This window comes from Flavobacterium facile, from assembly GCF_036321945.1.
In the GTDB taxonomy this organism is placed as follows: domain Bacteria; phylum Bacteroidota; class Bacteroidia; order Flavobacteriales; family Flavobacteriaceae; genus Flavobacterium; species Flavobacterium facile.
The window spans coordinates 1-57,671 of the sequence record NZ_JAZAYT010000032.1; the positions used below are offsets into that span (position 1 = coordinate 1).

The following is a 57,671-nucleotide window of genomic DNA, read 5'->3' on the forward strand; positions in this document are numbered from 1 at the left end:
TTTCATTTTGTCTAATTTCAGAATAACTTTTTTGGTCTTTTTAATTGACCAAAAGTTATTTCCGAAATAGGCTTGATTTATGCTATATAGTTAGTGATTTCTTGATTCATTTTTTCTTGAGGTGTTTTGTACCCTAAAACCTTTCTAGGTCTATTGTTTAGAGTTAATTCAGCATGTTTTAGTTGTTTGTTTGTTATGGTGTTAAAATCAGTTCCTTTAGGGAAAAAACGCCTAATTAAACCGTTCGTGTTTTCGTTAGTTCCACGTTCCCAGGAAGAATAAGGATTAGCAAAATATATATCCATTCCAGTGTTATTTGATAGCCATTTGTGATTTGCCATTTCCATTCCGTTGTCGTAAGTCATTGATTTTACAGTGTATTTGGGTAGTGTTTTCAAGTGTTTTGCAAATTGTTGTGTCACGGTTTCGGATTTTCTATTTTCTAATTTAATAATGAAAACATATCTTGTTTTTCTTTCTACAATTGTTCCGATGGCACTTTTTTGTCCTACACCAATCATTAGATCTCCTTCCCAATGTCCAACTTCGTTTCGTAACTCAACACTGTTGGGTCTTTGGCTAATATTTACTTGGTCTTTGATTCGTATTTTGTTTTTTCCACCTTTTCTATTGTATCTTCTTTTGGAATGATGATAGGGTAGAAGTTGTATGAGTTTTTTGCCTAATCTTGACTGTCTATGTTTATAAATATGCTGATAAATTGCTTCATGAGAGATTGTCATAATACTATTGTTAGGATAATCAATTTTAATTCTTCCAGCAATTTGTTCTGGCGAAAAACCACATAATAAGCCTCTGTAAACAAATAGTTTAAGTTTTTTATGAGTATTTATTTTATCAAGATTTCTTTTGTTTAAATACTCTTCTTTTGCAAAGAAATCTGCTAAAGTTGCATTGTATTTATCGGTTGGTTTGTGCATCCAACTATTTATTTCTCGAGTAATAGTAGAACGATTTCTATTTAGATGCTTTGCAATATAACTTTTAGACTTATTTTCATTGAGTAAAGTCTCAATAATAATGCGTTCATTTAGTGTAAGTCGTTTGTGCTTTTTTTCCATAATTCAACAAAGATAAAAATTATCATTTGTTGCATTAAGTTATTGAATTCTCCTTGGTTACTAATTCTGGCAAATAACGTTGGGCTTCCGCTAAGGCTAACGGACAAGTTGGTAAAGCCACACACGCCATAGAATTTTTACGTAAAGCACTAACTTGTTTTTCAATATTGTGTTGCAACAACAAAGCTTCTACTTTTGATTTATTGCTTTCTTCAATCTCGCCTAAAATCAGATTTTGATTTCCTGAAAAGATGAAATTATTAACATCCAATTGCGCCAATTCGTACAAAAATTGTTTCTGTTCCGGTTTTACCACTCCGTGTTCTATAAACAACGTATAAAACCATTTTCTTTGGTGATTTTGTTCCCAACCAAAACGGTCGCTTCGTTCTGTGAATGTGTATTTTCTTTCTGGTTCGAATTGGAATCCGATGCGACTTTCCAATTCTTTTTTGAAACCTTCTACAGTTAATTTATCGACTGTATATTTCAATCGAGATAATTTTCTGTCGACACGATTTCCGAAATCACGTTGCACGGTTAAAATTTCGTACACGGCTTTTAGCGTTTTTTCTTCTGTATCTGTAAAACCAATAATACTACCCAAACGAGAATAAGTATTTGGATTTCCGTGAGTTGTAGCCAAACCACCACCAATTGCGATGTTGAATCCTTTCAATACATCGTTTTCGATAATGGCAATTAATCCGATATCGTTCGTAAACACATCCACATCATTACTTGGCGGAATGGCGATGGCGATTTTGAACTTCCTTGGCAAATAGCGGTCTTCATAAAGCGGATCCGCTTCCGAAGAACGTTCATAAATTTTTTCACCGTCGATAAAAACTTCATAATACGATTGCGTTTTAGGCAAAAGCAAAGTTGAAATTTTATCAGCATACTCATAAATTTGTTGATGAATCGCTGAAATTTGCGGATGTGAACTCACAATCACATTTCTATTTACGTCGCCACACGCGGCAATGGAATCTAATTTTGCCGTGTTAAAAGCTTGAATTGTTGGTCGTAATTGGTGTTTTAACAAACCATGTAATTGCACCGTTTGACGCGTTGTAATTTTTAAAGTTCCTGTTCCGAATTGTTCCGAAATTTCGTGCGTGGCAATCCATTGTTCCGCTGAAATTACACCACCAGGAATTCTCAAACGAATCATAAAAGAATATAATTTGTCTAATTTTTTGGCGGCTCTTTCTGCTCTTCGGTCGCGGTCGTCTTGCACGTACATGCCGTGAAACTTCACTAAAGTTTCGTCATCCGGACGCACATTTCCTGTATGATTATCTAAATCGATACTTTCTTTTAATGTTCCTCTAAGACCCTCACTTTTGGTCTTTATATGTTCTACTGCTGATAATTTTTCGCTCATTGTTTTTGTTTTTTGTTTCAGGTTTTAATTTTTTGTTTCAGGTTTCAGGTTTCAGGTTGTTAAAATCTGTTAGATTTTTTATTACGATATTCAACTTGAAACTAAATGAACTTGAAACTTGAAACTAATTTTTAATACACGTCTTTTTGATATTTTCCTTGATTTTCTAATTCCTCCAAAATTTGTTTGGCTTCACTTTCTGAGATATTTCGCTCTTTTGCAATAACCTCAACAATCGCATTTTCTACATCTTGACTCATTGGATTTTTTTGTCCGCAGATGTAAATACTGGCTCCGTTTTGTAACCAATTATTAAACTCTTTTGCTTTTTCTCGAATTCTGTCTTGTACGTAAATTTTTCGTTCTTGATCTCTTGAAAAAGCTGTATCTAATTTGGTTAACACACCTGTAGTTAGCCATTCTTGGATTTCGGTTTGATAATAAAAATCTAAGACAAAATGTTGTTCACCAAAAAACAGCCAATTTTTGCCTTCGGCTCCTGTTACATCTCTTTCTGCTAGAAAACTTCTGAAAGGTGCAATTCCAGTTCCTGGACCGATCATAATAATATCTGTTTCTTCTTTTGGTAATCGGAAATTTTGATTTTTATGAATGTAAAATTCCAATTGTTCATCGAGAGGAAAATCGGCTAAAAATTCTGATGCTAAACCAGACTTTATCTCATCATTCACTTTAAACTTATTCAGACTTACGGTTAGATGTACTTGTCCGTCATGCGCTTCCGAAGACGAAGAAATCGAATACAATCGAGGTGAAATTGGCAAAAGCAAAGCAATCACTTCTTCTAATTTTACCTTTTTAGGATTGTATTTTTGGATGATATCTAACAGATTTGCTTTCTCTTCGATAATTTCAATTTCAAACAACTTTGAAAAAGCTTCTAGTGATTTTTTTGACAAACCTCGAATATTTTTATCGGCAAGAATGGAATAATTTTCTTCCTTAAAATACGTGGCAATGGCTTGAATTTCTGCTTCTTTATTTTTCGGAAAAATACCTAAAGCATCGCCAGGTTCGTAACTAATTTCCTCATCCGATTCAATTTCGATATGATACGTTTCTTTGTTCGAACCTACATCATTCAGCACGACTTTATGACTAATTTTTCCTAAGTAATTTTTCTTAGCTGAAGAAACTGTTGCACTTGTTGGTTTTACTTCATTCGTAACATTTGAACCAATATTTTGAAAGGCTTTTTGTAAATCACTTTCCCAAATCGAAACTGTTTCTGCAAAATCTACATCCGCTTTCACTAATGGTAACAAGCGTTTCGCCCCTTTTTCTGCTAAAACTTCATCTAATAAAATTCCTGCATTTGAAAATAAGGGATAAGATGAATCTCCAAGTCCTAAAACGGCAAAAGAAACCTTACTTAAATTCGCATTTGATGCTTTTAATTTTTCGTAAAACGGAATGGCATTTTGAGGGAATTCGCCTTCACCTTGCGTACTCATGACAAACAAAACCAAACTTTCTTTTTCCAATTTTGCTACATCATATTGAAAAACGTCAATCGCTTTCGCTTGAATTTTATTCTTTTTGAAAGTCGCCAATAAATTAGAAGCTACTTTTTTAGAATTTCCAGTTTCCGTTCCATAAACAATAAGAGGTTTTACTGCTACCGGAGTAAGAGTATTGCCTTCAGTAGTTCCGCCTAACAATTCCACTCGATCTAAAAAACCAGTTAAATAGCCTTTTGTCCAGATAATTTCTTCTTTTGAAGCATTTTGTGCTAATTGTTGTAATAATGATAGTTTTGTTTCAGACAGCATTTTTGTAACTATTTTTATGATTATCGAAATAAGATTCTACTATGTTTTTTTCTGTGAACCACGTATATTGTTCGTGTAAATTCACTACTTTTCCTATGATTAATAAAGTGGGTACAAATTCAAATTCGGGTAACGATTTTGATTGAATATCCTCAAAAGAAAACACATTTGTTTTTTGATTGGGTGTAGTCGCTTGTTGCACGACAGCTAAACCTTTTTCTAAACTAATTTCCTGTTTTAGCAGTTGTTTGGTTAAGAAATCTAACCGTTGTCCGCTCATATAAAAAACTAAAGTATCTTCCGTTGTGGCCCAATCTTGCCATTGATGACTTCCCACTTTATCCAAATCGTAAAGCGTTAAAAATCGGACACCTCGTGAAAAACCTCTTGCGGTTAGTGGAATTCCGGTATAAGCTGCGGCACCAAAAGCTGCGGAAATTCCAGGAATAATTTCATAAGGAATTTCATGTTTTTTAACCGCTTGCAATTCATCTAACACATTTGAAAATAAAGTCGCATCGCCACCTTTTAATCGCAGTACTAATTTTCCTTGCAAAGCGAATTCGACAATAAGTTCATTGATATCGCTTTGTGGTGTCCAAATGCCTTTTGAACATTGTTTTCCCACGTAAATGACTTCTGCCTCTTTGCGAGCATATTGTTCAATTAAAATTGGAGAAACCAATCGGTCGGTTAAAATCACATCGGCAGTTTGCAAATATTTTAAGGCTTTTAAACTTATTAAATCGGGATCACCAGGGCCGGCTCCTGCCAAAATCACTTTCCCTTTTTTGTTAATTTGTATCATAATTATTTTAAAATTAGGCGTAGAAAGGGCTGTTCCGAGTCAAATCGAAATACAATTTCTACGATAAATTATTGATTTTTAGAACAAACCTTCTATAGAAAGATAGCGTTCGCCAGTATCATAATTAAAGGTTAGAACTACAGCATCATCTGGTAATGACGCTACTTTTTTGGCTACGGCTGCTAATGAAGCTCCCGTTGAAATTCCTACTAAAATTCCTTCTTGTTTGGCAATATTTCTGGTGTATTCGAAAGCTTCTTCTTTTGACACTTGAATGACCTCATCAATTAAATCGCTGTGGTAATTTTCTGGAACAAAACCGGCACCAATTCCTTGTATTGGATGTGGAGCTGGACTTCCGCCACTTAAAACGGGTGATAACTCTGGTTCCACTGCAATGATTTTTACATTTGGAAACTTTGCTTTTACCACTTTAGCCACTCCTGAAATATGTCCGCCCGTTCCTACTCCAGTGATGATATAATCTAATCCGTTTGGAAAATCGTTTAAAATTTCTTGCGCTGTGGTTCTTTGATGCACTACTACATTAGCTGGGTTTTTAAACTGTGAGGGCGACCATGAATTTGGTGTTTCAGCAACTAATTCGGCAGCTCTTTCTATAGCGCCTTTCATTCCTTTTTCGCGTGGTGTTAAATCGAATTCTGCTCCGTAAATTTCCATTAATTTTCTACGTTCAACACTCATCGATTCTGGCATTACCAAAATTACTTTATAACCTTTTACAGCTGCAACTAATGCTAATCCAATTCCAGTATTTCCTGAAGTAGGTTCAATAATTACGCTATTTGGATTTAATAAATTTTTAGCTTCTGCATCTTCAATCATCGCTAAAGCAATTCTGTCTTTTATGCTATTTCCTGGATTCGTTCTTTCTAATTTAATCCATACATTTTTATTTGCACCATAAAGTTTATTGATCTTTACTACTGGTGTATTTCCTATGGTTTCTAATATATTATTTGTCTTCATTTTGTTTTATTTTAATTGTGTTATTTTACTTGTTTTGATTTAATTAAATCACATAATTTAGAGCTTCTGGAAACTCGCTTTTCTTTTTGATTTCGATTTCACTTTTATGATATACCAAAGAATTTTCCGGAACAGAATGTGTTAACCAAACATTTCCTCCGATTACTGAACTGACTCCGATTGTAGTATTTCCTCCCAAAATTGTAGCATTTGCATAAATCGTTACATTGTTTTCAATGGTTGGATGTCTTTTTGCTGAAGCATTATCTTTTGAAACCGATAAAGCTCCGAGTGTGACACCTTGATAAATTTTTACATTATTTCCGATTTTGGTGGTTTCTCCGATTACGATTCCTGTTCCGTGATCGATGAAAAAATTCTCTCCTATTTCTGCTCCTGGATGAATATCGATTCCAGTTCTGCTATGCACATATTCTGTAATAATTCTTGGAATAATGGGAATATCTAGTTTCCAAAAAATATTCGCAATTCTGTAAGCCGTAATGGCAAAAAAACCTGGATAAGCGATTAAAACTTCTTCTTTAGATTTTGCAGCTGGATCAAAATTTATGATGGTTTCTAAATCGTTAATCAGAACAAAATGAATTTGCTCTAGACTATCGAAAAAATAATTTGAATTCACTAAAACTTGATTCGTATCATCCGTAACTTTTGCTAAAATGTCTTGTAACTTTAATTGAATCAACTTTTCTTTATTCTGAAAAAATCGGTAATTAGAATATTCTTGACTGATATCGAACAGCCAATTAATTAACTCATCCACCCATTTTTCGACTTGTCTTTTATTGATTGGGCTTTTGGCTCTTTCCTGATTTCTGATGTAAATGGAATATGACATATTATAAAAACATTAAGGCGCCAACCGTATTATTACTCGTTTCATCAATTAGAATCGCATTTCCTGATTTCGGATTTTTATCAAAAGTATCATAAAACAAAGGCTGATTTGTACGCAACCTAATTTGAGCGATGTCATTTAATTTTATTTCTGTTTCGTTGGTAAATTCCCAATCGTTGATGTTCCATTTTTGGTTGACTTCTTGAATTTTCACGCGAACATTTTTAAATCGGTGTTGCAACAAATAGGTTTTTCCTACCTGTAATGGCGTGTTGTCTAACCAAGAAATCCAAGAATTAATTTGAGTAGATTCTATTGGTAATTGATGGTATAAAACGACAGAATCACCACGACTAATATCAATATTATTTTCAAAATGTAATACAATATTATCGCCAGCTTTCGCTACTTGAATGCTTTCTAAATTCTTCTCAATTTTTATAATTTTAGTTGCCATATTCGCTGGCAAAATAATTACTGTATCGCCAACTTTATAATTTCCACTTAAAACCAAACCAGCATAACCGCGATAATCGTGATAAGCTTCCTCTTTTGGACGAATTACCCATTGCACTTGAAATCGAGATGCTAAATCTTCTGTCGTTTCTACTTCAATAGATTCTAAAGTTTCTAACAACGCTTTTCCTTCGTACCAAGCTGTGTTTTCAGATTTCGTTACAATATTATCGCCAACCAAAGCACTTACTGGAATGTAATGAATTTCATTGAAATTTAATTCGGACTTAATACTTTCGAAATCAGCTTTAATTTGATTGAAAGTGGCTTCAGAATAATTTAGTAAATCGATTTTATTGATGGCGATAATTGCTTTTTTAATTCCCATTAGCGAACCAATACTCGCATGACGTTTTGTTTGTTCTGTAATCCCTTTTCGTGCATCGACTAAAATGATAATCAAATCGGAATTGGAAGCACCAGTTATCATATTTCTGGTATATTGTTCATGACCTGGCGCATCGGCGATGATAAATTTTCTTTTCTTAGTCGAGAAATATTTATAGGCTACATCAATTGTAATTCCTTGTTCGCGTTCTGCTCTTAGTCCGTCGGTAATTAGTGACAAATCGATATCCACACCTTCTTGTTTCGTTTGCTTTTTCAAAACGCCCAATTGATCGGTGTGAATACTATCGGAATCATATAAAAGACGACCTATTAAAGTGCTTTTACCGTCATCTACATTTCCTGCTGTTATAAATCGTAATGTGTTCATTTTCTTTTGTTTTTTATTAATTGTGACAACTCACGAGTTGTCATTACTAGAAATATCCTTGTTTTTTTCTGTCTTCCATGGCCGCTTCAGATAATTGATCGTCTAATCGAGTTTGTCCTCTTTCACTGACTCTGGTTTGAATGATATCGTCAATTATATCTTGAATTGTAGCGGCTTCGGAAGGAACTGCTGCTGTACATGTCATGTCGCCAACCGTTCTGTATCGTACTTTTTCCACCACAACCGTATCGTTTTCTAAAGGCTGGATGAATTTTGAAGTCGCCACCAATTTATCTTGGTGGACGATACATTCCCTTTCATGAGCAAAATATAAACTTGGTAATTCGATGTTATATTTCTGAATGTAATTCCACACGTCTAATTCTGTCCAATTGCTGATTGGGAACACGCGAACATTATGCCCTTTTTTTACTTTTCCGTTTAAAATATCCCATAATTCTGGACGTTGTAATTTTGGATCCCATTGTCCGAAATCGTCTCGAACTGAAAAAATACGTTCTTTTGCTCTGGCTTTTTCTTCATCGCGTCGAGCGCCACCAATACAGGCATCAAATTCATTTTCTTCGATCGCATCTAAAAGCGCGTAGGTTTGTAGCGCATTTCTTGAAGGAAAACGACCAGCAGTTTCTTTCAAATTGTATTTTTTAATGCTGTCTTCCACTGAAGCTACGATTAGTTTTTCGCCAATTTGATTCGCCAAATAATCTCTGAATTCGAGAGCTTCAGGAAAATTATGACCTGTATCAATATGTACCAATGGAAAAGGAAATTTCCCAGGACGAAAAGCTTTTAGTGCAAGATGTACCAACACGATTGAATCTTTTCCGCCAGAAAAAAGCAAGGCAGGTTTTTCAAATTGTGCGGCTGTTTCACGAAGAATATAAATCGCTTCGTTTTCTAATTGTTCTAAATAATTATGTTTTTGACTCATTTGTTTTTTGTTTCAAGTTGTTTTTGTTTCAGGTTTCAAGTTGATTTACCTTCTCTTTAATTTATTTATGTAATCCACATTCTTTTTTAGATTGATCTTCCCACCACCAGCGGCCGGCTCTGAAATCGTCACCCGGATTGATAGCTCTTGTACACGGTGCGCAGCCTATACTGACAAATCCTTCGTTATGTAAAAGATTATATGGCACTGCGTTTTGTTTTAAATATTCGATTACTTCATCTGTTGTCCAGTTTAATAAAGGATTGAATTTGTATAGTTGTTTTTCTTCGTCCCATTCAATTTCTTTTACTGAATTTCGATTATTCGATTGTTCCGCTCGTAGACCTGTAATCCAAATAGAAGCTCCAACTAAAGCTCGATTTAAAGGTTCAACTTTTCGAATGGAACAGCATTCTTTTCTTAACTCTACTGAATTATAAAAAGCGTTAATTCCGTTTTCGTTGATATATTTTTCAATGGAATCTGAATTCGGATAGTAAGCCTTAATTTTTGTATTGTATTGCAATTGCGTTTTATCCCAAACGGAATAGGTTTCTGGGAAAAGTCGGCCTGTATCTAAAGTAAACACTTCGATATTTTTAATGTTTTGTGAATAAATAGCGTGAGAAATGACTTGATCTTCGATTCCGAAACTCGTTGAAAAAACTATTTTTCCTTGAATTAAATTGGATATTTGTTTTAGTTTTTCTTCCAACGTTTTACTTTCTGCTACTATTTTTAATAAATTTTCTTGCATTTTGATTTTAGTTTAAATAAAAAAAGCTCCTTCAAATTGAAGGAGCTCATACTAGTGTTTTGATATATACAAATACAGTGTTACGGCTCCTTTTTAAGAAAGCACGCACAACAAGCTGAAGTTGAAACTGTATTTTGTATTGAATTTGAAATCATTTTATTTTTGTATTTATTTAAGTATTGGATATAAAAAAAGCCTCTGCGAAACAGAGGCTTTTAGCTATTTTAAAAATTTAAAATTAGGCAATAGGCAGCTCTGTGGAAATTTTCCCCATACAACAACACATATTGCAAACTGTAAATATCATTTTCTTATTATTTATGGGGCAAAGATAGATTAATTTTCTTTAAAACCAATTTTTATAGATTAATTTTCTATATTTTGTTATTAATTATTCTTTTTAATGAAAATATAATTTATAAATATATTTTTAATAGATTATTTTTCTTTTTAAAGATTCGATTCTAATTTTTTAACTTATTCCAAAACCAATTGGAAAGCTTTGATAATATTTTCAATTGGTTCTGTACCAACAGAGATGCGTAATAAATTCGGATTTATACCTAATTTTTTCAACACATGCAAACCCATTTCCGACTTCAAATACTCATAATGCGCTAGATATACGTACGGCATTGCTAATGTAAATTCCGTTCCTAAACTTGGACCTTTTGCTACTTGTAATTTGTCGTAATAAAAGGCTAAATCTTTATCAAAAACCACGGACAATAATCCTGGAACATTATTTCCTTTTTGGATTTTAGAAAAATTCTCGGAACTAGCTTTATGAAAGACACTTTTAATTTCAAGCACTTTGGGTTGTGTTTTTAGAAAATTATAAAGCAAAATCGTATTTTCTGAAATTATACGAACTCGATTTTCATACTCTAAAATTTCAAAACCCAATCTTTTGATTTCACCTTCGAAAGGTGGAATTACATTTTCATTAAGCAGCGGAAATAAACTTTCATCTTTTACTATAATAGCTCCAAAAAGCAAATCGGCATTACCGCAAGCGAACTTAGTTAAACTTTCTACAGCCAAATCGCAAAACGGTAAAACATCTACACAAAAAGGCGTTGCTAATGTGTTATCTACAATTAATTTAATTGAAAAACGCGAACAAATTTCATACAATCTTGGCAAATCTACACATTGTAAAAGCGGATTACTTACTACTTCAGTAATAAGAACAGCTACATTTTCTTGATTTTTTTCTAGCCAATTTTCAAGTTGAATTAAATCGAAAATATTAATTTGAACGTGAGAATTTTCTTTTCTTTCGATAATTTCCATCGTATCGACATACAACCAACCTAATTGTACAATTTTAGTTTTTCCGAATTCTTTTTGAACAGCAACTAACGTTTCAGTTGCCGCAAATAAAGCATTCATTCCGCAATTTGATAGAATAATTTTCTCTGAAGAAGTTCCGTAAGCTTTACTCAATGTGTTATCAATATTGGAAATCGCTTGAATTTCGGAAACATTTTCTTCTTCAAATATGGAATCAATTAAATTCAATTCATATAAAGTTGCTTCTGCTTTTCTAGAACTAATAATTAATCCTGTATTTCGGATAAAATCGGTATATTTTTTGGTATTTTTATCATTGGAATCTATAATTAAAAATACATTTTTATTCTTGTCTTCTACACAATTTAAAGCAACATTAAAAACGTTTTCAATTATATTTTTAGCATGAATGGAAACAATTGGAATTAGTTTTTCTTCATCCGATATACGATATTTTTCTTTTATAAATTGCGTCAATTGTTTCACAAATTGATTTTGAAAAAAACGTGGATAGCCCGATTTCATTTTATCAATCACTTCCGATTTTCCTTCTTCATAATCAATCACATCTTGAATTTTTGGCAAACTCACTGAAACCGAATGTGGATTATACAAAGGGATATTTTCTCCACAAGGAATTTTACAAAAATAGTCACTAATCACTTCATTACTCATAACTAAACACATTTACTCGTTTCTACTTTTAAGGCTTGCTGAATATCTGCAATTAAATCGTCAATATTTTCCAATCCGACTGAAATTCTGACTGTTGCATGCGTTAATCCAATTTTTTTCAAATCTTCTTCTGAATAGGTGGCATGACTCATTTTTGAAGGGATTTCTAAACGAGAATCGGAAGTACCGAAAGACACTTTTTCTCCGAATAATTTCGTGTTTTGAATTAATTGTTCTGCTTTTTCTGCTGATTTTAATGTTATGGTTAATACCGAAGGAATAATTTTCATTTGACTTTTTGCCAATTCATATTGGGGATGCAATGGCAATCCTGGAAATTTCACATCAATAACATCTGAAAGTGTATTTAAAAATTCTGAAAGTTGAATGGCGCTTTGTTCTTGTGTTTTCATTCTGTAAACCAAAGTTGGCAAGCCCAACGACACTAAAAACACATCAAAAGGACTTTGTGCTCTTCCGTGTGCATTGGAGAAATAATTCAATCGTTCTGACCAATGTTCTGTTTTGGCTACAATCGCTCCAGCCACAACACTTCCGTGACCAGAAATAAATTTCGTTGCAGAAAACAAAGAAAAATCCGCACCTAAATCTAAAGGTTTTTGCGAGGCGAATGTAGCCATACTATTATCTACTGCAAATAAAGTATTGTGTTTTTTACTTAGTTCGGCAACCGATTTCAAATCCACAATCTTTAAACTTGGATTCGTTGGTGATTCGCATAAAATTAATTTAATTTCGTTTTGTTGCAAAGCAATTTCCACTTCAGATAAATCTGTAAAATCTGCATAACAAGTTTTTACATCGTATTTTTCTAATAAAATTGACAACAATCTGTACGTTCCACCATAGCAATCTCTTTCCACTAAAATGGTGTCGCCAGATTTTAAAACCGTATCGAATAATAATGCCAATGCAGAAACACCCGTATTCGTGCAAACGCATCCGGAGCCGTTTTCTGCTAAGGCAAAAATATCTTCTAAAGCGTTTCGGGTTGGATTATCTGTTCTAGAATAATCGTAGTTTTTATTATTTGGAAATTGTCTTTTTTGATCAAAAGTTGCCGTATTGTAAATGGGCAAATGGGTTGCACCATAAGCGTCGACTAAATTGGAATGTTGTGCTATATTAGCTAATAATGTTTCAAGTTGCATGTTGTGTGTGTGTGTTTTACGTTTAGACAAAAAAAAACCTCTACAAAAGCAGAGGTCTATTTATATTATTGTTTTTAGATTTAACAAATAGAATACCCTGCGGAAATTTTCCACATCATCATTTGCATCATCATTTTATTATTTCTTACTTGCATGTTGTTGTTTTTTAACGAGGCAAAAATAGAATAATTTTCTAATAAAATAAATTTTGTAGTTAAATTATCTAAATTTTATTAATTTAAAATTAAAATTTAGAAAAAAAATCTAATAAAAATATATTTATTAGATTTTTTAATTACATAAAAACTTCTATCCTATTTATTCTTTTTCAAATAGTCTTTTCTTAAATTATCATAGTTTTCATAAAAATATTGCCACACAAAATTAGAAACTTCTGCGTTTAAAACACCAGTATAAACAAACTCTTCTTCCGTTAAACCAGCTTTACTAATAGCTAATTTTATATTTTTAAGCGTTTCCGTTTTATTCTTTAAACTAAAATAAATATTCGCTAATTCTAAATACGCTTCTTTTGAAGTTGATTCGTCTAAATTCTTTACATACAATTTTAACAATGGAATGGCCTCAGAAAAATTTTCATTTTTAATTAATTCTTTCGCTTTAATTAACAGGGACTTGTCTCCATCCATTGCAAAAGAAATTTGACTAAAAAAAATTAACCCCAACATTACAACAAACTTTTTCATTATTCTTCTTTTATAATTATTATTTTTTATCCTATAACACTTACGAAAAGATTTAAAATTTGGTTTTAAAAAAATAAAAAAAATATTTATTAGATTTTATAAAACTAATTAGTAAATTTGCACCAGAATTAAAAGAGGAAAAATTTGAACTGATTGCAACCTCTTGATACTGAAATTATTTCGGTATTAAAAAAATGCTAAAGCAGAAACCCTTCTTTAGTATTTCCCTGCAATTTTTTCGTTTATTATTTATATAATTTATTTTTATAATTATGGCATATTTATTTACGTCGGAATCTGTGAGTGAAGGACATCCAGATAAAATTGCAGATCAAATTAGTGATGCATTAATTGACAACTTTTTAGCATTTGACCCAGCGTCAAAAGTAGCTTGTGAAACTTTAGTAACAACTGGGCAAGTAATTTTGGCTGGTGAAGTTAAGTCAACAACTTATTTAGATGTTCAAACTATTGCACGTGATGTAATCAAGAAAATTGGTTATACAAAAAGCGAATACATGTTTGAAGCGAATTCTTGTGGTGTTTTATCTGCTATTCACGATCAATCTGACGATATTAACAGAGGTGTTGATAGAGCTGCAGCAACTGATTTCGAATCAAAAGCTAACGCACAAGGAGCGGGTGACCAAGGAATTATGTTTGGTTACGCTACAAACGAAACAGTTGATTTAATGCCATTAGCATTAGATTTAGCTCATAAATTATTACAAGAATTAGCAGAATTAAGAAGAGAGAATTCGGCTATTACTTATTTACGTCCAGATGCAAAATCTCAAGTAACTTTAGAATATAACGACGATAACATTCCTGTTAGAATTGACTCAATTGTAGTTTCAACGCAGCATGATGATTTCGATGAAGAAACTTCTATGTTAGCAAAAATCAAGAAAGACATTATTGAAATCTTAATTCCTAGAATTTTAGCTAAATATCCTCAATACGCGCATTTATTTAATGATAAAATTGAGTACCACATTAATCCAACTGGAAAATTCGTAATTGGAGGACCACATGGAGATACTGGATTAACGGGTAGAAAAATTATTGTGGATACTTACGGAGGAAAAGGTGCTCACGGTGGTGGAGCTTTTTCTGGAAAAGACCCAAGTAAAGTAGATAGAAGTGCTGCTTATGCTGCGCGTCATATTGCTAAAAACTTAGTAGCTGCTGGTGTAGCTAGTGAAGTTTTAGTACAAGTTTCTTATGCTATTGGTGTAGCAAAACCATGTAACATTTACGTAAATACTTACGGAACAGCTAATAATGGTTTATTAGATTCTCAAATTTCTGATAAAGTAGCGCAATTGTTTGACTTAAGACCTTACGCAATTGAGCAAAACTTAAAATTAAGAACTCCGATTTATAGTGAAACAGCTGCTTACGGACACATGGGACGTAAAAATGAAGTAGTAACTAAAACGTTTAAATCTCCAAATGGGGAAGTAAAAACTATTGAAGTAGAATTATTCACTTGGGAAAAATTAGACAGAGTAGCAGATATTAAAACTGCTTTTGGAATCTAATATTTTCTAAACAATTATAAAAAAATCCCGATTTGAAATTCAAATCGGGATTTTTATTTTTATCTAATGTCTTGATTTAAGATTAAATCAACATATAAATTAATTTTGTCTTTTAATTCTTTTCTATGAGAAATGAAATCTAAGAAACCGTGATCTAATAAGAATTCAGAAGTTTGAAAACCTTCAGGTAAATCTTTACCAGTAGTATCTCTTACTACACGTGGTCCAGCAAAAGCTACTAAAGCTCCAGGTTCCGCGATATTAATATCTCCTAACATTGCATAAGAAGCCGTAGTTCCACCAGTTGTTGGATCTGTACATAAAGAAATATAAGGTAATTGTGCATCTGCTAATTGCGCTAATTTTGCAGACGTTTTTGCTAATTGCATTAACGATTGCGCTGCTTCCATCATACGAGCTCCACCCGATTTTGAAATCATTACAAATGGTAATTTATGTTTCATCGAATAATTAATTCCACGAGCTATTTTTTCACCTACAACGGCACCCATTGAACCACCAATAAAAGCAAAATCCATACAACAAATAACGATGTCGTTACCTTTAGATTTTCCTACAGCTGTTCTAACAGCGTCTTTTAACTTTGTTTTTTCTGTAACTTCTTTTAAACGGTCGCTGTATTTTTTGGTATCCACAAAATTCAAAGAATCTACAGATGTTAAATTGGCATCTAATTCAGTAAATTCATTATTGTCGAATAAAATTTGAAAATATTCTGCACTACCTATTCTTACATGATAATCATCTTCAGGGCTTACCCATAAATTTCTTTCTAATTCGTCAGAATCTACAATTTTTCCAGTAGGCGATTTATACCACAATCCTTTTGGAACATCTTTTTTATCTTCAGTCGCTGTTGTAATTCCTTTTTCTTTTCTTTTAAACCAAGCCATAATATTAAGTTAGAAGTCGGAAGTTAGAAGTTAGAAGTTGCCTTCGTTACTACTAATTTCATACTATTTTTAATTTATTTTAATTTTTGATTTGAAGTTTGAATACGGAATAAACTTCCTGTTTCAAACGTCAAACTTCCTGCTTATAATGTATTCACGTTATTTAAATCGGCGAAAGCCTGTTCTAATCTTTTGTTGAAAGTTAATTCACCTTCACGAATCCATTTTCTTGGATCGTAATATTTTTTATTAGGAAGTTCGCTTCCTTCTGGATTTCCAATTTGAGTTTTTAAGTACTCAATATTAGCAGCAATATAATCTCTAGCACCTTCAGTGAAAGCAAATTGTAAATCAGTATCAATATTCATTTTAATTACCCCGTAAGAAATAGCTTCTCTAATTTCTTCTAAAGTTGAACCTGAACCACCGTGGAAAACAAAATCCACTGGATTTGAACCTGTATTGAATTTATTTTGAACAAATTCTTGAGAATTTTTTAAGATTTTCGGCGTTAATTTTACGTTTCCTGGTTTGTAAACACCGTGAACATTTCCGAAAGAAGCTGCAATTGTAAAACGCGGACTAATTTTCATTAATTCTTCGTATGCATACGAAACTTCTTCTGGTTGCGTGTATAACTTAGAGCTATCTACATCCGTGTTGTCTACACCGTCTTCTTCACCACCTGTAATACCTAATTCGATTTCTAACGTCATATCCATTTTACTCATACGAGCTAGATATTGTTTACAAAGTTCGATATTTTCTTCAATTGGTTCTTCAGACAAGTCAATCATATGAGAAGAATATAATGGTTTTCCTGTTGCAGCGAAATGTTTTTCAGAAGCATCTAACAAACCATCAATCCAAGGTAATATTTTTTTAGCGGCATGGTCAGTATGTAAAATCACTGTTGCACCGTAAGCTTCCGCTAAAGTATGTACATGAATTGCGCCAGCAATCGAACCTAAAATAGCTGCTTTTTCACCAGCATTTGACAACCCTTTTCCTGCATTAAATTGTCCACCACCATTAGAAAACTGAATAATTACTGGAGCATTTAATTTTGCTGCAGTTTCTAAAACACCATTTACAGTGCTATTTCCTGTAACATTAACTGCAGGTAAAGCGAAACCTTTTTCTTTTGCGTATCGGAAAATTTCTTGAACTTGATCTCCTGTAGCTACTCCTGGTTTAATAGTATGACTCATAGTGCGTTTTTTTATTTAAATAATTTAAGTGTTGTTGTTTAGATTTACAAAAGTAATAATTTTATTAATTTTAGAAAGGATAATTGATACCTATATTAAAAACTGTTTTAGATAAGTTCATATCTTTAAACTTAAACCATCTTTCCGCATATTCTTTGGCAGGATTGTAGGCTTTGAAACCAAAATCGCCACGAACTACGAAGAAACCAAAGTCGTAACGAAGTCCGAAACCTGTTCCTAAAGCAAATTCTTGAATAGATTTTGCTCCTTTAAATTTTAGTTTTTCGTCTTCTACATTATCAAAAACATTCCAAATATTTCCTGAATCTGCAAATAATGCACCGTTTAAACTATTGAAAATATTAAATCTATATTCTAAATTTAAGGAGAATTTCAAATTGGCTTCGTTAAAATCATTGACACTTTTACTGGCACCTGGACCTAATGAATACGCTTGCCAGCCTCGATTATCATTACTTCCACCAGCAAAATAACTTCGTGAAAACGGAACAGAATTAGAATTCCCGTAAGGAACGGCTATTCCACCAAAAAATCGGAAAGCCAATGAACTCTTTTTATACAAATGTAAATGTTTAATATATTCAAATTCTGTTTTTATGTATTGTGCGTATTCTACGCCAAATAAAGTTCGTTTGTTGTTGTCACTAAATGGCTCGTTTTTTTGTTTGGCAATTAGATTTAATATATTTCCCGAACTTTCAACTTTTGCTTTAATATTATAAAATTGTATATCATTAAAATTGCTTTTCGTACTTAAATTATAAGAAAAACTAGATGATAAAATTAAATTATTTTCAATCAGACGTTTTCTTCTTTCGCCAATGATGTTGATGGCTTTGAAATTTTCTTCATTACCAACACTTATATTACCCGAACCTACTTGATTAATAAACTCAACAGCTCCTGGAAATGACAAATCATTTCCTAAAACTCCACCAATATTTAAATTGGCATTTGTATTATAAACTAGAGCTAGATCATTTAATCTATCATATGAATAATTATACACATTGAAATAATTATCAATATTTAAATTTCTAACGAATTGCAAATTGAACAAATCAAATTTGAATTTTTTGGTTTCGTCTTTATTTAATCCCCAATCGTAATAGAAACTTCCATTATAATTTTCTTTATCTAAACCAATATTAGTTTGTTTTGAAAGCCCTAAAGTAATGGAGGTACTAGGCATAGATTGCTTTTTAATAATTTTTTTTGTGTTGATTGGAAAGAAAATTCGAGGAAAAGTCAGCTTTACATCTCCACCATATTCTAAAATATTAAAGAATGCGTTTGTACTGTTTTTTATACTTGCATCTTTGGAAGCTCCTAAATTTCCTCGAATAGAAAAATCTAAAATTTCTGCTCCTTTAAATAAATTTCTAAATGTAATACCTGTAAATCCAGAAATACCAAACTGTTGGATATTGGATTGGGTAAAATCTCCTTTTGCAATAAAATTATATTTTTTTTTGGGCGTTAATACAATATTTGCAATCAATCCTTTACCACTTGCATCTTCCACGTATTGAATTTGGGGATAAGAAAACACTTTTAAACCAGATAACGCACTTCTGGTCAATGTTTTATCTTGATCGCTAAACAATTTACCTTCTTCTATAAAAATGGCGTTAGTTAATGCTTTTGGTTTATATTTTAATTTTCCTGAACTATAAAAATTAAATTTTTTGTACGAAACACTATCAATTCCAACTGCTTTTTCTTTTACTTGCTTGTCTGTAAAAACGTTGACTTTAGTGATTTTGTACAATTTAAAAGGCTCTGTATAACTTGAATCCCCTTTTTTAACAATTCTATTTCCAATATTAAATGTAATATTTAATGTGTTTTTTGGTTTATCAATTGTATCAGCATCAGGTATTTTAATGTAATTTTCTTGAAAATGATACAATCCGTTGTTTCTGAATTCAGTTGTTATTCTTTTTTTCTCGTTACTAATTTTTTCGGCATTAAATGCTTCTCCACTTTTAACTAATGATTTGTCGGAAATTCTAACATACATAGAATCCACAACTGGAGATTCGATATTTCGAAAAATACTATCAATAATGTAAGGCTTACCTGTATTTATAAGGTAAGATATTTTTACTTTCTGATTCTTTAAAGAATCAATTTTTGAAGATAGTTTTGCATCAAAAAAACCTCTATTAACGTGATACTGATATAATCTTTTCTCTGATTTTTTAACACGAGACGTATCTAAAATGGATGGTGCTTCACCAATTTCTTTAAAAAAATTACTGTATCCTGAAACCAAAAACGACTTACCTAAACGGTTCACTTGTTTTTTAGAATACAATTTGGTCATTCTATTAATACGATTTGGTTTTTTTAGCAACCAAGCATTATAGGAAGAGTCCGCATTTTTTTTGCTTAAGTTATATAATTGCAAACGCGGTTTAAAACCCAATAATTTACTGTTGGGTTTTTGATATAATTGATTGTGCAAATCTTCCGAGTTAGTAGATTTGTCATTTACAATAATTTCGTTATCGTGGATAAGCAATTGTTTCTTTTGGAGCTTTCTTACTTCAGAACAAGAGTAAAAAAGTAGTCCAAAAAGAAAAAATAGTGCTATTTTTGGTGTGAGATTCTTCAAACGCCTAATTTTTATTCAAAAATACAATTTTTTATGGTTAGCAAAAACCAAATCAAACTAATTAATAGTTTACAGCAAAAAAAGTACCGTAAGTTACACAATCTTTTCATAGCAGAAGGAAAAAAAGTAATTCAAGAACTTATAGATGCTAATTTTAGTTTGGAACATTTATTTGTGACCAAAGCAAATTTGTTTGATTCAAGATATGATTCTGAATTAATTTCGGATAGTGAACTAAAAAAAATATCGGCGTTAACCACAGCAAATGATTGTTTGGCGGTTTTCAAAATAAAAGAAGTGAGCTCGAATTCAAGTTCTGGATTAGAATTGGCTTTAGATAATATTAAAGATCCGGGAAACATGGGTACAATTATTAGATTGTGCGATTGGTTTGGCATTTCTAAAATTGTTTGTACCGAAGAAACAGTTGATATTTACAATCCGAAAGTAGTACAAGCTACAATGGGAAGTTTAGCTCGCGTTGAAGTTTTATACACGAATTTAGCTAATTATTTAAAAGCAACTGATGTAGCAATTTTTGGAACTTTCATGGACGGTGAAAACATCTACAAGCAAGGCTTACCTGCAAAAGGAATTATTGTAATGGGTAATGAAGCGAATGGAATTTCTGAAGAAATTGAAAGTTTGGTGACACAGAAAATTTCGATTCCAAGATTTGGAAGTTTGCAACAAACCGAAAGTTTAAATGTAGCAACTGCAACCGCTGTAATTTTATCGGAATTTAAGAGAAATAGCTAAAATTCAGCGACTTAATGAAACGTAAAATTCACAAATACCGCTCTGGTTTTCATGGATTGAATGTTTCCTGTCCAAGGAGAATTTGGGTCGTTATCACGAATTAATTCGTCATTCATTCCAAAAACACCTCGTATTGATGGTGAAAATTTGAAATATTCTAAATACATATCTATTCCAAAACCAATTTCATAGTTTTGCGTCCAAGTTTTAACCCTAAATCTGTTAGAAAAATTATCGTCTTCAGCCTTAGCATTACTTCCTAAATTTAAGGTTGAAGAAACACCACCTAGTAAAAATGGTCTCACATTTCCTGTTCTTAAAGCTGAATATTTCAATAATAAAGGAAAATTTAGGTTAGCTGCTTTTACTTCTCTTAATTTATCAACTTTATCTTCAATATTTGGATAGGTTAAATTTCTTTGTGTAGCATAAAAACCAGGTTCAAAACGCAAATCAAAATATTCACTTATTCTTAAGTTACCGACTAAACCCACATTGAAACCAGTTGAAGGTTTTAGTTCAATATCTTTTCCAACAGTTAAATAATCAAATTTATAATTATAACTACTAAAACCTAAAAAATAACCCCAATGCACTTTTTGTTTGTCATGATTTTCATGATTTACAATTGGGTTTTTACCAAATATCCCTCCTTGACCAAAAGAGTTCATTGTAAATAATAGTATAAAAAAAAGAGATTTAAATTGCATGTTTTACTTTTTTGAAGCTTTATAAATTGTAGCTACTCCCATTGTTTGAGGGAAGTCCTTTACATCTATAAACCCAATTTTTCGTAAAATATTGTTCAAAACTTCACCAAACGGGAAATTTTGTGCTGAATTTGACAAATATTTATAAGCTGCTTTGTCTTTTGAGAACAATTTTCCAATTGTTGGCATGATGAAATTCGTATAAACATAATACCCTTGTTTAAAAGGAAATTTAGTTGGCACGGAAGTTTCTAAAATAATAAAACTACCATTCGGCTTTAATACACGAAGAATTTCAGAAAGTCCTGTTTCTAAATTTTCAAAATTACGCACCCCGTAAGCTACTGTAATAACATCGAAATAATTATCAGCGTAAGGAATTTTTTCTCCATCACCTAAAACCATTTGAATTTTTGAAGTTAAATTTTTGGCTTCAATTTTTTTCTTACCCATATCTAACATGCCTTGAGAAATATCTAAACCGATAATTTCTGTTGCCGATGTTTCTGCAAACAATATCGCTAAATCACCCGTTCCTGTAGCAATATCTAAAATAGAAGTTGGATTTTGAAGTTTTACCATTTGCAAAATCTTCTTTTTCCAAGATGCGTCAGTACCTAATGAAATTATTTTGTTTAATCCGTCATATTCTCCTGAAATGGTATCAAACATTTGAGCCACTTGCTCTTTCTTACCTTTTTCGGAATCTTGATATGGTTTTATAGTTTCTGACATGATGATTTATTTGTGCAACAAAAGTAGGATAAAAATTCTTAAATTCAAGTCATTATCAATTTCAAAAATCAATGCGACTATCAACAATTAAGATAACAAATTGAATATTTAAGATTTAGAATCTATTTTTTGATAGGTTAAAAAAGTAAAATCAAAAGCGTGTTTTTCGTCTTTTTCATGATGTTCTTCAAAAATAACTTCCCATTTTTTGGGATCAATTTCTGGAAAAAAAGTATCAGCTTCCACTGTGGTATGTACTCGAGTTAATTCAACTTTATCAGCGATATCAATAGATTGCTTATATATTTCGCCTCCACCGATAATAAAAACTTCTTCGTTTTTTGGACAAACCTCAATAGCTTTTTCTAAACTTGAAACTACAATACAACCTTCTGGCGCATTGTAATTTTTATTTCGAGTAATAATAACGTGTGTTCTGTTGGGTAAGGGTTTTGGAAAACTTTCAAACGTTTTTCTTCCCATAATGATATAATGCTCTGAAGTTAAGGTTTTAAAACGCTTAAAATCTAAAGGTAAATGCCAAACCAATTGGTTGTCTTTTCCTAAAGCATAATTTGTGGATGTTGCGGCGATTAGTGTTAGCATGGGATTATTTTTTATTTTTCACGCAGATTGAAATGATTTAAAGAATCTAAAAAAATCCGTAAATCTGTGTACCTATTTTTTAAACAGAAACGGCTCCTTTAATGTGTTCGTGTGGTTCGTAGCCTTCCAAAGTGAAATCGTCAAAAGTGAAATCGAAAATGTTTTTTACATTCGGATTTAATTTCATAATTGGAAGCTTTCTTGGTTCACGACTCAATTGCAAATTGACTTGTTCAATATGATTGTTGTAAATATGTGCGTCTCCGAAAGTATGAATAAACTCACCCGCTTCAAATCCGCAAACTTGAGCTACCATCATGGTAAACAATGCATATGAAGCGATATTGAACGGCACACCTAAGAAAATATCGGCACTACGTTGATACAATTGACAAGATAATTTTCCGTCAGAAACATAAAACTGAAAGAAAGCGTGACACGGCGGCAATGCTGCTTTTCCATTCGCTACATTTTCTGAAAAAGAAACAGTAATATCTGGTAAAACCGAAGGATTCCAAGCCGAAATTAGCATTCTACGGCTATTTGGATTGGTTTTTAGAGTTTCTATTAATTCTGTAATTTGATCAATTTCTTCACTGTTCCAATTTCTCCATTGGTGTCCATAAACCGGACCTAAATTTCCATTTTCATCTGCCCAAGCATCCCAAATTTTTACACCATTTTCTTGTAAATAAGCAATATTAGTATCGCCTTTTAAAAACCACAATAATTCGTGAATAATTGATTTTAAATGTAGTTTTTTGGTCGTTACCATTGGAAAACCTTCACTTAAATCGAAACGCATTTGGTAACCAAAAACACTAATAGTTCCAGTTCCAGTACGGTCTCCTTTTTGAGTTCCGTTTTCTAATACGTGCTTTACTAAATCGTGGTATTGTTTCATATTAAAGTTAGAAGTTAGAAGTTAGAAGTTAGAAGTGTAAAAACATTTCAAAACCTGTAACCTATTTTAATGATTGAACGCTTCTACGTCTTTTGGATCGTGTTTGTGTTTGAATAAAATTGCGAAAGCAATAGCAATAACTAAGGCATAACCCGCAAAAGTTAGCCAAATGTTGTGCCAGTCTTTACCTTCAGCAGATGTGAAGTATTTTTCTATAATAAACCCACTAGTAACACTTCCTAAAACGGCTCCAAACCCATTAGTCATCATCATAAATAAACCTTGTGCAGAAGAACGAATTTTAGAATCAGTTGATGTTTCTACAAATAGTGAACCTGAGATATTAAAGAAATCAAATGCCATTCCGTAAACCACACATGATAATATAATCATCCAAAGTCCATCACCTGGATTTCCATAAGCAAATAATCCGAAACGTAGTACCCAAGCAATCATACTAAACAACATTACTTGTTTAATTCCAAAACGTTTTAAGAAGAAAGGAATTGCTAAAATAAACAATGTTTCAGATATTTGAGAAATAGACATTACTAAAGTAGAATATTTTACTGCTAATGAATCTGCATATTGTGGTTGATTTTTAAACTCATCTAAAAACACATCGCCATATGCATTAGTAAGTTGTAAGGCTGCACCTAAAAACATACTAAAAACAAAAAATAAGGCTAATTTATAATCTGCTAACAATTTAAAAGAAGTTAATCCAATTAAATCTAAGAAAGATTTATTTTCAATAGTTTTACCTTGAGGTTCGCATTTTGGTAGCGTAAAAGAATAAATACCTAATATAATTGCTGCAATTGCTGCTATATAAAACTGATTTTCAGATGCTTTATTGCCAGATAAGTTTGTAATCCACATGGCTACAATAAAACCAACTGTTCCCCAAACTCGAATTGGCGGAAAATCTTTTACTACATCCAAACCATTATTTTTTAGGGCATTATAAGCAACCGAGTTAGATAATGCGATAGTTGGCATATAAAAAATCATAGCTACAAGTATTACCCAAAAAAAGTCTGAAGGATTTGTTATTTGTGGCACATAAAACAAGGTGATTCCTCCTAAAACATGTAAAATTCCGTATAATTTTTCAGCATTTAGCCATCTATCAGCTATAATTCCACATAATGTTGGCATAAAAATAGAGGCAATTCCCATAGTAGAAAATATGGCCCCAAATTGCGAACCATCCCATTGTTTTGTACCAAACCAATAGTTAGCAACTGTTATTAACCATGCTCCCCAAACAAAAAACTGGAGAAAATTCATTACTGTTAATCTTAATTTTATGCTCATTTTGTAGTATATTGATTGATATTTTAACTTTCTTTTTTATCGATTTCTTCTTTTATGATGGCTGCTTTTTCGTAGTCTTCGTTTTGAATGGCTTCGTCTAGCAACGTATGTAATTCTTCTAAAGTATTTTTGGAATAAGTTCCTTGTGAATCATCATTATCATCACCAAAAGTTTCTGGTTCGGTTAGAATGTTATCGTTGTTGGTATCTTCTGGATTGCCTTCTTGCGTATTTAGATTTAAGAATACTCCGGCTTTGTCTAAGATGTTTTTATAAGTGAATATTGGTGCGTTAAATCGTAAGGCCAAAGCAATAGCATCTGACGTTCGGGCATCAATTATTTCTTCAATCCCGTCTCTTTCGCAAATGATGCTAGAATAAAAAACACCATCTACCAATTTATGAATAATCACTTGTTTGATTACAATATCATACTTATCCGCGATGGTTTTAAACAAATCATGTGTTAAAGGACGCGGTGGTTTTATTTCTTTTTCTAGGGCAATAGCAATTGACTGCGCTTCAAATGCACCGATTACAATTGGTAATTTTCTATCTCCATCCACTTCATTCAAAATCAGAGCATAGGCTCCATTTTGAGTTTGACTATACGATATCCCTTTAATGGTTAATTTTACTAAACTCATTTTGTACTTAAACTTTATTCAAATGTACTATAAAAATATTTTCTATAAAATAAAAGGCTATCTAAATTAGATATTTCTATCGTATTTAGATAGCCTTTTTTAGGAGGCACAATATATAAAAAATTATGCGTTTGCTGCTTTAAAAGCTTTTAATTTTTCAATCAATTTAGGAACTACATCAAAAGCATCGCCAACCACACCATAATCTGCTACTTTAAAGAAAGGCGCTTCGGCATCTGTGTTGATAACTACTTTAACTTTAGAAGAGTTGATTCCTGCAATATGTTGGATCGCTCCAGAAATACCCACTGCAATGTATAAATTGGCAGCTACTGGTTTTCCTGTTTGCCCTACGTGTTCTCCGTGTGGTCTCCATCCGATATCTGAAACAGGCTTAGAACAAGCTGTTGCTGCACCAAGTACAGAAGCTAATTCTTCAATCATTCCCCAGTTTTCAGGACCTTTTAATCCACGTCCGGCAGAAACAACAACTTCAGCATCTGCGATTGTTACTTTTCCTGTTGTTTTTTCTGAATTGGTCACTTTTACACCAAAATCTGCATCAGATAATGAAGGTGAGAAGTCTTCTTCTGTTAATGAAGTAGCGTTTTCTACTAAACCAAATGAGTTTTTAGAGATTCCTAAAACTTTTACGTCTGTAGCAATTTCTGATATGTTGAATGCTTTGTTTGAGAAAGCATTTCTTTTTACTTGAAATGGAGCCACACTAATTGGAGCTTCAATTACGTTAGAGGCAAAACCAGCGTTTAAGTTTACCGCTACCAATGGCGCAATGTGTAAACTATCTGTAGTTGACGCTACAATAACCACTTTAGCACCTTCTTTTTCAGCTGCTTGTTTGATTACATCTGCGTAAGCTTTTGCACTAAATGCAGTTAACTTATCATTGTTTACTTTTAATACTTTACTTACTCCATAAGTAGATAAAGCTGCGTTTTCTGTAGCATTGATAGAAACAGCTGTTACTGTTGTTCCTAACATATCGGCTACTTTTTTTGCGTATGAGGCAATTTCAAAAGCTACTTTTTTGAATTTACCATCGTTTGATTCTGTATATATTAAAACTGACATATCTTTTTAATTACGATTTACGATTTATGATTTACGAACTCGATTTACGAATTATATTACTTTAGCTTCGTTGTGTAGTAAATTAATTAATTCGTCTAAATTATCAGGACTAATTAATTTTACTGCTGATTTCGCTGCTGGTTTTTCAAACTTTACCGTTGAAGTTGCGTTAGCATCACCAGAAGGTTCTACAATATTTAAAGCTTTAGTTCTAGCTGTCATAATTCCTCTCATGTTTGGAATTCTTAAGTCTTTTTCTTCTACTAAACCTTTTTTACCAGCGATAATTAATGGTAAACTTGTTGTTGCTGTTTCTTTACCACCGTCAATTTCTCTAATTGTAGTTGCCTCTGTACCAGAAACTTCTAAACCAATACAAGAATTCACGAAGTTAAAACCTAATAATCCGGCTAACATTCCAGGAACCATTCCTCCATTATAATCAATAGATTCTGTACCTGCAATAATTAAATCGTAACCACCTTGTTTTACCACATTTTCTAATTGTTTGGCTACAAATAAACCATCCGTTGGGTTTGTGTTTACACGAATTGCTTCATCAGCACCAATTGCTAGTGCTTTTCTTAACGTCGCTTCGGCATCTGTACCACCAACATTTACAACTGTTACATGAGCACCATTTTGCTCTTTCAATACAATTGCTTTGGTTAAACCAAACTCATCATTCGGGTTAATAACATATTGCACACCATTTGTATCGAATTCTGTATCGTTATTAACAAAATTAATTTTTGAAGTAGTATCAGGAACGTGACTGATGCAAACTAATATTTTCATTTTTAAAGATTTTATATTGATGGCACGAAATTACAAAAAATGTTTTAAAAAAATACTATGCACGCATATAAAATACGTTTTTTTTATCTAAAATTGGTGATTTTTATGAATTGTTTAATTTTCTCATATCAAAATAAGAATTCATCAATTAATTAGTAAAGAAATCGATTGCGTGAAATTATTTAAAAATAATAATGATAGTACTCGTTAAATTTTATTATTTTTGCCTTTCACTAAGTTTTAGAATTAATTTATGAGAACAATACAGTTTAGAGAAGCAATTTGTGAAGCAATGAGCGAAGAAATGCGCAGAGATGAATCTGTGTATTTAATGGGTGAAGAAGTTGCGGAATATAATGGAGCTTATAAAGCTTCAAAAGGAATGCTTGAAGAATTTGGAGCAAAAAGAGTTATTGATACTCCAATTGCAGAACTTGGTTTTGCAGGTATTGCAGTAGGTTCAGCCATGAATGGATGCCGACCAATTGTAGAATATATGACATTCAACTTCTCTTTAGTTGGAATTGATCAAATTATAAATAATGCAGCAAAAATGCGTCAAATGTCGGCTGGACAATTTCCTATGCCAATGGTTTTTCGTGGACCAACAGCTTCTGCTGGACAATTAGGAGCAACACACTCTCAAGCTTTTGAAAACTGGTTTGCCAACACTCCTGGTTTAAAAGTAGTGGTTCCAAGTACAGTTTATGATGCAAAAGGTTTATTAAAAGCTGCCATTAGAGATAACGACCCTGTTATTTTCATGGAATCAGAACAAATGTATGGTGATAAAGGTGAAGTTCCTGAAGGAGATTACATTATCCCATTAGGAGTAGCTGATATCAAACGTGAAGGAACAGATGTAACTATTGTTTCTTTCGGAAAAATCATAAAAGAAGCTTTTATTGCTGCTGATGAATTAGCCAAAGAAGGTATTTCTTGTGAAATTATCGATTTAAGAACCGTTCGTCCAATGGATTACGACTGTATTATCAATTCAGTTAAAAAAACAAATAGATTAGTCGTATTAGAAGAAGCTTGGCCGTTTGCGTCTGTCGCTTCAGAAATTACATATATGGTACAAGAACGTGCTTTCGATTATTTAGATGCACCTATTCAACGTATCACAACTGCTGACACACCGGCTCCTTACTCACCTACTCTGTTAAAAGAATGGTTACCAAACAGTAACGATGTGGTAAAAGCTGTTAAAAAAGTATTATACAAATAATATTGTAACATTTTAGATTAGAAAATTAATCTAAAAAAAGTATATTTGAATCCCGATAGTAGTATCGGGATTTTTTTATAATAAATAATACTGAAATTCTGAAATGAATCCAGAATAAATAAATTCAGCATAAATGAAAAACCTATTTGCCTTTATATTTTTGATTTCAACCTTTGCTTTTTCTCAAACTAAAGTAAGTGGTGTAATTTTAGACGATGCCAAACAACCTGTTTCTTACGCTACAGTAGCTTTTAAAAATTCTGCAGAAGGTGTCATAGCCGATGAAAATGGAAAATTTTATCTAGAATCCAAAAAAACCTATACCACATTAGCGGTTTCTTTTGTTGGCTACAAAGACAAAGACATCGAACTTACTGGAGAACATAATTACGATTTAAAAATCGTTTTAGAAAACTCCAACGAAATTGCAGAAGTGAAAATTTATGGCGGAAAAACTTCCAAAAAGAACAATCCAGCAATAGATATTTTACGAAAAATTTGGGAACGAAAAAAGAAAAATGGCTTGCGCCAATTCAATCATTATCAATACGATAAATATGAAAAAATTGAATTCGACATCAACTCCATTGACAGTGCCTTTATGAAAGGTAAGATTTTTAAAAATGTAGAATTCATCTTCCAACATGTAGATACCTCAGCCATTACGGGTAAAAACTTCTTACCTATTTTCATTAACGAAACCATGAGTAAAGTCTATGGCGACAATGCAAAGAACAGAACAAAAGACGTATTACAAGCCAATAAATATTCTGGATTTGGAAATGCTAATAATGATGGTGTCAACGCCTTTTTAAAAGATTTATATGCCGATTACGATATCTATAATAATTATTTGAAATTTTTCGATAAAGATTTCGTGAGTCCGTTATCAAGAACTGGAATTCAGGTTTATAATTATGTTTTAGCCGATAGTACTTTTATTGATAAAAAATGGTGTTATAATATCGTATACTATCCGAGAAGAAAGAATGAATTGACATTTAAAGGTGATTTTTGGGTCAACGATTCCACTTTCGCTATCAAAAGCATCAACATGGAAGCTAGCAAAAGCGCCAATATTAACTGGGTTCGAGACATTTATATTGAACAAGAATTTGATGTATTAAACGATTCTGTTTTCTTATTGAAACGCGATCACATGATGACGGATTTTGCTTTAACCAAAAAAGAAGGATCCAATGGAATGTACGGAAAACGTACAACTATGTTCAAAAATCACGAATTCAATCAACCAAAAGACGATAAATTTTACAGAGAAGATGTAAACAATTTCGATAAAGAAGTATACACTAAAACGGACGAATATTGGGACGAAAACAGATTCGAAAGCTTAAATTCCAATGAAAAAGGAATTTATGAAATGCTTGATACATTAAAAACAGTTCCGAAAATCAAACGTTTTTACAATTTAGTTTCTATTTTAGGAAGTGGTTATATTCAGGTTGGAAAATTTGATATCGGCCCAATTTTCTCTACATTAGGATATAATGACGTAGAAGGTCAACGAGTTCGCTTGGGCGGAAGAACGTATTTCGGAGCCAACGATCCGTGGCGTATTCAAGGTTACACCGCATATGGTTTTAAAGACGACAAAGTCAAATACGGAATCAACGCACGCGTAATGCTGGATAAGAAAAATCGTTTTATTGTTTCGCTAGGAAACCGTCGAGATGTAGAACAAATTGGAGTAAGCTTAACCACTTCTAATGATGTTTTAGGGAGAAGTTTTGCTTCATCTTCTTTTTTCTCAAGCGGAACCAACAACAAATTAACCAACGTAAATCTAACTAATTTAGGCTTCGAGATTGAGCCAGTTAAAAATTTAGTTTTAGAAAGTAGTTTCTCATACAGAACGCTATCTTCAGCTTCTCCAGAATTTAACATCGATTATTTTACAGATAATACACATACAACAAAAGCAAGTAAAATAACACAATCCGAAGTTAATTTCTTAATAAATTACACACCAAAACGCAAAATGGTTGGCTATGGCGTAGATAGAATTGATATCGATTTAAACTACCCTCGAATTTTCGTGAGTTATTCTCAAGGTTTAAAAGGGGTATTTGATAGTGATTTTAACTATTCGAAACTGCAATTTTATTACCGTCAGCCCTTATTAATTGGTGGTTTTGGAAGATTATTCTCGACATTAGAAATCGGAAAAACTTTCGGAGCTGTTCCGTTATCATTAATGGGTGTCATTCCAGGAAATCAATCTTACTTTATCATAGACAATACTTACAACTTATTAAACTATTACGATTTTGTAGCCGATCAATATACTTCGTTGCATTTAGAACACAATTTCAACGGAAAATTATTTTCAAGAATTCCTTTATTACGTAAGTTAAATTGGAGAGAAATTATTGGTATGAAAGCCGTTTATGGCTCAGTTTCTAAGGAAAACATTGCCTTAAATGCTTCTGGACAAAGTTATCAAGCTCCTGTTGATGGTTATTATGAATATTCGGCAGGAATTGGAAATATTTTTAAAGTGATGCGAATTGATGGCGCTTGGCGTGGCAGTTATTTCAACGTTCCTGATGCTCGTAAATTTACGATTCGCGTTGGTTTTGGTTTCTATTTTTAAATCATTCAAAGTTCAAAATTCGTTATTCAAAATTCAACATTCATGTTAAGTTTTCTAGAGTCGTTAATTGAAATCGAACCCAAGTTTCAACAAATTATTGACACTTATGGGCATCCAACAATCACCACTCGCCCATCCGGATTTGTAGCGCTTTCGCAATTAATTTTAGAACAACAAGTTTCTATTGCTTCCGCAAAAGCCTGTTATGATAAAATTGAAAAGTATTTGAATGGTTTCACACCGAAATTACTATTAGAAGTTTCAGACGAAGAACTAAAATCATGCGGTGTATCTCGACAAAAAATAAGTTACATTAAAAACTTAGCACTTTGCATTGAAGAAAATAAAATTGATTTAGAAAGTTTTCATTCCAAAACCGAAATAGACGTTTATAACGAATTAATTCAACTAAAAGGCATTGGCAAATGGACTGCTCAAGTCTATTTGATGTTTTGTTTGCAAAAAAAAGATGTTTTCCCTATTGGAGATATCGCCGTACAACATACCATGCGTGAACTTTTCCAAACAGAAACTTTAGAAGAAATGGAAATTCACGCTAATAATTGGAAACCATTCCGATCCTTAGCGACGTATTTATTATGGCATCACTATCTTAGAAAAAGAAACAGATAATATTTTTAAAAAAACTTTTCACTTTTCACTTTTCACTTTTTCACTTTTTCACTACATTTGCACCCGAAAATAATAAGAAAATGACAGCAGATAAAATAACAACGTTTGACGTTTTGGTAGAAATTCCTAGAGGAAGCCGAAACAAATATGAGTATGATTTCGATTTAAAAAGAATGCGTTTTGATAGAATGCTATTCTCTTCAATGATGTATCCAGCAGATTACGGATTCATTCCTGAAACTTTAGCTTTAGATGGCGACCCATTAGATGTTTTAGTATTAGTGACTAAGCCAACTTTCCCAGGTTGTGTTATCGAAGTAAAACCAATTGGTGTTTTCCATATGGCAGATGACAAAGGACAAGATGAAAAAATAATTTGTGTTCCTGTATCAGACCCAATTTGGAATTCTCTAAACGATTTAAGTGATGTTAACCCGCACTTAGTTAAAGAAATTGAACACTTTTTTCAAGTTTATAAAGACTTAGAAAATAAAAAAGTAGATGTTGAAGGTTGGGGAGATGTAAATGAAGCCCGTAATATCATCAAAGAATGTATTGATCGCTTTAACGCAATTGAAAACAAACCAGAAGGATTATTTAGTATTAAATAAACTTTAATTCATAAAAAATAACTTAAAAGGTGTTAAATTTGTACTACGAATTAACACCTTTTTTTATGAGAAAAAATTACATTTTATTTTTAGCAGCCGTTTCCTTTTTTAAATTCAGTACGGCACAAACGCTTAGCACAGCACCCACATTAACATTCACAAACAACACAGGAATTTCAACGGATAATATTGCAAGTGATGGTGACGGTGGTTCTGTAAATATTTCAGATATTGATATCCAAATTTATAACATTTCCGATATAAATGGAACATTCCAAAATCAGTTATCTTGGGAAAACAATACTTTTTTAAATAGTAGCAACGCATCTTTTTCTGGAATAACAAGAAATGATGGCGGACCATCTGTAGGCACAAAAGGAATGCTTATTAAATCTGTAAGCGGAAGCGAATTTAAACTGAATCAATTCGTTTATTACAATTGGGGTGAAACCACATCAACTATAATCACTGTAAAAGGATATAAAAACACTACTGAAGTGGCTACAACTTCTTTTCAAGCTTATGATGGCGGAGCCTTTCTTCCAATGACAATAATTTTAAACGCAGCTTTTAACGATGTTGATGAAGTTCGATTTTACATTTCTGCTGGAGGCTATGCTAGTGATCAATCGCACACTAATCACAGTATTAATTCGATTCAAGTAAGCACACCTGTATTGAGCAGTAACAGTTTTGAATTAGATTCAAAACTAAATGCTTATCCAAATCCAGCTTCAAACCAAGTAAATATTGAATTACTAACTAATGAAATTGCTACACTTGAAGTTTATGATGTTTCTGGAAAATTCTTATTTACTGAGATTTTAAACACTAAAATAAATACAATTAATATCGAAAAATTAACCTCAGGAATTTATTTCTTTAAAGTAAGTTCATCAGAAGGTATTTCAACAAAAAAGATTACGAAGAATTAAATAGAAATCTTTCAATAAATTTATTAAAAAAGGCAATTATCATTAGGGTAATTGCCTTTTTTGTTTATTTTTGTTAAAACGAATTAAAATTAACCATTAACTATTTACTAAATTATGAATAATTTTATGATCTATTTGCCTATTGTAATGGCAATAATTGGATTGCTTTTTATGGCAATGAAACGTGCTTGGGTTTTAAAACAAGATGCTGGAGATGGAAAAATGAAAGAAATTTCAGATTATATTTATGAAGGCGCCTTAGCTTTCTTAAAAGCAGAATACCGATTATTAACCTTTTTTGTTATTGGCGCAAGTGTAGTTCTTGGAGCCATTTCTTTTTTTGTACCTACTACACATTGGCTAATTGTAGTTGCCTTTGTTTTTGGAGCTTTCTTTTCTGCTTTGGCAGGAAATATGGGAATGAAAATTGCAACCAAAACGAATGTTCGAACTACGCAAGCCGCTCGTACTAGTTTACCACAAGCTTTAAAAGTTTCTTTTGGCGGTGGAACGGTAATGGGATTAGGAGTTGCAGGTTTAGCAGTTTTAGGTTTAACAGGGTTCTTTATTCTATTTTTTAGATATTTTATGAATGGGGTTTGGACTTCAACAGAAGACATGACTATCGTTCTAGAAACTTTAGCAGGATTTTCTCTTGGAGCAGAATCTATTGCCTTATTCGCACGTGTTGGTGGTGGTATTTATACAAAAGCTGCCGATGTAGGTGCCGATTTAGTTGGTAAAGTAGAAGCTGGAATTCCAGAAGATGATCCACGTAATCCTGCTACAATTGCAGATAACGTTGGAGATAATGTTGGTGACGTTGCCGGAATGGGTGCCGATTTATTTGGTTCGTATGTAGCAACAGTCTTAGCCGCTATGGTTTTAGGAAACTACGTTATCAAAGACATGGGCGGAAAAATTGATGATATTTTCGGAGGAATTGGACCAATTTTATTACCAATGGCTATCGCAGGTTTCGGAATTTTATTCTCTATTATCGGAACGATGCTTGTGAAAATTTCAAGTGATGATGCTAAAGAAGCACAAGTACAAAAAGCATTAAATATTGGGAACTGGGTTTCTATCGTTTTAACGGCTGTTTGTTGTTTCTTCCTAATAAAATACATGTTGCCAGCAGATATGAAAATGAATTTCTTTGGTGAAGGTATTAAAGACATTTCATCAATGCGAGTTTTTTATGCTTCATTAATTGGTTTATTTGTGGGTGGAGCTATTTCTTCAGTTACAGAATATTATACAGGTTTAGGTACGAATCCAGTAATGGCCATTGTACAAAAATCGTCAACTGGAGCAGGAACAAACGTAATTGCTGGATTAGCAACTGGTATGATTTCTACTTTCCCAACGGTTTTATTATTCGCTGCGGCAATTTGGTCAACTTATGCTTTAGCAGGATTTTATGGTGTAGCTTTAGCGGCTTCAGCAATGATGGCTACAACAGCCATGCAATTAGCCATTGACGCTTTCGGACCAATTTCTGATAACGCAGGTGGAATTGCAGAAATGAGTGAATTACCAAAAGAAGTTCGTACTCGTACAGATATTTTAGATTCAGTTGGTAACACAACTGCAGCTACTGGTAAAGGTTTCGCTATTGCTTCGGCAGCGTTAACTTCCCTAGCTTTATTCGCAGCTTATGTAACCTTTACTGGAATTGACGGAATTAATATTTTCAAAGCACCGGTTTTAGCGATGTTATTTATCGGAGGAATGATTCCTGTTGTATTCTCAGCATTAGCCATGAATTCTGTTGGAAAAGCAGCCATGGATATGGTGTACGAAGTACGTCGTCAGTTTAAAGAAATTCCTGGAATTATGGAAGGTACTGGAAAACCAGAATACGCAAAATGTGTTGACATTTCTACGAAAGCCGCTTTACGCGAAATGATGTTACCTGGAATTATGACTATCGGTTTCCCAATCGCAATCGTATTATTAGGAAAACTAGTTTATGGAGACAACAACCAATTAATTGCTGAAATGTTAGGTGGTTATATGGCTGGAGTTACAGTATCTGGAGTACTTTGGGCCGTTTTCCAAAACAACGCTGGTGGAGCTTGGGATAATGCAAAAAAATCTTTCGAAGCTGGCGTTATGATTAACGGTGAAATGACTTACAAAGGTTCAGACGCTCACAAAGCTGCGGTAACTGGAGATACGGTTGGAGATCCGTTTAAAGACACTTCCGGACCATCAATGAACATCTTAATTAAGTTAACATGTTTAATTGGTTTAGTAATTGCTCCAATTTTAGGAAGCGGTCATGCTTCTGGAGATAAAAAAATGGCAGCTTGTTGTTCTAAAGACAAAAAAGAAATGGTTTGCAAAGATGGTAAATGTGATTTATCGAAATGTGCAACTATGACAAAAGAAGAATGTGCTAAAATGTGTGAAGAAAATGGTTGTACTCAAGAATGCAAAGATAATTGTATGTCACAATACGATGAAAACGGTAAATATATCGGAGATGCGCATGTACATGGTCCAAATTGTGATCACGATGCTGATTATGAAAAACGTCACCAAGATAAAAGTCCTGTAGTAACTCAGCAAGAAACACAAAGCATCCAAATTAAAAGAGAAGTCTTAAAAGATGGAAAAGAAAAAGCAACTGTAACTATTACAAGCACAGTTGATGGAAAAGAAAGTAAAACTGTTAAAGTTTTAGAAGGAACTAAAGCAGAAGTAGACGCAAAAATTGCAGAATTAGATAAAAAATAATCTCTTTAATACAGATTTTTTTAAAAGCCTTACATTATGTGAGGCTTTTTTTATTTAATTTTAGCAAAATTACAAACACAACTAAAATGTATAAAAAAAGTCTACTACTACTTTTACTATTCGCTAATCTTGCCTTTTCGCAAAATGAATTAGCTTTAATTCCGAAACCAACAGATATTAAATTAGGTGAAGGAAATTTTGTTTTAAATAAGAAAACTGTAATTCAAGCAGATGAAAATTTGTTTGAAGCAAAATATCTTCAACAAGCTATAAAAGAAAGAACAGGTTTGGATTTAAAGATTGGTTTAAATTCGAAATCAAATAATAAAATTAGCTTTATTCAAATGGATCCTATTAGATTTAAACCAAAATTTGACTCCGAGGGTTATATTTCAATAAATACAAATGAGGGTAAATACTCACTTTATATTAAGAAGAATGAAATACAATTTTCGCAAATAAACTCTGTTGGTAATTTCTACGGAATTCAAACACTTTTACAATTAATTCCATTCCAAAAAAATGAGGAAATAAAATTACCTTGTTTAAACATCGAAGACCAACCCAAATACGCTTGGCGAGGCATGCATCTCGATTGCTCACGTCATTTCTTTCCAAAAGAATTTATAAAAAAATATATCGATTATTTGGCAATGTATAAATTCAACACCTTTCATTGGCATTTAACGGATGATCAAGGTTGGCGTATCGAAATAAAAAAATATCCAAAACTAACTGAAGTTGGGGCATGGAGAAATGGTTCCATGATTGGTCGTTATGATGATCAAAAATTTGATGACAAACGCTATGGCGGATTTTACACGCAAGATGAAATTAAAGAAATTGTTAAGTACGCTACGGAAAGACATATAACTGTTGTTCCAGAAATCGAAATGCCAGGTCATGCCTTAGCCGCTTTAGCCGCATATCCTGAATATTCTTGCACAGGCGGACCGTTTGAAGTAGGAAAAATTTGGGGCGTTTACGACGATGTATTTTGTCCGAAAGACGAAACATTTACTTTTTTAGAAAATATTTTAACCGAAGTTATCGCATTATTTCCATCCGAATACATTCATATTGGTGGCGATGAATGTCCGAAAACACGCTGGAAAGTTTGTCCGCATTGCCAAAAAAGAATGAAGGACGAAAACTTAAAAGACGAACACGAATTGCAAAGTTATTTCATTCAAAGAATTGAAAAATTTGTCAATAGTAAAGGAAGAAAAATTATAGGCTGGGATGAAATTTTAGAAGGCGGTTTGGCACCAAATGCAGCCGTTATGAGTTGGCGCGGCACAGAAGGCGGCATCGCAGCAGCAAAACAAAAACATTATGTAGTAATGTCGCCAGGTTCGCATTGTTATTTTGATCATTATCAAGACGAACCCAAAAACGAACCGATTGCTATTGGCGGATTTACATCTGTAGAAAAAGTATATGCGTTCAACCCAACTCCAAAAGAATTAACTTCTGAAGAAGCGAAATATATTTTAGGCGCGCAAGCCAATGTTTGGTCAGAATACATCCTTTCCCCAGAACATGTGGAATATATGGTTTTTCCGAGAATGGCAGCACTTTCAGAAGTGTTATGGGGAACTTCGAACCCAGAAAAATATCTAGATTTCAAAAACCGATTGATACAACATTTCAAAATCTATGATGTAAAGGGAATAAATTATAGTAAAGCGATTTTAAAATAATTTTTAAAACAAATTCACAAATGGCAAATCGTAGAAATTTTATAAAAACTGCAGCAATTGGTTCGGTAGCCATCGCTTTAAATTCTTTCAAATCGAAAGAAGAAAAAATAGAAGAAATTGTAATCCCAAGCAAAAACGTAAACAAACCTATTGTACTTTCTACTTGGAATTTCGGAATTCAAGCTAATGAAGCGGCATGGGGAATTTTGAAAAACAATGGTCGTGCTTTAGATGCCGTGGAAGCTGGTGTGAAAATCCCAGAAGGTGATCCAAAAGAACGAAGTGTAGGTTATGGTGGCCGACCAGATCGCGATGGAAAGGTAACACTTGATGCTTGTATCATGGATGAATTTTCAAATATTGGTTCAGTCGCATGTTTACAACAAATTAAACATCCAATATCAGTTGCAAGAGCAGTTATGGAAAAAACACCACACGTGATGCTAGTTGGCGATGGCGCTTTACAATTTGCTCTTTCTCAAGGATTTAAAAAAGAGAATTTACTGGTTGAAGAATCGGAAAAAGAATGGAAGGAATGGTTAAAAACCAGTCAATACAAACCAATCGCCAATATTGAAAATCACGATACGATTGGAATGATTGCTTTAGATGCTCAAGGAAATTTATCTGGCGCTTGCACCACAAGTGGTATGGCTTTTAAAATGCATGGACGCGTTGGAGATTCGCCAATTATTGGAGCTGGTTTATATGTCGACAACGAAATTGGAGCCGCAACTGCAACTGGACATGGTGAAGAAGTGATTCGAATTACAGGTTGTCATTTGGTAGTGGAATTAATGCGACAAGGAAAATCACCTCAAAAAGCTTGTGAAGAAGCCGTTGCTAGAATCGTAAAACTAACCAAAAATAGAGGAAAAGAGTTGAAAGACATTCAAGTTGGTTTTATCGCTTTAAATAAAAAAGGAGAATATGGTTCGTATTGCATTCAAGGCGGATTTAATTATGCGGTTCAAGACGTATCTGGAAGCAAATTAATTGACGCGAATTACTTTTTAAAATAATGAATCGCCTAGAAATTGCTTGTTTTAATTTAGAATCTGCCGTAATCGCTCAAGAAAATGGAGCCGACCGTGTAGAACTTTGTGCCGAAATGGAAGTTGGTGGAACGACTCCGGATGTTGAAATTACCAAACAAGTCAGAGAATTACTTACTATCGATTTGAATGTGATGATTCGACCTCGAGGTGGAAATTTTGTGTATTCAGATGTCGAATTTCAACAAATGAAAAACGAAATCTTACAATTTAAAAAACTAGGCGTAAACGGATTTGTATTCGGAATTTTAAATGAAAACAATTCAATACATACAGCTCAAAATACAGAATTAGTAGCTCTAGCCAAACCTTTTCCTTGTACGTTTCATCGTGCTTTTGATGAAGTTGAAGATGCGTTTCAATCCTTAGAAGATATTATTGCTTGTGGCTTTCAAACGATTTTAACTTCTGGACAAAAACCCAATGTTATTGAAGGTATCAATCGATTAGCAGAATTAGTTGATAAAGCAAATAATCGAATTGTAATTATGCCTGGTGGCGGATTACGTTCGACAAATATTGAATTCCTTCAAGAAAAAACAGGAGCGACTTTTTATCATTCTTCGGCCATTACAGATGGAAGTGAAATCGCCAATCCAGAAGAAGTAAAACAACTAAAAAGCAAATTGAATGCATAAGAATTTTTTCCTTTTACTATCCATTTTATGTTGTGGTTTTGTTGCTGCACAAAATTCGTATCGTAATTTATCAAGCGAAAATTGGACATTCAACAAACAAAACGATTCTCAAAAAAACAAAGCGAAAGTTCCCGGAACGATTCACACCGATTTATTAGAAAACCAACTCATTCCAGATCCTTTTGTTGGAACTAACGAAAAACAATTGCAATGGATTGAAAACGAAAATTGGGAATATGAAACGAAATTCAATCTAACCAAATCGGAATTAAAAAACCAAAACATTGATATACTTTTCGAAGGTTTAGATACGTATGCAACCATTTTTTTAAACGGAAAATTACTTTTAGAAACCGATAATATGTTCCGAACTTGGAATACATCGGTGAAAGATAAATTACAAATTGGAGAAAATCATCTAAAAATCATTTTCAAATCTGCTTCGAAAATCGGAAAAGAAGACGCGAAGAAATTACCTTATACTTTACCAGGCGACGAAAAAGTGTTCACTCGAAAAGCGCAGTATCAGTATGGTTGGGATTGGGGTCCGAGATTTGTCACCTGCGGAATTTACAAACCTATCAAACTTCATTTTTGGAATGCAGCAAAAATTGAGAATGTAAAATACAGTCAAATTGAATTAAACGATTCAAAAGCTATTTTGGAATTCACAACAGAAATCAATGTTTCAGAAGTGCAACCAATTGAACTTCAAATCAATGAAAAAACAAAGACTTTCCATCTGAAAAAAGGGAAGAATAAAGTCAAAATGCAATATGAAATAGCCCAACCAAAACGCTGGTGGTGCAACGGTTTGGGAATAGCCAACTTGTATCCGTTTCAAATCAATATTTCAAAAAACAAGAAAATTATTGACTCTAAAAAACTAAATATTGGATTAAGAACCATAGAATTAATCCAAGAAAAAGATGATATCGGCAAAAGTTTTTATTTCAAATTAAACGGAAAACCTGTTTTTATGAAAGGTGCGAATTACATTCCGCCAGATAGTTTTTTACCACGAGTTACCGATTCCGTTTATACTTCTATTGTTAAAAATGCAGTAGATGCGAATATGAATATGATTCGTGTTTGGGGCGGTGGCGTGTATGCCGATGATGCTTTTTACGAAGCTTGTGATAAAAACGGAATTTTAGTTTGGCAAGATTTTATGTTTGCTTGCGCGATGTATCCGAGTGATGAAAAATTTCTTTCAACTGTAAAAGAAGAAGTCATTGATAATGTGAATCGTTTGCAAAATCATCCGAGTATTGCGCTTTGGTGTGGCAATAATGAAAACGATGAAGGCTGGAAAAATTGGGGTTGGCAAAAACAATATAAGTATTCTGAAGCAGATTCGACAGAAATTTGGAACGGTTATCAAAAATTATTTCACGAAGTCATTCCACAAACTTTAGACAGTTTAGTCTCAAAAGAAAAGAATATCTATTGGCCTTCTTCGCCGTCAATTGGTTGGGGAAGAAAAGAAAGTTTACTACAAGGCGATTCGCATTATTGGGGCGTTTGGTGGGGCATGGAACCTTTTGAAATTTATAAGAAAAAAGTCGGTCGATTTATGTCGGAATACGGTTTTCAAGGCATGCCGAATTTAGAAACTTTCTCGAAATTCACGAATTCCGACAACTTAAATTTGAATTCTGAAGCGGTTAAAGCTCATCAAAAACACAATACAGGTTATCAAACCATTCAAACGTATATGGAACGTGATTATAAAATCCCAACCAAGTTTGAAGAGTATATTTATGTTTCGCAATTGTTACAAGCAGAAGGCATGAAAACCGCCATTGAAGCCCATAGAAGAGCCAAACCGTATTGCATGGGAACGCTATTTTGGCAATTGAACGATTGTTGGCCCGTAACTTCTTGGAGTTCGGTAGATTATTTTGGGAATTGGAAAGCATTTCAGTATCAAGCGAAAAATAGTTTTGAAAATTTATTAATTTCCGTTAACGAAGAAGAAAAGCAATATAAAGTGTATGTTGTAAGTGATAATTTGACTTCAGAAAAAGGAAAACTAGAAATACAACTTATCGATTTTGATGGGAATTTATTGTGGAATAAAATTTCTGAAATTCAAATTGATGCGAATACTAGCAAAGTTTATTTTCAAATAGATAAAAAAGAATTTGAAAAATTCAATTTGAAACAAGCGGTTTTGATCATAAAATTTAATGAAGTAAAAACCAATTACTTTTTTGAAAAACCAAAAGATTTAGAATTGAAAAACCCAACAATTTCAATTAAAGTTCTAAACGAAACTACAATTCAAATTTCTACATATAAACTAGCGAAAAATGTATTTTTATCACAAGAAGAAACTTCTTTTAGCGATAATTATTTTGATTTGTTACCTAATGAAAAACGAATCATAAAATTTTCAAAACCTGTAAAAGATGTAAAAACGATGTCACTATTTGATACGATGAAATAGAAAAACCTGTTATTTAAGCATTAATCTTCTGAATTATTTACGTAATCAAAAGTATCAACATCAATAATAACCAATTTACTTTTATCTGAAGTTTAATTCCATTTTTTCAGCTTTACTTTTCTCAATTAGACAAACATCCCAAAAACAATGCTTTTATCCCAGTTTTTTTGGTGTTCTTTTATATTGAAATACTTTTGATTTAATATTTTTTTCAAAATGAAGAAGTGAAAATAAAAGTAGCGTTTAAATTATATTGTTTTAACTACAATTTGTTTTCAATATTAAAGTTAATAAGTGAAAACTTATTCGAAAAATTTATAAAATGAGATTTCATTTGATTTATTAATAAGTTGGGGGACTTATTAAAATCCTATTAAAGAGTAATTTCTTTATTGATTGATTTTTTTTGTAAAAAAAAGCGTGTATTAATTTACACGCTTTTTATTTTTATAATTATTTTTTTCTGTAACTAAAACAATCCGTTTATTTCAGCATCAATTTTTTGGATAATCGCTCCTAAATCTTCAGGGTTATTTACGTAATCAATATTATCTACATCAATAATTACCAATTTACTTTTGTCATACGTTTGAATCCACGCTTCGTATCTTTCGTTTAATCGACTTAAATATTCAATTGAAATCGTGTTTTCATAATCGCGCCCACGCATATGAATTTGCTTAACTAAATTCGGAATAGAACTTCTTAAATAAATTAATAAATCTGGTGGTCCAACTAAATCTTCCATCAAATCAAAAAGTAACTTATAATTGGTATAATCACGATTTGTCATTAAACCCATCGCATGTAAATTGGGTGCGAAAATAAAAGCATCTTCGTAAATGGTTCTATCTTGAATGGTTTTTTTACCTGTTTTTCTAATTTCTAAAATTTGTCTGAAACGGCTATTCAAGAAATAAATTTGCAAGTTAAAACTCCATCTTTCCATAGAATGATAAAAATCGTCTAAATACGGATTATCATCTACATCTTCAAAATGCGCTTCCCATTTAAAATGTTTGGCCAACATTTTGGTTAAAGTAGTTTTTCCAGCTCCAATATTTCCAGCAATAGCTATATGCATATTTTATTTTTTAATTTTATAGGTACTTATTTGACAGTCGGTAAAAATAGACAAAATTCCATCCTTATAGAAGAAATTTTTAATCATTTTTTCTTCAACAACAATATTCGTTTCTGTTTGATTTTCAGCGGAATAATAAAACATTTTATCGTCAAAAAGATAGAACAAATCGCTTTTGTCAGAAAAAATAACTTTTTCAAAAGGTTTCACTTTTCCTAAACTCGCAATTTTTCCAAATTTATTAATAGAAAACAGGCTATTTTCAACATCTATCCAATATAAATAATTATAATCAGACTGGGCATATTTAATCATTTTACCTATTGGATTCGAAAGAAATTTATACTTTTTAGAATTTAAATTATACAATCCCATTTGCTGACTCAAACTGTCATAAAACCACAGTTCATTTTGTGATGCAGGTTTTAAAAATTCACAATTGATTTCTAAAAAAATAGTAGCATTAATTTCGTTAAACTGTGCATCTAACAAAACGAAAGCATTATTTTGTTTATAAAACACAAGGGTTTGCAACATGTTAAAGGTTTCTACACCTGTAATTTTTCCAAATTTATTATTTGTATAATTTAAAGTGTCTTTGTCATTAATTTTGAACAAATTGTTGCTTGTAGAAAAATAATTATTGGCAGAAATATCATTCCCCCAGAAAATATCGAACTTAGCTGACTTCACTCCTACTTTCTCAAAATCAATATTTTGAGCTACAGAAGAAAAAGCAACAAAAAGAAAAAGAAGTAGAAATTTCATATTACAAAACTAACTAAAATTACACAATTATACACATTAAACAAATTTGTATTTTTTGTAGGAAAATTAAAATAAATTGTTTTTTTTGTTGCAAAACAAGAATTTGGCCAATATATTTGTCGAGAAAGCTGAAAATCGTAAGAGTAGGCATCTTTTTAAAAAAACATAATGAAAAAAATTAAATTTTTAGGATTAGGTTCTTTAATGTTAGTAGGAACTTTGTTTATGTCAAATACAGCTGACGCTAGAAAAATTTCTTACGCTTATAGATGGCCAAACGGTTGTGTTGGAATTCATAATTATCATTCTGCTTTGTGGGGTGCTTTTACATGGGAAACATATGAAGTAGTTGATTGTCCTCCAGGAGTTGAAGCTCCAGATGTTAATTAATATAATTAATTTTATAATGGGCTGGTAACAACAGCCCATTATTATAAATAAAAAAAATTTGAGAGTAATAATATATTGCATAGCATTTTATTTGTTTTCAAACACAGTTTTGTTTGGTCAAACAATTGTAGGCACAATTAAAGACAGTGTAACTGGAGAAAAACTTCAAACTGCTAATGTTGTCTTTATAAAAAATTATGGAGGTACTAATTCAAATCTAGAAGGTATATTTGCAATTGACATTAAAGCTAAACAAAACGATTCTTTAAAAATATCATATTTAGGTTATGAAACAAAATATTTAAATTTAAGAAGTTTTACCGAATCAAAAATATATAAAATAGATGTCCAGTTAAAGACAAAAAATCATATTATTGAAGAAGTAATTGTTGAACAAAAAGCCTCATTGTATAATAAAGAATATTCTTATAATGCAAAAAAAGATGGCGATGTAAGGATATTTAGTTTTATAGGTAATGAATCTGCTTTTTATTTTAAGAATTTAAAAAATGAAAAAGGCAAGCTAAAAGATGTTAGTTTTTATTTTAGAAAGAATAAAAAAGCAAACAAAAACTCCATGTTTCGCGTGAATTTTTATGTATATGATACTATAAATCAATGTCCTGGGGAAAGTTTATTAAAAAAAGAGATTCAAATCACTCCAAAAAATAAAACTTATAAATTTAAACTTCAATTAGAAGATTATAAAATTTCGTTTCCTAAAAATGGTATAGTTGTTGGAATAGAACCAATTGATCCCGATAATAGTTTAAAAAAAGGAGATAAAATCGGACCTGGTTTAAGGTTCTCATATGGTAACAAAGAAAACTTATCTTGGGAAAATTTTAGAAAAAAAAAATGGTATAAATCTACTTATATCAATAAATATAAAAATCAAGCCGCTAACTTATTAATTGACTTAACGGTTTTAATGAAAAAATGAAAAAGAAAATATTAATTGTTTTTGGCATTGTATTATTTGTACTTATTTTAAGTATTTTAACATATGAAAAACATAGTGTTTATGACAACTTTACTGAAGTTGAAACATCAAAAAACCCACATTTTTTTGGTGAAATAAGATCAAAAGATAGTGTAGAACATAAATTCGAAATAAAAAATATTACTAATACTCTTTTAGTAATTGAAAAAGTTTTACCAAGTTGTCCCTGCACAAAAGTAAAATTTGACAAAAAAAAATGCATTATAGGAGAAATAGTTACGGTCTCTGTTAAATTTAAACCTACATTAAAACAGAAAGGAAATGTAAAAACATTAGTATTTGTGCAATGTAATGCTGAAAATGGAATAATTAAACTAATAATGACTGGTAAAATAAAAGATAAGTAATATGAAAAAAATAACACTATTAATTACAGTTTTAATTACAGTTTTTAGTTATTCTCAAGAAAAAATTGAGATTAACAATATTTACAAAGAATGGAAGTTAGTTGCTCTTGAGAAAAATGGTTCTATAAATTTAGCAGAAGAAATGGACAAAAAAGAATCGATTATTTTCTTTTCAAATAAAAAATTTAAAATGAAAGATTCTGAAGGAACTTTTAATGGAATTTGGAAATTTAATAGTAGTAAAAACATTATAGAACTTAATCTTATAGAATTTAATCATAAAATTTATTTAAAAATAATAAATTTAAGTCCTGATAAATTCAGTTACATTTATAACGAAGAAGATAAAAAATTAATTTTTCATTTAGTTCCTAAAACTCTCTAATAATATTTTAAAACAGGTTTAAAACATCAAAGCTCTAACTTATTAGAGCTTTTTTTATTTAACATAAAAATAACAAATTAGCATGTAACTATTTGAGGTTTTTGTTGTCTAAATAGATATCGAAACAAAAAAACACGTAATAATGAAAAAAATATTTTTAGCTGTACTTGGTTTAACGACTTTTATAGCCTCTGCACAAAAAGATTTCCAAGGAATGGCTGTTTATGAATCTAAAACTTCTACAGCAGATTTTGCAAAAAATTTCGATGGTAATAAAGATATTACTCCAGAAATGAAAACACAGATTATGGAAAGAATGAAAAAAATGTTTGAAAAAACATACATTCTGAATTTCGATAAATCAGCTTCTATTTATAAAGAAGAAGAAAAATTAGACGCTCCCGGTCAAGGTGGTGGTGGAAGAATGATGGCCTCTATGATGGGCGGCGGTGGAACTTACTTTAAAAACGTAAAAGAAAAACAATACACTGTTGATAAAGAAGTTTTTGGAAAAGAGTTTTTAATTAAAGATTCGTTACCGAATTTAAAATGGGTTTTAACTGATGAAACTAAAAAAATTGGAGATTACACTTGCTTTAAAGCAACTGCAGTAAAAGAAGCCAGTAAATCTGATTTCAGAAACTACAGAAGAAAAGAAGAAAAGAAAAAAGAAGCTGTAAAGACTGAAGTTAAAACAGACGATAAAGCTACAACTGAAAAGAAAGACGAAAAGAAAACTAACTTTTTTGACGAAGTTGAAATGCCAAAAGAAATTACGGTAACCGCTTGGTATTGCCCAGAAATTCCAGTAAATCAAGGTCCTGATGAATATTGGGGTTTACCAGGATTAATTATGGAAGTGAATGATGGAAAAACCGTTATTATGTGTTCCAAATTAGTGATGAACGTGAAAGATAAAATTGAGATTAAAGCTCCAACTGGTGGCGATAAAGTAACTCAAAAAGAATTTGACGACATTATGATGAAGAAAATGAAAGAGATGAGCGAAATGGGCGGTGGTCCTGGAGCAAGAGGTGGAATGAGAATGGGAAGATAATATTCAAAACATTAAAATACTAAAATAAGTCGCTCACAAGGCGACTTAAATTTATACACAATTTCTACATCAATGAAAAAAACACTATTACTATTAGCCATTTTACTTTCAGGTTCAATTTACGCACAATCTGTAAAGGTTACAGGTATTTTAAAAGACTCCGACAATTTAGTTATTGAAACGGCAAATGTTATGGCCGTAAACCAAGCTACAAAAGCTATGGATGCTTATAACATTACTAGCGAAAAAGGAGAGTTTTCTTTAAATTTAAAAGCCAATACCGAATATATCATTAAAGCTGGTTATATTGGTTATGCACCTTTTGAGAGAAAAATTACTACTACAAAAGAAAACATGACTTTCGACATCATTTTATCGGGTTCTAACACTATCGAAACTGTTGAAATTGTGAAAGAAATGCCAGTTCGAATTAGTGGCGATACGATTATTTACAATTCGGATTCGTTTACAAACGGAACAGAAAAAAAACTAGAAGATGTACTAAAAAAATTACCTGGTGTTTCTGTAAATAAAGATGGAGAAATTGAAGTAGAAGGTAAAAAAGTACAAAAAATAATGGTAGAAGGTAAAGATTTTTTTGATGGCGATACTAAAATTGCTACGAAAAATATTCCTGCTGATGCCTTAGATAAAATTCAGGTTTTAAGAAATTATAACGAAGTTTCTAACTTAAAAGGTTTAGAAAACAACGAAGACAACGTGGCGATTAACATCAAACTGAAAGACGGTAAAAAGAATTTCTGGTTTGGTGATATGTTAGCTGGTGCTGGAGTTACCGATACCGAAAATAGAAGCATCTTGAATCCAAAACTATTTTATTACAGTCCAAAATACAGTCTAAATTTAATTGGAAACTTAAACAACATTGGAGAATTACCTTTAACCATGCAAGATTATTTCAAGTTTACTGGTGGTTTTAAAAACATGATGAAAAAAGGCGGTTCTAATTTCGGAGTTTCTTCTAATGATTTGGGAATTATGGGAATGAGAAACAATCGTGCTAAAAACATTGATGCTAAATTTGGTGCCGCAAACTTCTCATATAATCCATCAAAAGCTTGGACAATTAGTGGTTTCGGAATTTATTCGTACAACAAAACAGATTTACAAACAGACAATATTTACAATCGTTCCGATAAATTACCAAACGGAACTACCGTTAGTGTAACTGAAAATCGTCAAGATAATTCTAAACAAAAAACCAATTTAGGTTTATTTAAATTAAGCTCAAGTTATGTGCCTTCTGCAAAAATGCATTTAGATTACGATGCTTTATTGAAAACTTCAGATCAATTGGAAAATCAAAATGTACTTTCAAGTTTGCAAGGAAATATTTTTACTGAAAAAAGTCAAAAACCTTTATCTGTAAGTCAGAATTTAAATTATTATTACACGTTAAATGATAAAAATGTTTTTGCTATTGAATTACAAAATTTATACCAGCAAGAAGATCCGTTTTACAACGCCAACTTACAAACACAGCCTTTTGCATTAACAGGATATAATATTTTACAAACCAGAAATGACGTCAACCAGAACCGATTTGTAAAAACAAACAAAACAGACGCTAAGATTGATTATTACTATATGGTTACGCCAAAAAGTAATATTAATGTTACAGTTGGAAACACGTATTCTTACCAAAACTTCAACTCAAGCATGTTCCAAATTTTAGATAATGGCACACGAAATAATTTAACAGATAGTTCTAATACGAATGATGTAAATTATGCTTTTAATGATGCTTTTATTGGTTTACATTATAAAATGTTATTTGGGAAATTTACTTTAAATCCAGGAGTTTCTGCACACCAATTTAACACCAACGATACACAATTGAACAGCTCAAACAAAATGAGTTTCAATAGAGTTTTACCAGATTTCTATGCGTTATGGCAAATGAAAAAATCACAATCGTTAACGTATAATTTCTCTTTAACGAACAATTTTACAGATATTGTTAAGCTTTCTCAAGCCTACGTATTTTCTAACTATAACAGTTTATATAGTGGAAATCGTTTCTTAGAAAATTCGGTTTCACAAGTGCATACGTTACGTTTCTTTAAGTTTAGCATGTTTAACATGGAAAATGTTTTTGCAAATTTAACGTATACGAAACAAACTAATATTATTACAAACCGAGCTTTTATAGACCCATTAAATGTAAATCAGGTTTCAAGTTCGGTAAATCTTAATTCAAATTTTCCGCAAGAATCACTTACTGGAGCCTTTAATTACGGACGTTCATTTGCACGATATTTCAAAGCAAATGCCGGAGCAAGCTTAAGCTGGACAAAAAACAATAACATACGTGCCATTACAGGAAAACCAGATTTTATTCAAACTACTGAAAATTATCTTCATAATTATAATATTGGGTTTTCAACAAATTTAAAAAACTTACCCAACATAGATTTGTCTTATAGTTATTCTATAAACGATTCTCAAGTTCAAACTTATTATGTAGATAATCCATCGCTAACTTTAGAATATTTCTTTTTAGATGCGTTTTCATTTAAGGCAGATTACGACTTTTATCACAACAGAAATAAAGCTAAAACCATTGATACTGAATATGATTTCTTAACCGCTTCTTTATCGTATCAGAAAAAAGACAGCAAATTAGAATATAAATTAAGCGCTACTAACCTATTAAACACAACTTCTTTAAACGACAGTAGTTTTAGTGCTTTAGGTGGTTCTACTAATTTTTCAAGTTATTATGTGCAACCGCGTTATATTATTTTAAGTTTGAAATACAATTTATAAGAAAAATTCTGAAACAAAAATCCCGTTCCAATTTTATTTGGAACGGGATTTTTTTATTTAGATTCTGGAATAATCCCGAAGCTTCAGGATAAATTGACAGTCAGTTTTTAAACTTTCATTTTAGAAAACTTATCTATTTTGTATTGAATATCTTGATGTGATTCGTTAAAATCATATAACAAACCAAACAATTCAACTGAAGCTAGTTTTCCAATAAAATAAGGATTTTCGTTTTGTAACATATAATCTAAAGCTGCTTCGTCTAATTGTAAATGCTCAGCGACATACCCGTTTTTGAAAAATTCTTTTGCAAAACGCACACCATTTAATCCATCAATTGGTAAACCGTTTTTCTTCTTAGCCACTAAATTTTGGGGTAAATATTTTTTAGCCACTTCTCGTACAATCCATTTATCCGTAATGAAAGGATGCTTTTTATTATGCAATTGTGTGGTCCAACGTGTTTTGTATTCTAAAGGTAAGTTTAAACCAAATTTCACTACATCTTCATGTAAAAATGGAAAACGTACTTCTATAGAAGAAATCATTCCCATTCTGTCATTTCGATACAATAAAGCTTGTAAATGTTTTTGCATCATTTCAAAAGAATCTAAATAATACTTTTGCTCTTTTTTTGATACGAATGAAAACAGCTCTGAACCTTTATCATACAACTTTTCACTTTTATAACCATTGGCTAATCGCACATTAAAACTATCTAAATTGGAAGTTTCTGAAGGAAATAAATAATTATTTAATGCTGGATATATTTTGTAAACTTTCTTTAAAATTTCTTGAGGCAACAATAATGCTTTTTTATAACGCGCTGCCATTAATTTCGAATAACCTAAAAACAATTCATCCGAACCTTCTCCACAAATTACGGCTTTCACATCGTTTTGTCTGGCCAAATGAGCCACTCTAGAAATCGGTACACCATTGGTAAAATACACAATTGGTCCAGCGTTATATTCTGTTGCAGTAATCCAATGATTTAAAAAATCTTCGGGATGAAATTCTGTTTTATGTAAAGGTAAATCTAAATGTTTCGCTAAAGCTAATGAATCTGAATATTCTGAATGTTTCCCTACAATATCAGCAGTAAACAATTGAATATTAGGCTGCGATTTTTTTGCCATTGCCGTTAAAATTGAAGAATCAATTCCACCGCTCACAAATGCACCCATTGGAAAATCGGATACTAACATTTCATCCACAGATTTTGACAATAACGCATCAAATTCTTTGACAATTTCCGATTTTGGTTTTTTTGCTAAATCTTTATGGTAATTCGCATCTACTTGATCCGATAATTTATAATAATAGTCTTCTGAAATTTCTAAATTAGAAGCAATTTTTACAACAGTTCCTGGTTTTACATTTACAATTTCATTAAATAAAGTATAAGTAGAACTTCCTTCTAACGTACTATTTAATGAAAGCATTGTTTTATAACTATCAGGCTTTAACTGCAATCCTTTTGCCAAAGTTCTCGATTCGGATGCGAAGGCAAAAACTTCTGAATTATTGACAAAAAATAAAGGTTTAATTCCAAAACGGTCACGGACTAAAAAAAGTTCTTTTTTCTTCACATCGTAAAAAGAGAAAGCGAACATTCCTTTAATATCTCGAAGTGTTTTTTCAATTCCGAAATGAACTAAATATTGAAAAAGCACTTCTGTATCTGAAGTTGTCGTAAAATTAACCGTTGGTAAATGTTGTTTTAAAGCTAAGAAATTATAAATTTCACCATTAAAACACAAAACAAAATCATCCGTATAAAATGGCTGATTGGAACGGCTATTTCCATCAATCAAAGACAATCTTTGATGAAAAAAATGCACATTTGAATTGTTCCATTCACCAGAAAAATCTGGACCACGGTGTACTTGAAGCTCACTCAAACCTTTTATTAAGATTTGTTTTTTATTCTCAGAGAGATTTTTATCAATAAAACCGGAAATTCCGCACATTTAATCAAGGGGTTTAGAAGTACAAAAATAGTATAAAAATATCTATATACAACATAAAATCAATATTTTACATCCCTGTACGAATAGCCTCGACTGGATCTAATTTAGATGCAGAAATTGCCGGCAAAATCCCTGAAATTAAGCCAATAATTACAGATAAACTTGACCCTAATATTATATTTGATGTGCTTAATACAAATTGAAAATCTAAAGCACTTGTTAAAATCATCGCAATTATCCAAACCAATAAAATACCAATCAATCCACCAAACATAGCTAAAATAACAGCTTCAAATAAAAACTGAAATAAAATGAACTTGTTTTTAGCACCTAAAGCTTTTTGAATTCCGATTAAATTGGTTCGCTCTTTTACAGAAACAAACATAATATTTGCAATACCAAATCCACCAACTAAAAGCGAAAAAATACTAATTCCCCAACCAGCAACGTTCATTTGTCCGATAATATCATCAATGAAATCTGTAAATCCAGAAAGAATATTTACAAAGAAATTATTAATTTCACCAGCTCTTAAGCCTCTAATATTTCTAACTTTACTAGTTAATTCCGCTTTAAATTCTTCAATATCAACTCCTTCTTTCGGTTTAACTAAAATAGCTGGCGTAAAAATAGCACTGTTATCACCATATAATTTTCTAACATTATTGACTGGTAAAAAAACTGCTACATCATTAGAATCTCCAAACGTGTTTTCTCCCATTTTTTTCAACACACCAATTACGGTGTAACGTTGACCATATAAACGAATTTGTTTTCCAATAGGTTCATTTCCTTTGAATAATCCTTCAGCAACTTCACTTCCAATAACAATCACAGCTGTTCCCGAATTGGATTCCGCTTCATTAAACAGCCTTCCTTTTTCGACTTTAAAAGATTCTATTTCGAAAAATTCATTAGTGGATGGTTTTACACGAATAGAATTCACCGTATTGTCATCGTATTTTATGGTTTGATTACCTGTAAAAAAATTGAAGGATATCTTATCAATATCATCCATATTTTTCTGTAAATATTGATATTCTTCATATTTTACATGAGGAAATTGATCGCGTTTCCATTCTTCCACATCTGTTGGACCAAAAGAATATTTGAACAAATAAATGGTGTTTTTATCCATACCATCTAAGCTATCCACAATATTTTTTTTCAAAGAATCAACTGCAGCTAAAACCGCAATAATAGAGAAAATACCAACCGTAACGCCTAATAAAGACAACAGAGTTCGTAATTTATTGTTTCTCAAGGCATTAATCGCAAAAGCAAAACTTTCTTTTAATAAACGTATATATAGTATCATAAATTCAATATTCTATACATAAGTAGCACAAAAGTCAAAATTGTTACAATTTAAAGAATAGAATTTTGAAGGTTTTTATTGCAATTTAGAAAATGAAATTATTGCATTTTCTTATTCAAATACTTACTTTTGCAAATTATTAAGAGAAACAACTACTAAATAAATTTCAACAGAAACTGAAATAACTTCAGTTTTAACAAACAACAACACAATGACTCACACAAAACAAATCAAATCGGCCTTAATTTCTGTATTTGACAAAACCGGTTTAGAACCAATTGTAAAAGCCCTTCATCAAAACAATGTAACGATTTATTCTACTGGAGGAACACAAGATTTTATTCAAAATTTAAATATTCCTGTAGTAGCTGTTGAAGACATTACTTCTTTCCCAGAAATTTTAGGCGGAAGAGTAAAAACATTACATCCGAAAATTTTTGGTGGGATTTTAAACCGTCAAGACAACGAAAGTGATGTGGCGCAAATGACTGAATTTGACATTCCACAAATTGATTTAGTAATTGTTGATTTATATCCATTTGAAAAAACGGTTGCTTCTGATGCAAGTGAAGGTGATATTATTGAAAAAATTGATATTGGTGGAATTTCATTAATTCGTGCCGCAGCTAAAAATTTCAAAGACACAACCATTGTTGCGTCTGTTGACGAATATGCCACTTTCTTAGGTTTCTATACCGAAAATAACGGAGCAACTTCAATTGAACAAAGAAAAGTTTTAGCTACAAAAGCATTCCATACTTCTTCAAATTACGATACAGCTATTTTTAATTACTTCAACACAGAAGATACTTACTTAAAAATTAGCCAAGAAAAAGGACAAATTTTACGTTACGGAGAAAACCCGCATCAAAAAGGATTTTTCTTTGGAGATTTCGACCAAATGTTTACAAAATTACACGGTAAAGAATTGTCATATAACAATTTATTAGACGTAGATGCTGGTGTGAATTTAATGAATGAATTCAAAAACAACGAACCAACATTTGCTATTTTAAAACACAATAACGCTTGTGGATTAGCAACAAGAGCTACCATGAAAGAAGCATATTTAGATGCTTTAGCTGGTGACCCAACTTCTGCTTTTGGTGGTGTTTTAATTGCCAACGGAAATATTGATTTAGCTACAGCAGAAGAAATTAATAAATTATTTTGCGAAGTAGTAATCGCTCCTTCATACGACCAAGAAGCTATTGATGTTTTAGAAGAAAAAAAGAACAGAATTATTTTAGTTATCAACGATGTTGAATTACCTGCTAAAAATGTTCGTACCTGTTTAAATGGAATTTTAGTCCAAGACAAAGACAATATTACAGATTCGAAGGATATTTTAAAAACAGCAACTTTAACTGCACCAACAGAAGAAGAAATTGAAGATTTACTTTTTGCATCAAAGATTTGTAAACACACCAAATCAAACACCATTGTTTTTGCAAAAAATCGTCAGTTAATCTCTTCAGGAACAGGACAAACTTCTAGAGTTGACGCCTTAGACCAAGCCATTAAAAAAGCAAAAACTTTTGAATTTGATTTAACTGGCGCTGTAATGGCAAGTGATGCGTTTTTCCCATTCCCAGATTGTGTCGAAATAGCTAACAAAGCAGGAATTACAGCAATTATTCAACCAGGTGGTTCTATCAAAGATGAATTAAGCATCAACTATTGCAACGACAACAAAGTAGCGATGGTTATGACTGGAGTTCGTCATTTCAAACACTAGAAAATTCCCTACAAAACCTATATTTTAAAACGCATTAAAAATTTATTTTTTAATGCGTTTTTATTTTAAATAATTCCAAATTAATTTTATACTTTTGTTAGTTGAATATAATTACACAAAATACTAAACCCTTGATATAAATATGGGATTTTTTGACTTCATGACCGAGGACATTGCAATTGACCTTGGTACCGCGAATACACTGATAATTCACAACGATAAAGTTGTAATAGATAGCCCTTCAATTGTTGCTAGGGACCGAATAACTGGAAAAATAATTGCTGTTGGAAAAGAAGCCAACATGATGCAAGGTAAGACCCACGAAAACATAAAAACAATTCGTCCCTTGAAAGATGGGGTTATTGCCGATTTCGATGCGTCTGAAAAAATGCTTCAAATGTTTATTAAAAGCATTCCAGCTTTAAAGAAAAAACTGTTCACTCCTGCCCTACGTTTGGTAATTTGTATTCCATCTGGAATTACAGAAGTGGAAATGCGTGCTGTAAAAGAATCTGCAGAACGTGTAAATGGAAAAGAAGTATACTTAATTCATGAGCCAATGGCTGCAGCAATTGGTATCGGAATTGACATCATGCAACCAAAAGGAAACATGATTGTTGACATAGGTGGTGGTACAACAGAAATTGCCGTTATCGCATTAGCAGGTATTGTTTGTGATAAATCGGTTAAAATTGCCGGTGACGTTTTTACAAACGACATCATTTACTACATGAGAACGCAACACAATTTATTTGTGGGTGAAACAACTGCTGAAAAAATTAAAATTCAGATTGGTGCTGCTATTGAAGATTTAGAAAGCGCTCCAGAAGACATGTCGGTTCAAGGACGTGACTTATTAACTGGAAAACCAAAACAAGTAGATGTTTCTTACAGAGAAATCGCAAAAGCATTAGACAAATCTATTCAAAGAATTGAAGATGCGATTATGGAAACACTTTCTCAAACACCTCCAGAATTAGCAGCCGACATTTACAACACTGGTATTTATTTAGCAGGTGGTGGTTCGATGTTAAGAGGTTTAGACAAACGTATTTCATTAAAAACAGATTTACCAGTTTACATTGCTGAAGATCCATTAAGAGCCGTTGTTAGAGGAACTGGAATGGCACTTAAAAACTTAGCGAAGTATAAAAATATCTTAATTAAATAAGCACGTAGTACATGCAGCAAATTATAAATTTTCTTATAAAAAACAGCTATAAATTGCTGTTTTTGCTGCTTTTGGGTGTTTCATTAACACTTACGGTAAAATCGCATTCTTACCACAGAAGCCAGTATATAAATTCTTCCAACGCCGTGTCTGGTTATACCTATAACCAAATTAGTAGCGTGAAAGATTACTTTGGATTACGACAAAAAAATGACGATTTAGCCCGAGAAAATGCCCGTTTAAAAGAAATTCTTTTCAACAAAAAAGACACCGTATTAGAAAGCAAAATTGTGGTTCCAGGTGAATTATCAAATTTTGTGGTTCGACGTGCTAAAGTGATTAAGAATTCTTACAGTAAGCAAGAAAATTTCCTAACTTTAGACAGAGGTGCTTTTGAAGGATTACAAACTGACATGGCAGTAATTAGCGATAGAGGTGTTGTAGGAATTATTGAAAAAACTTCTAAAAATTTCTCAACGGTTATTAGTATTTTACACACCAAAAATCCTTTAAACGGAAAAATAAAAAATTCAGATCATTTTGGATCAATCACTTGGGATGGAAAAAATGCAGGTTATGTACAATTGATTGATGTGCCAAAATTAGCTACTTTGAAAAAAGGAGATACAATTGTTACCGGAGCACAATCAGCCATATTTCCTGAAAACATACCCATTGGAAAAATTGACAAAATTTTTGAAGAAAAAGCAACGAATAAATTTGTAATCAATATTAGACTATTTAACGACATGACTTCTCTAGGTTATGTTTATGTAATTGAGAACAAAAAGAAAGCAGAAAAACAAGCTCTGGAAACAGAAACTGAAAAAGATCCAACTAAAAAATAATGAACAGTAACTTCATTTTAAACTTAATCCGTTTTATCGTTCTATTGACGATACAAATTGTTGTTTTAGAACAAGTCAAATTTGGCGGTTGGATAAATCCGTATTTATACATGCTTTTCATCATTTTATATCCTATTAACTCTAACAAATCTGGCTTTATTGCAGCAAGTTTTTGTTTGGGTTTAATCATGGATTTATTTTGCGATAGCGGCGGAGTTCACGCTACTGCTTGTTTACTATTAGCTTATTTCAGACCCGGATTTTTAAAATTTGCTTTTGGTTTAAGTTACGAATATCAAACCATTAGAATTGCCGATAAATTATCTGTAGACCGATTTACATTTATCATGTCTGCCATTCTATTTCATCATTTAGTCCTTTTTACCTTAGAATTATATCGTTTCGATTTGTTTTTTGAAGTCATTTCTCGAACCATTTTAAGTACACTATTTACATTTATAATTTGTATCATTAGTATTTATTTAATTAAACCTAATAAACGATGAGAAAGACCCTTTTACCAACCATTATCATTGTATCTTCAATAATTTTATTGGCGCGTCTTTTTTATTTACAAATTATTGAT

Annotated in this window: 50 protein-coding genes (1 of these 50 running past the window's edge); 23 read left to right on the forward strand and 27 right to left on the reverse strand. The window is 31.9% G+C overall.

The annotated features are described in order from the left end of the window. Nucleotides 1–77: 77 nt before the first annotated feature. The 12 genes from UEQ13_RS07830 to UEQ13_RS07885 form a co-directional block, all read right to left on the reverse strand. Nucleotides 78–1,082, reverse strand: coding sequence for an IS30 family transposase (locus UEQ13_RS07830; RefSeq protein WP_329805797.1), 1,005 nt, complete (start codon nucleotides 1,080–1,082; stop codon nucleotides 78–80). 34 nt (nucleotides 1,083–1,116) lie between these two features. Beyond that, nucleotides 1,117–2,493: an NADPH-dependent assimilatory sulfite reductase hemoprotein subunit gene (locus tag UEQ13_RS07835; protein WP_329806026.1), complete on the reverse strand. Its 1,377-nt coding sequence runs from the start codon at nucleotides 2,491–2,493 to the stop codon at nucleotides 1,117–1,119. A gap of 110 nt (nucleotides 2,494–2,603) precedes the next feature. After that, nucleotides 2,604–4,265 carry a diflavin oxidoreductase gene (locus tag UEQ13_RS07840; RefSeq protein ID WP_329805798.1) on the reverse strand — a complete coding sequence of 554 codons (1,662 nt, stop codon included), beginning with the start codon at nucleotides 4,263–4,265 and terminating at the stop codon, nucleotides 2,604–2,606. Then, nucleotides 4,255–5,073: a uroporphyrinogen-III C-methyltransferase gene (cobA, locus tag UEQ13_RS07845; protein ID WP_329805800.1), complete on the reverse strand. Its 819-nt coding sequence runs from the start codon at nucleotides 5,071–5,073 to the stop codon at nucleotides 4,255–4,257. Before cobA ends, UEQ13_RS07840 begins: the two co-directional genes overlap by 11 nt. Nucleotides 5,074–5,151: 78 nt before the next feature. Continuing rightward, nucleotides 5,152–6,063: a cysteine synthase A gene (gene cysK, locus UEQ13_RS07850; RefSeq protein ID WP_329805801.1), complete on the reverse strand. Its 912-nt coding sequence runs from the start codon at nucleotides 6,061–6,063 to the stop codon at nucleotides 5,152–5,154. Between the two features lie 43 nt (nucleotides 6,064–6,106). Next, on the reverse strand, nucleotides 6,107–6,922 hold the full coding sequence (gene epsC / locus UEQ13_RS07855; protein ID WP_166130676.1) for a serine O-acetyltransferase EpsC: 816 nt from the start codon (nucleotides 6,920–6,922) through the stop codon (nucleotides 6,107–6,109). 1 nt (nucleotide 6,923) lies between these two features. Next, nucleotides 6,924–8,156 (reverse strand): sulfate adenylyltransferase subunit 1, encoded by a 1,233-nt coding sequence (locus tag UEQ13_RS07860; RefSeq protein WP_329805803.1) that lies wholly within the window; start codon nucleotides 8,154–8,156, stop codon nucleotides 6,924–6,926. 46 nt (nucleotides 8,157–8,202) lie between these two features. Beyond that, a complete protein-coding gene (cysD, locus tag UEQ13_RS07865; protein WP_329805804.1) occupies nucleotides 8,203–9,108 on the reverse strand; it encodes a sulfate adenylyltransferase subunit CysD in 906 nt (301 codons plus the stop codon). 61 nt (nucleotides 9,109–9,169) lie between these two features. Further along, nucleotides 9,170–9,865: a phosphoadenylyl-sulfate reductase gene (locus UEQ13_RS07870; protein WP_407934654.1), complete on the reverse strand. Its 696-nt coding sequence runs from the start codon at nucleotides 9,863–9,865 to the stop codon at nucleotides 9,170–9,172. Between the two features lie 477 nt (nucleotides 9,866–10,342). After that, nucleotides 10,343–11,848, reverse strand: coding sequence for a PLP-dependent transferase (locus UEQ13_RS07875; RefSeq protein ID WP_329805805.1), 1,506 nt, complete (start codon nucleotides 11,846–11,848; stop codon nucleotides 10,343–10,345). Continuing rightward, complete coding sequence (locus UEQ13_RS07880) at nucleotides 11,839–13,008, reverse strand: trans-sulfuration enzyme family protein (RefSeq protein ID WP_329805806.1); 1,170 nt, start codon at nucleotides 13,006–13,008, stop codon at nucleotides 11,839–11,841. The genes UEQ13_RS07875 and UEQ13_RS07880 overlap by 10 nt, the downstream gene beginning before the upstream one ends. Nucleotides 13,009–13,322: 314 nt before the next feature. Next, a complete protein-coding gene (locus UEQ13_RS07885) occupies nucleotides 13,323–13,715 on the reverse strand; it encodes a hypothetical protein (RefSeq protein WP_329805807.1) in 393 nt (130 codons plus the stop codon). 272 nt (nucleotides 13,716–13,987) lie between these two features. Between UEQ13_RS07885 and metK the strand changes: the two genes are divergently transcribed. Continuing rightward, the gene (metK, locus tag UEQ13_RS07890; protein WP_329805808.1) at nucleotides 13,988–15,259 is read left to right on the forward strand and encodes a methionine adenosyltransferase; all 1,272 of its coding nucleotides are present in this window, start codon (nucleotides 13,988–13,990) and stop codon (nucleotides 15,257–15,259) included. 59 nt (nucleotides 15,260–15,318) lie between these two features. Here metK and accD read toward each other — a convergent pair whose 3' ends face one another. From accD to tamL, 3 genes are all read right to left on the reverse strand, one after another. After that, nucleotides 15,319–16,173 carry an acetyl-CoA carboxylase, carboxyltransferase subunit beta gene (accD, locus tag UEQ13_RS07895; RefSeq protein WP_329805809.1) on the reverse strand — a complete coding sequence of 285 codons (855 nt, stop codon included), beginning with the start codon at nucleotides 16,171–16,173 and terminating at the stop codon, nucleotides 15,319–15,321. A gap of 143 nt (nucleotides 16,174–16,316) precedes the next feature. Beyond that, complete coding sequence (gene fbaA, locus UEQ13_RS07900; protein WP_329805810.1) at nucleotides 16,317–17,384, reverse strand: class II fructose-bisphosphate aldolase; 1,068 nt, start codon at nucleotides 17,382–17,384, stop codon at nucleotides 16,317–16,319. A gap of 70 nt (nucleotides 17,385–17,454) precedes the next feature. Then, nucleotides 17,455–20,025: a translocation and assembly module lipoprotein TamL gene (gene tamL / locus UEQ13_RS07905; protein WP_456237519.1), complete on the reverse strand. Its 2,571-nt coding sequence runs from the start codon at nucleotides 20,023–20,025 to the stop codon at nucleotides 17,455–17,457. A gap of 33 nt (nucleotides 20,026–20,058) precedes the next feature. Between tamL and UEQ13_RS07910 the strand changes: the two genes are divergently transcribed. Next, nucleotides 20,059–20,784, forward strand: coding sequence for a TrmH family RNA methyltransferase (locus UEQ13_RS07910; RefSeq protein ID WP_329805812.1), 726 nt, complete (start codon nucleotides 20,059–20,061; stop codon nucleotides 20,782–20,784). An 11-nt stretch (nucleotides 20,785–20,795) separates the two neighbouring features. Here UEQ13_RS07910 and porT read toward each other — a convergent pair whose 3' ends face one another. The 8 genes from porT to UEQ13_RS07950 form a co-directional block, all read right to left on the reverse strand. After that, nucleotides 20,796–21,494, reverse strand: coding sequence for a type IX secretion/gliding motility protein PorT/SprT (porT, locus tag UEQ13_RS07915; protein ID WP_456237520.1), 699 nt, complete (start codon nucleotides 21,492–21,494; stop codon nucleotides 20,796–20,798). A gap of 3 nt (nucleotides 21,495–21,497) precedes the next feature. Next, entirely contained in the window at nucleotides 21,498–22,229 is a 732-nt protein-coding gene (gene ubiE / locus UEQ13_RS07920; protein WP_329805814.1) for a bifunctional demethylmenaquinone methyltransferase/2-methoxy-6-polyprenyl-1,4-benzoquinol methylase UbiE, read from the reverse strand. Nucleotides 22,230–22,337: 108 nt separating this feature from the next. Beyond that, on the reverse strand, nucleotides 22,338–22,835 hold the full coding sequence (locus UEQ13_RS07925) for a dihydrofolate reductase (RefSeq protein WP_329805815.1): 498 nt from the start codon (nucleotides 22,833–22,835) through the stop codon (nucleotides 22,338–22,340). A 79-nt stretch (nucleotides 22,836–22,914) separates the two neighbouring features. Then, on the reverse strand, nucleotides 22,915–23,739 hold the full coding sequence (locus UEQ13_RS07930) for a thymidylate synthase (protein ID WP_329805816.1): 825 nt from the start codon (nucleotides 23,737–23,739) through the stop codon (nucleotides 22,915–22,917). Between the two features lie 66 nt (nucleotides 23,740–23,805). Continuing rightward, on the reverse strand, nucleotides 23,806–25,059 hold the full coding sequence (locus tag UEQ13_RS07935) for a nucleoside permease (RefSeq protein ID WP_329805817.1): 1,254 nt from the start codon (nucleotides 25,057–25,059) through the stop codon (nucleotides 23,806–23,808). Nucleotides 25,060–25,082: 23 nt separating this feature from the next. After that, on the reverse strand, nucleotides 25,083–25,706 hold the full coding sequence (locus UEQ13_RS07940; protein ID WP_329805818.1) for a bifunctional nuclease family protein: 624 nt from the start codon (nucleotides 25,704–25,706) through the stop codon (nucleotides 25,083–25,085). Nucleotides 25,707–25,829: 123 nt separating this feature from the next. Continuing rightward, on the reverse strand, nucleotides 25,830–26,798 hold the full coding sequence (locus UEQ13_RS07945) for an electron transfer flavoprotein subunit alpha/FixB family protein (RefSeq protein WP_329805819.1): 969 nt from the start codon (nucleotides 26,796–26,798) through the stop codon (nucleotides 25,830–25,832). Between the two features lie 51 nt (nucleotides 26,799–26,849). Next, complete coding sequence (locus tag UEQ13_RS07950; protein ID WP_329805820.1) at nucleotides 26,850–27,596, reverse strand: electron transfer flavoprotein subunit beta/FixA family protein; 747 nt, start codon at nucleotides 27,594–27,596, stop codon at nucleotides 26,850–26,852. Nucleotides 27,597–27,849: 253 nt separating this feature from the next. On the opposite strand from UEQ13_RS07950, the gene UEQ13_RS07955 reads away from it, so the two are divergent. The 10 genes from UEQ13_RS07955 to UEQ13_RS08000 all read left to right on the forward strand — a co-directional run bounded on the left by UEQ13_RS07955 (nucleotide 27,850) and on the right by UEQ13_RS08000 (nucleotide 42,213). Further along, entirely contained in the window at nucleotides 27,850–28,827 is a 978-nt protein-coding gene (locus UEQ13_RS07955) for a pyruvate dehydrogenase complex E1 component subunit beta (protein WP_329805821.1), read from the forward strand. A 133-nt stretch (nucleotides 28,828–28,960) separates the two neighbouring features. Continuing rightward, nucleotides 28,961–31,441 carry a DUF5686 family protein gene (locus UEQ13_RS07960; protein WP_329805823.1) on the forward strand — a complete coding sequence of 827 codons (2,481 nt, stop codon included), beginning with the start codon at nucleotides 28,961–28,963 and terminating at the stop codon, nucleotides 31,439–31,441. Nucleotides 31,442–31,483: 42 nt separating this feature from the next. Further along, nucleotides 31,484–32,074 (forward strand): DNA-3-methyladenine glycosylase family protein, encoded by a 591-nt coding sequence (locus tag UEQ13_RS07965; protein WP_329805824.1) that lies wholly within the window; start codon nucleotides 31,484–31,486, stop codon nucleotides 32,072–32,074. Nucleotides 32,075–32,154: 80 nt separating this feature from the next. Continuing rightward, nucleotides 32,155–32,685, forward strand: a complete 531-nt coding sequence (locus UEQ13_RS07970) for an inorganic diphosphatase (RefSeq protein WP_329805825.1) — start codon at nucleotides 32,155–32,157, stop codon at nucleotides 32,683–32,685. Nucleotides 32,686–32,750: 65 nt separating this feature from the next. Further along, nucleotides 32,751–33,620 (forward strand): T9SS type A sorting domain-containing protein, encoded by an 870-nt coding sequence (locus UEQ13_RS07975; RefSeq protein WP_329805826.1) that lies wholly within the window; start codon nucleotides 32,751–32,753, stop codon nucleotides 33,618–33,620. A 114-nt stretch (nucleotides 33,621–33,734) separates the two neighbouring features. Then, a complete protein-coding gene (locus tag UEQ13_RS07980) occupies nucleotides 33,735–36,365 on the forward strand; it encodes a sodium-translocating pyrophosphatase (protein WP_329805828.1) in 2,631 nt (876 codons plus the stop codon). 86 nt (nucleotides 36,366–36,451) lie between these two features. Then, nucleotides 36,452–38,068: a beta-N-acetylhexosaminidase gene (locus UEQ13_RS07985; RefSeq protein ID WP_329805829.1), complete on the forward strand. Its 1,617-nt coding sequence runs from the start codon at nucleotides 36,452–36,454 to the stop codon at nucleotides 38,066–38,068. 20 nt (nucleotides 38,069–38,088) lie between these two features. Then, nucleotides 38,089–39,090 (forward strand): isoaspartyl peptidase/L-asparaginase family protein, encoded by a 1,002-nt coding sequence (locus tag UEQ13_RS07990; protein ID WP_329805830.1) that lies wholly within the window; start codon nucleotides 38,089–38,091, stop codon nucleotides 39,088–39,090. Further along, the gene (locus tag UEQ13_RS07995; protein ID WP_329805831.1) at nucleotides 39,090–39,761 is read left to right on the forward strand and encodes a copper homeostasis protein CutC; all 672 of its coding nucleotides are present in this window, start codon (nucleotides 39,090–39,092) and stop codon (nucleotides 39,759–39,761) included. The genes UEQ13_RS07990 and UEQ13_RS07995 overlap by 1 nt, the downstream gene beginning before the upstream one ends. After that, nucleotides 39,754–42,213, forward strand: a complete 2,460-nt coding sequence (locus tag UEQ13_RS08000; protein ID WP_329805832.1) for a beta-mannosidase — start codon at nucleotides 39,754–39,756, stop codon at nucleotides 42,211–42,213. Before UEQ13_RS07995 ends, UEQ13_RS08000 begins: the two co-directional genes overlap by 8 nt. Before the next feature lie 469 nt (nucleotides 42,214–42,682). Here UEQ13_RS08000 and UEQ13_RS08005 read toward each other — a convergent pair whose 3' ends face one another. Further along, nucleotides 42,683–43,297 (reverse strand): deoxynucleoside kinase, encoded by a 615-nt coding sequence (locus tag UEQ13_RS08005; RefSeq protein WP_329805833.1) that lies wholly within the window; start codon nucleotides 43,295–43,297, stop codon nucleotides 42,683–42,685. Nucleotides 43,298–43,300: 3 nt separating this feature from the next. Continuing rightward, complete coding sequence (locus UEQ13_RS08010; RefSeq protein ID WP_329805834.1) at nucleotides 43,301–44,065, reverse strand: hypothetical protein; 765 nt, start codon at nucleotides 44,063–44,065, stop codon at nucleotides 43,301–43,303. A gap of 168 nt (nucleotides 44,066–44,233) precedes the next feature. Between UEQ13_RS08010 and UEQ13_RS08015 the strand changes: the two genes are divergently transcribed. The 6 genes from UEQ13_RS08015 to UEQ13_RS08040 all read left to right on the forward strand — a co-directional run bounded on the left by UEQ13_RS08015 (nucleotide 44,234) and on the right by UEQ13_RS08040 (nucleotide 50,037). Beyond that, entirely contained in the window at nucleotides 44,234–44,455 is a 222-nt protein-coding gene (locus tag UEQ13_RS08015; protein WP_329805835.1) for a hypothetical protein, read from the forward strand. A 109-nt stretch (nucleotides 44,456–44,564) separates the two neighbouring features. Further along, complete coding sequence (locus UEQ13_RS08020; protein WP_329805836.1) at nucleotides 44,565–45,398, forward strand: carboxypeptidase-like regulatory domain-containing protein; 834 nt, start codon at nucleotides 44,565–44,567, stop codon at nucleotides 45,396–45,398. Continuing rightward, a complete protein-coding gene (locus tag UEQ13_RS08025; protein ID WP_329805837.1) occupies nucleotides 45,395–45,805 on the forward strand; it encodes a DUF1573 domain-containing protein in 411 nt (136 codons plus the stop codon). Before UEQ13_RS08020 ends, UEQ13_RS08025 begins: the two co-directional genes overlap by 4 nt. 1 nt (nucleotide 45,806) lies before the next feature. Further along, the gene (locus tag UEQ13_RS08030) at nucleotides 45,807–46,190 is read left to right on the forward strand and encodes a hypothetical protein (protein ID WP_329805838.1); all 384 of its coding nucleotides are present in this window, start codon (nucleotides 45,807–45,809) and stop codon (nucleotides 46,188–46,190) included. Nucleotides 46,191–46,332: 142 nt separating this feature from the next. Then, nucleotides 46,333–47,247: a GLPGLI family protein gene (locus tag UEQ13_RS08035; RefSeq protein ID WP_329805839.1), complete on the forward strand. Its 915-nt coding sequence runs from the start codon at nucleotides 46,333–46,335 to the stop codon at nucleotides 47,245–47,247. A 72-nt stretch (nucleotides 47,248–47,319) separates the two neighbouring features. After that, nucleotides 47,320–50,037 (forward strand): TonB-dependent receptor, encoded by a 2,718-nt coding sequence (locus UEQ13_RS08040; protein ID WP_329805840.1) that lies wholly within the window; start codon nucleotides 47,320–47,322, stop codon nucleotides 50,035–50,037. A 107-nt stretch (nucleotides 50,038–50,144) separates the two neighbouring features. On the opposite strand, the gene asnB is transcribed toward UEQ13_RS08040, so the two are convergent. After that, nucleotides 50,145–52,010, reverse strand: coding sequence for an asparagine synthase (glutamine-hydrolyzing) (asnB, locus tag UEQ13_RS08045; RefSeq protein WP_329805841.1), 1,866 nt, complete (start codon nucleotides 52,008–52,010; stop codon nucleotides 50,145–50,147). 67 nt (nucleotides 52,011–52,077) lie between these two features. Then, nucleotides 52,078–53,328 (reverse strand): ABC transporter permease, encoded by a 1,251-nt coding sequence (locus UEQ13_RS08050; RefSeq protein ID WP_329805843.1) that lies wholly within the window; start codon nucleotides 53,326–53,328, stop codon nucleotides 52,078–52,080. Nucleotides 53,329–53,539: 211 nt separating this feature from the next. Here UEQ13_RS08050 and purH point away from each other — a divergent pair, with 211 nt between their 5' ends. The 5 genes from purH to UEQ13_RS08075 form a co-directional block, all read left to right on the forward strand. After that, entirely contained in the window at nucleotides 53,540–55,066 is a 1,527-nt protein-coding gene (gene purH, locus UEQ13_RS08055) for a bifunctional phosphoribosylaminoimidazolecarboxamide formyltransferase/IMP cyclohydrolase (RefSeq protein WP_329805844.1), read from the forward strand. A 142-nt stretch (nucleotides 55,067–55,208) separates the two neighbouring features. Further along, nucleotides 55,209–56,237: a rod shape-determining protein gene (locus UEQ13_RS08060; RefSeq protein WP_329805845.1), complete on the forward strand. Its 1,029-nt coding sequence runs from the start codon at nucleotides 55,209–55,211 to the stop codon at nucleotides 56,235–56,237. A gap of 11 nt (nucleotides 56,238–56,248) precedes the next feature. Then, a complete protein-coding gene (mreC, locus tag UEQ13_RS08065; protein WP_329805846.1) occupies nucleotides 56,249–57,085 on the forward strand; it encodes a rod shape-determining protein MreC in 837 nt (278 codons plus the stop codon). Further along, nucleotides 57,085–57,591, forward strand: coding sequence for a rod shape-determining protein MreD (locus UEQ13_RS08070; RefSeq protein WP_329805847.1), 507 nt, complete (start codon nucleotides 57,085–57,087; stop codon nucleotides 57,589–57,591). The genes mreC and UEQ13_RS08070 overlap by 1 nt, the downstream gene beginning before the upstream one ends. Next, on the forward strand, nucleotides 57,588–57,671 hold the start of the coding sequence (locus UEQ13_RS08075; RefSeq protein ID WP_329805848.1) for a peptidoglycan D,D-transpeptidase FtsI family protein. It continues 1,884 nt past the right edge of the window; the window shows 84 of its 1,968 coding nt (coding positions 1–84); the start codon lies at nucleotides 57,588–57,590; the stop codon falls past the right edge of the window. The genes UEQ13_RS08070 and UEQ13_RS08075 overlap by 4 nt, the downstream gene beginning before the upstream one ends.

What these genes read in the sequence shown, in the direction of transcription:
- UEQ13_RS07830 (WP_329805797.1), bottom strand. Translation starts at nt 1,082, where the DNA reads ATGGAAAAAAAGCACAAACGACTTACACTAAATGAACGCATTATTATT.
- UEQ13_RS07840 (WP_329805798.1), bottom strand. Translation starts at nt 4,265, where the DNA reads ATGCTGTCTGAAACAAAACTATCATTATTACAACAATTAGCACAAAAT.
- cobA (WP_329805800.1), bottom strand. Translation starts at nt 5,073, where the DNA reads ATGATACAAATTAACAAAAAAGGGAAAGTGATTTTGGCAGGAGCCGGC.
- cysK (WP_329805801.1), bottom strand. Translation starts at nt 6,063, where the DNA reads ATGAAGACAAATAATATATTAGAAACCATAGGAAATACACCAGTAGTA.
- epsC (WP_166130676.1), bottom strand. Translation starts at nt 6,922, where the DNA reads ATGTCATATTCCATTTACATCAGAAATCAGGAAAGAGCCAAAAGCCCA.
- UEQ13_RS07860 (WP_329805803.1), bottom strand. Translation starts at nt 8,156, where the DNA reads ATGAACACATTACGATTTATAACAGCAGGAAATGTAGATGACGGTAAA.
- cysD (WP_329805804.1), bottom strand. Translation starts at nt 9,108, where the DNA reads ATGAGTCAAAAACATAATTATTTAGAACAATTAGAAAACGAAGCGATT.
- UEQ13_RS07870 (WP_407934654.1), bottom strand. Translation starts at nt 9,865, where the DNA reads ATGCAAGAAAATTTATTAAAAATAGTAGCAGAAAGTAAAACGTTGGAA.
- UEQ13_RS07875 (WP_329805805.1), bottom strand. Translation starts at nt 11,848, where the DNA reads ATGTGTTTAGTTATGAGTAATGAAGTGATTAGTGACTATTTTTGTAAA.
- UEQ13_RS07880 (WP_329805806.1), bottom strand. Translation starts at nt 13,008, where the DNA reads ATGCAACTTGAAACATTATTAGCTAATATAGCACAACATTCCAATTTA.
- UEQ13_RS07885 (WP_329805807.1), bottom strand. Translation starts at nt 13,715, where the DNA reads ATGAAAAAGTTTGTTGTAATGTTGGGGTTAATTTTTTTTAGTCAAATT.
- metK (WP_329805808.1), top strand. Translation starts at nt 13,988, where the DNA reads ATGGCATATTTATTTACGTCGGAATCTGTGAGTGAAGGACATCCAGAT.
- accD (WP_329805809.1), bottom strand. Translation starts at nt 16,173, where the DNA reads ATGGCTTGGTTTAAAAGAAAAGAAAAAGGAATTACAACAGCGACTGAA.
- fbaA (WP_329805810.1), bottom strand. Translation starts at nt 17,384, where the DNA reads ATGAGTCATACTATTAAACCAGGAGTAGCTACAGGAGATCAAGTTCAA.
- UEQ13_RS07910 (WP_329805812.1), top strand. Translation starts at nt 20,059, where the DNA reads ATGGTTAGCAAAAACCAAATCAAACTAATTAATAGTTTACAGCAAAAA.
- porT (WP_456237520.1), bottom strand. Translation starts at nt 21,494, where the DNA reads ATGCAATTTAAATCTCTTTTTTTTATACTATTATTTACAATGAACTCT.
- ubiE (WP_329805814.1), bottom strand. Translation starts at nt 22,229, where the DNA reads ATGTCAGAAACTATAAAACCATATCAAGATTCCGAAAAAGGTAAGAAA.
- UEQ13_RS07925 (WP_329805815.1), bottom strand. Translation starts at nt 22,835, where the DNA reads ATGCTAACACTAATCGCCGCAACATCCACAAATTATGCTTTAGGAAAA.
- UEQ13_RS07930 (WP_329805816.1), bottom strand. Translation starts at nt 23,739, where the DNA reads ATGAAACAATACCACGATTTAGTAAAGCACGTATTAGAAAACGGAACT.
- UEQ13_RS07935 (WP_329805817.1), bottom strand. Translation starts at nt 25,059, where the DNA reads ATGAGCATAAAATTAAGATTAACAGTAATGAATTTTCTCCAGTTTTTT.
- UEQ13_RS07940 (WP_329805818.1), bottom strand. Translation starts at nt 25,706, where the DNA reads ATGAGTTTAGTAAAATTAACCATTAAAGGGATATCGTATAGTCAAACT.
- UEQ13_RS07945 (WP_329805819.1), bottom strand. Translation starts at nt 26,798, where the DNA reads ATGTCAGTTTTAATATATACAGAATCAAACGATGGTAAATTCAAAAAA.
- UEQ13_RS07950 (WP_329805820.1), bottom strand. Translation starts at nt 27,596, where the DNA reads ATGAAAATATTAGTTTGCATCAGTCACGTTCCTGATACTACTTCAAAA.
- UEQ13_RS07955 (WP_329805821.1), top strand. Translation starts at nt 27,850, where the DNA reads ATGAGAACAATACAGTTTAGAGAAGCAATTTGTGAAGCAATGAGCGAA.
- UEQ13_RS07960 (WP_329805823.1), top strand. Translation starts at nt 28,961, where the DNA reads ATGAAAAACCTATTTGCCTTTATATTTTTGATTTCAACCTTTGCTTTT.
- UEQ13_RS07965 (WP_329805824.1), top strand. Translation starts at nt 31,484, where the DNA reads ATGTTAAGTTTTCTAGAGTCGTTAATTGAAATCGAACCCAAGTTTCAA.
- UEQ13_RS07970 (WP_329805825.1), top strand. Translation starts at nt 32,155, where the DNA reads ATGACAGCAGATAAAATAACAACGTTTGACGTTTTGGTAGAAATTCCT.
- UEQ13_RS07975 (WP_329805826.1), top strand. Translation starts at nt 32,751, where the DNA reads ATGAGAAAAAATTACATTTTATTTTTAGCAGCCGTTTCCTTTTTTAAA.
- UEQ13_RS07980 (WP_329805828.1), top strand. Translation starts at nt 33,735, where the DNA reads ATGAATAATTTTATGATCTATTTGCCTATTGTAATGGCAATAATTGGA.
- UEQ13_RS07985 (WP_329805829.1), top strand. Translation starts at nt 36,452, where the DNA reads ATGTATAAAAAAAGTCTACTACTACTTTTACTATTCGCTAATCTTGCC.
- UEQ13_RS07990 (WP_329805830.1), top strand. Translation starts at nt 38,089, where the DNA reads ATGGCAAATCGTAGAAATTTTATAAAAACTGCAGCAATTGGTTCGGTA.
- UEQ13_RS07995 (WP_329805831.1), top strand. Translation starts at nt 39,090, where the DNA reads ATGAATCGCCTAGAAATTGCTTGTTTTAATTTAGAATCTGCCGTAATC.
- UEQ13_RS08000 (WP_329805832.1), top strand. Translation starts at nt 39,754, where the DNA reads ATGCATAAGAATTTTTTCCTTTTACTATCCATTTTATGTTGTGGTTTT.
- UEQ13_RS08005 (WP_329805833.1), bottom strand. Translation starts at nt 43,297, where the DNA reads ATGCATATAGCTATTGCTGGAAATATTGGAGCTGGAAAAACTACTTTA.
- UEQ13_RS08010 (WP_329805834.1), bottom strand. Translation starts at nt 44,065, where the DNA reads ATGAAATTTCTACTTCTTTTTCTTTTTGTTGCTTTTTCTTCTGTAGCT.
- UEQ13_RS08015 (WP_329805835.1), top strand. Translation starts at nt 44,234, where the DNA reads ATGAAAAAAATTAAATTTTTAGGATTAGGTTCTTTAATGTTAGTAGGA.
- UEQ13_RS08025 (WP_329805837.1), top strand. Translation starts at nt 45,395, where the DNA reads ATGAAAAAGAAAATATTAATTGTTTTTGGCATTGTATTATTTGTACTT.
- UEQ13_RS08030 (WP_329805838.1), top strand. Translation starts at nt 45,807, where the DNA reads ATGAAAAAAATAACACTATTAATTACAGTTTTAATTACAGTTTTTAGT.
- UEQ13_RS08035 (WP_329805839.1), top strand. Translation starts at nt 46,333, where the DNA reads ATGAAAAAAATATTTTTAGCTGTACTTGGTTTAACGACTTTTATAGCC.
- UEQ13_RS08040 (WP_329805840.1), top strand. Translation starts at nt 47,320, where the DNA reads ATGAAAAAAACACTATTACTATTAGCCATTTTACTTTCAGGTTCAATT.
- asnB (WP_329805841.1), bottom strand. Translation starts at nt 52,010, where the DNA reads ATGTGCGGAATTTCCGGTTTTATTGATAAAAATCTCTCTGAGAATAAA.
- UEQ13_RS08050 (WP_329805843.1), bottom strand. Translation starts at nt 53,328, where the DNA reads ATGATACTATATATACGTTTATTAAAAGAAAGTTTTGCTTTTGCGATT.
- purH (WP_329805844.1), top strand. Translation starts at nt 53,540, where the DNA reads ATGACTCACACAAAACAAATCAAATCGGCCTTAATTTCTGTATTTGAC.
- UEQ13_RS08060 (WP_329805845.1), top strand. Translation starts at nt 55,209, where the DNA reads ATGGGATTTTTTGACTTCATGACCGAGGACATTGCAATTGACCTTGGT.
- mreC (WP_329805846.1), top strand. Translation starts at nt 56,249, where the DNA reads ATGCAGCAAATTATAAATTTTCTTATAAAAAACAGCTATAAATTGCTG.
- UEQ13_RS08070 (WP_329805847.1), top strand. Translation starts at nt 57,085, where the DNA reads ATGAACAGTAACTTCATTTTAAACTTAATCCGTTTTATCGTTCTATTG.